Annotated in this window: 52 protein-coding genes and 3 tRNA genes (1 of these 55 cut by a window edge); 36 read left to right on the top strand and 19 right to left on the bottom strand. The window is 68.7% G+C overall.

The window, feature by feature from the left end; all coding sequences use genetic code 11:
- Positions 1-753: 753 nt before the first annotated feature.
- On the top strand, positions 754-2,304 hold the full coding sequence (locus DDF62_RS13065; RefSeq protein WP_116489661.1) for an alpha-N-arabinofuranosidase: 1,551 nt from the start codon (positions 754-756) through the stop codon (positions 2,302-2,304).
- Between the two features lie 223 nt (positions 2,305-2,527).
- Here DDF62_RS13065 and DDF62_RS13070 read toward each other — a convergent pair whose 3' ends face one another.
- The 3 genes from DDF62_RS13070 to modA all read right to left on the bottom strand — a co-directional run bounded on the left by DDF62_RS13070 (position 2,528) and on the right by modA (position 6,114).
- Complete coding sequence (locus DDF62_RS13070; protein WP_116489515.1) at positions 2,528-4,585, bottom strand: transglycosylase domain-containing protein; 2,058 nt, start codon at positions 4,583-4,585, stop codon at positions 2,528-2,530.
- Between the two features lie 102 nt (positions 4,586-4,687).
- Entirely contained in the window at positions 4,688-5,350 is a 663-nt protein-coding gene (gene modB, locus DDF62_RS13075) for a molybdate ABC transporter permease subunit (RefSeq protein ID WP_116489516.1), read from the bottom strand.
- A 5-nt stretch (positions 5,351-5,355) separates the two neighbouring features.
- Positions 5,356-6,114 (bottom strand): molybdate ABC transporter substrate-binding protein, encoded by a 759-nt coding sequence (gene modA, locus DDF62_RS13080; protein WP_116489517.1) that lies wholly within the window; start codon positions 6,112-6,114, stop codon positions 5,356-5,358.
- Between the two features lie 121 nt (positions 6,115-6,235).
- Between modA and DDF62_RS13085 the strand changes: the two genes are divergently transcribed.
- The 8 genes from DDF62_RS13085 (at position 6,236) to cobA (ending at position 16,727) form a co-directional block, all read left to right on the top strand.
- A complete protein-coding gene (locus DDF62_RS13085; RefSeq protein WP_116489518.1) occupies positions 6,236-7,021 on the top strand; it encodes a TOBE domain-containing protein in 786 nt (261 codons plus the stop codon).
- A gap of 150 nt (positions 7,022-7,171) precedes the next feature.
- Positions 7,172-7,750 carry an ANTAR domain-containing response regulator gene (locus DDF62_RS13090; RefSeq protein ID WP_116489519.1) on the top strand — a complete coding sequence of 193 codons (579 nt, stop codon included), beginning with the start codon at positions 7,172-7,174 and terminating at the stop codon, positions 7,748-7,750.
- Entirely contained in the window at positions 7,747-8,913 is a 1,167-nt protein-coding gene (locus tag DDF62_RS13095; protein WP_116489520.1) for a CmpA/NrtA family ABC transporter substrate-binding protein, read from the top strand. Before DDF62_RS13090 ends, DDF62_RS13095 begins: the two co-directional genes overlap by 4 nt.
- Before the next feature lie 266 nt (positions 8,914-9,179).
- The gene (locus DDF62_RS13100; RefSeq protein ID WP_116489521.1) at positions 9,180-10,400 is read left to right on the top strand and encodes a nitrate/nitrite transporter; all 1,221 of its coding nucleotides are present in this window, start codon (positions 9,180-9,182) and stop codon (positions 10,398-10,400) included.
- A gap of 29 nt (positions 10,401-10,429) precedes the next feature.
- Positions 10,430-12,895 carry a nitrite reductase large subunit NirB gene (gene nirB, locus DDF62_RS13105; RefSeq protein WP_116489522.1) on the top strand — a complete coding sequence of 822 codons (2,466 nt, stop codon included), beginning with the start codon at positions 10,430-10,432 and terminating at the stop codon, positions 12,893-12,895.
- Positions 12,892-13,245: a nitrite reductase small subunit NirD gene (nirD, locus tag DDF62_RS13110; RefSeq protein ID WP_116489523.1), complete on the top strand. Its 354-nt coding sequence runs from the start codon at positions 12,892-12,894 to the stop codon at positions 13,243-13,245. The genes nirB and nirD overlap by 4 nt, the downstream gene beginning before the upstream one ends.
- 4 nt (positions 13,246-13,249) lie before the next feature.
- Positions 13,250-15,949: a nitrate reductase gene (locus DDF62_RS13115; RefSeq protein ID WP_116489524.1), complete on the top strand. Its 2,700-nt coding sequence runs from the start codon at positions 13,250-13,252 to the stop codon at positions 15,947-15,949.
- Entirely contained in the window at positions 15,942-16,727 is a 786-nt protein-coding gene (gene cobA / locus DDF62_RS13120; protein ID WP_116489525.1) for a uroporphyrinogen-III C-methyltransferase, read from the top strand. Before DDF62_RS13115 ends, cobA begins: the two co-directional genes overlap by 8 nt.
- Before the next feature lie 3 nt (positions 16,728-16,730).
- On the opposite strand, the gene mdoH is transcribed toward cobA, so the two are convergent.
- Together mdoH and metC are read right to left on the bottom strand one after the other, a co-directional pair.
- Positions 16,731-18,641: a glucans biosynthesis glucosyltransferase MdoH gene (mdoH, locus tag DDF62_RS13125; RefSeq protein ID WP_116489526.1), complete on the bottom strand. Its 1,911-nt coding sequence runs from the start codon at positions 18,639-18,641 to the stop codon at positions 16,731-16,733.
- A gap of 227 nt (positions 18,642-18,868) precedes the next feature.
- Positions 18,869-20,023: a cystathionine beta-lyase gene (gene metC, locus DDF62_RS13130; RefSeq protein ID WP_116489527.1), complete on the bottom strand. Its 1,155-nt coding sequence runs from the start codon at positions 20,021-20,023 to the stop codon at positions 18,869-18,871.
- Positions 20,024-20,179: 156 nt separating this feature from the next.
- On the opposite strand from metC, the gene DDF62_RS13135 reads away from it, so the two are divergent.
- Complete coding sequence (locus DDF62_RS13135) at positions 20,180-20,707, top strand: hypothetical protein (protein ID WP_116489528.1); 528 nt, start codon at positions 20,180-20,182, stop codon at positions 20,705-20,707.
- A gap of 1,109 nt (positions 20,708-21,816) precedes the next feature.
- On the opposite strand, the gene DDF62_RS13145 is transcribed toward DDF62_RS13135, so the two are convergent.
- The 8 genes from DDF62_RS13145 to DDF62_RS13180 form a co-directional block, all read right to left on the bottom strand.
- A complete protein-coding gene (locus DDF62_RS13145) occupies positions 21,817-23,310 on the bottom strand; it encodes a GDL motif peptide-associated radical SAM/SPASM maturase (protein ID WP_116489530.1) in 1,494 nt (497 codons plus the stop codon).
- A gap of 110 nt (positions 23,311-23,420) precedes the next feature.
- Positions 23,421-23,597, bottom strand: coding sequence for a DUF1843 domain-containing protein (locus DDF62_RS13150; RefSeq protein WP_116489531.1), 177 nt, complete (start codon positions 23,595-23,597; stop codon positions 23,421-23,423).
- 5 nt (positions 23,598-23,602) lie between these two features.
- Positions 23,603-23,776, bottom strand: a complete 174-nt coding sequence (locus tag DDF62_RS13155; protein WP_116489532.1) for a DUF1843 domain-containing protein — start codon at positions 23,774-23,776, stop codon at positions 23,603-23,605.
- Between the two features lie 233 nt (positions 23,777-24,009).
- Positions 24,010-24,864: a 3-mercaptopyruvate sulfurtransferase gene (gene sseA, locus DDF62_RS13160; RefSeq protein WP_116489533.1), complete on the bottom strand. Its 855-nt coding sequence runs from the start codon at positions 24,862-24,864 to the stop codon at positions 24,010-24,012.
- Positions 24,865-24,933: 69 nt separating this feature from the next.
- Positions 24,934-25,932, bottom strand: a complete 999-nt coding sequence (locus tag DDF62_RS13165) for a cysteine synthase A (RefSeq protein WP_116489534.1) — start codon at positions 25,930-25,932, stop codon at positions 24,934-24,936.
- A gap of 114 nt (positions 25,933-26,046) precedes the next feature.
- Positions 26,047-26,331, bottom strand: a complete 285-nt coding sequence (locus DDF62_RS13170) for a hypothetical protein (protein ID WP_116489535.1) — start codon at positions 26,329-26,331, stop codon at positions 26,047-26,049.
- A gap of 13 nt (positions 26,332-26,344) precedes the next feature.
- Positions 26,345-27,571, bottom strand: a complete 1,227-nt coding sequence (locus tag DDF62_RS13175) for an SAM-dependent methyltransferase (RefSeq protein ID WP_116489536.1) — start codon at positions 27,569-27,571, stop codon at positions 26,345-26,347.
- Between the two features lie 87 nt (positions 27,572-27,658).
- Positions 27,659-29,119 carry a cryptochrome/photolyase family protein gene (locus DDF62_RS13180; protein ID WP_425267048.1) on the bottom strand — a complete coding sequence of 487 codons (1,461 nt, stop codon included), beginning with the start codon at positions 29,117-29,119 and terminating at the stop codon, positions 27,659-27,661.
- 79 nt (positions 29,120-29,198) lie between these two features.
- Here DDF62_RS13180 and kdsA point away from each other — a divergent pair, with 79 nt between their 5' ends.
- The 4 genes from kdsA (at position 29,199) to DDF62_RS13200 (ending at position 34,071) form a co-directional block, all read left to right on the top strand.
- Positions 29,199-30,065 (top strand): 3-deoxy-8-phosphooctulonate synthase, encoded by an 867-nt coding sequence (kdsA, locus tag DDF62_RS13185; RefSeq protein ID WP_116489538.1) that lies wholly within the window; start codon positions 29,199-29,201, stop codon positions 30,063-30,065.
- 186 nt (positions 30,066-30,251) lie between these two features.
- Positions 30,252-31,253: an ADP-glyceromanno-heptose 6-epimerase gene (gene rfaD, locus DDF62_RS13190; RefSeq protein WP_116489539.1), complete on the top strand. Its 1,002-nt coding sequence runs from the start codon at positions 30,252-30,254 to the stop codon at positions 31,251-31,253.
- A 13-nt stretch (positions 31,254-31,266) separates the two neighbouring features.
- The gene (locus DDF62_RS13195; protein WP_116489540.1) at positions 31,267-32,505 is read left to right on the top strand and encodes an FAD-dependent oxidoreductase; all 1,239 of its coding nucleotides are present in this window, start codon (positions 31,267-31,269) and stop codon (positions 32,503-32,505) included.
- An 87-nt stretch (positions 32,506-32,592) separates the two neighbouring features.
- Positions 32,593-34,071 carry a hydroxymethylglutaryl-CoA synthase family protein gene (locus DDF62_RS13200; RefSeq protein WP_116489541.1) on the top strand — a complete coding sequence of 493 codons (1,479 nt, stop codon included), beginning with the start codon at positions 32,593-32,595 and terminating at the stop codon, positions 34,069-34,071.
- Between the two features lie 7 nt (positions 34,072-34,078).
- Here DDF62_RS13200 and DDF62_RS13205 read toward each other — a convergent pair whose 3' ends face one another.
- Together DDF62_RS13205 and DDF62_RS13210 are read right to left on the bottom strand one after the other, a co-directional pair.
- On the bottom strand, positions 34,079-34,465 hold the full coding sequence (locus DDF62_RS13205; RefSeq protein ID WP_208866862.1) for a type II toxin-antitoxin system VapC family toxin: 387 nt from the start codon (positions 34,463-34,465) through the stop codon (positions 34,079-34,081).
- Entirely contained in the window at positions 34,462-34,719 is a 258-nt protein-coding gene (locus DDF62_RS13210) for a type II toxin-antitoxin system VapB family antitoxin (RefSeq protein WP_116489542.1), read from the bottom strand. Before DDF62_RS13210 ends, DDF62_RS13205 begins: the two co-directional genes overlap by 4 nt.
- 57 nt (positions 34,720-34,776) lie before the next feature.
- Here DDF62_RS13210 and DDF62_RS13215 point away from each other — a divergent pair, with 57 nt between their 5' ends.
- From DDF62_RS13215 to DDF62_RS13240, 6 genes are all read left to right on the top strand, one after another.
- Positions 34,777-35,979: an acetyl-CoA acetyltransferase gene (locus tag DDF62_RS13215; protein WP_116489543.1), complete on the top strand. Its 1,203-nt coding sequence runs from the start codon at positions 34,777-34,779 to the stop codon at positions 35,977-35,979.
- Positions 35,980-36,011: 32 nt separating this feature from the next.
- Positions 36,012-37,151 (top strand): DUF3089 domain-containing protein, encoded by a 1,140-nt coding sequence (locus tag DDF62_RS13220; RefSeq protein ID WP_116489544.1) that lies wholly within the window; start codon positions 36,012-36,014, stop codon positions 37,149-37,151.
- 325 nt (positions 37,152-37,476) lie between these two features.
- Positions 37,477-39,876 (top strand): endopeptidase La, encoded by a 2,400-nt coding sequence (lon, locus tag DDF62_RS13225; protein WP_116489545.1) that lies wholly within the window; start codon positions 37,477-37,479, stop codon positions 39,874-39,876.
- 146 nt (positions 39,877-40,022) lie between these two features.
- The gene (locus DDF62_RS13230; RefSeq protein WP_058346343.1) at positions 40,023-40,301 is read left to right on the top strand and encodes an HU family DNA-binding protein; all 279 of its coding nucleotides are present in this window, start codon (positions 40,023-40,025) and stop codon (positions 40,299-40,301) included.
- 106 nt (positions 40,302-40,407) lie between these two features.
- A tRNA-Val gene (locus DDF62_RS13235) sits at positions 40,408-40,482 on the top strand.
- Between the two features lie 88 nt (positions 40,483-40,570).
- A complete protein-coding gene (locus DDF62_RS13240; protein ID WP_116489546.1) occupies positions 40,571-40,939 on the top strand; it encodes a GFA family protein in 369 nt (122 codons plus the stop codon).
- Positions 40,940-41,087: 148 nt separating this feature from the next.
- Here DDF62_RS13240 and DDF62_RS13245 read toward each other — a convergent pair whose 3' ends face one another.
- Positions 41,088-42,338 (bottom strand): glycosyltransferase, encoded by a 1,251-nt coding sequence (locus tag DDF62_RS13245; RefSeq protein WP_116489547.1) that lies wholly within the window; start codon positions 42,336-42,338, stop codon positions 41,088-41,090.
- Positions 42,339-42,564: 226 nt separating this feature from the next.
- Between DDF62_RS13245 and DDF62_RS13250 the strand changes: the two genes are divergently transcribed.
- Positions 42,565-43,773, top strand: a complete 1,209-nt coding sequence (locus tag DDF62_RS13250; RefSeq protein WP_425267050.1) for a glycosyltransferase family 4 protein — start codon at positions 42,565-42,567, stop codon at positions 43,771-43,773.
- Between the two features lie 17 nt (positions 43,774-43,790).
- On the opposite strand, the gene DDF62_RS13255 is transcribed toward DDF62_RS13250, so the two are convergent.
- From DDF62_RS13255 to DDF62_RS13265, 3 genes are all read right to left on the bottom strand, one after another.
- Entirely contained in the window at positions 43,791-44,804 is a 1,014-nt protein-coding gene (locus DDF62_RS13255; protein ID WP_116489549.1) for an LLM class flavin-dependent oxidoreductase, read from the bottom strand.
- Positions 44,805-44,942: 138 nt separating this feature from the next.
- A tRNA-Asp gene (locus DDF62_RS13260) sits at positions 44,943-45,019 on the bottom strand.
- A gap of 69 nt (positions 45,020-45,088) precedes the next feature.
- Positions 45,089-45,165 (bottom strand) — tRNA-Asp (locus DDF62_RS13265).
- A 200-nt stretch (positions 45,166-45,365) separates the two neighbouring features.
- Here DDF62_RS13265 and DDF62_RS13270 point away from each other — a divergent pair.
- The 15 genes from DDF62_RS13270 to nuoK form a co-directional block, all read left to right on the top strand.
- Positions 45,366-45,743, top strand: coding sequence for an NADH-quinone oxidoreductase subunit A (locus DDF62_RS13270; protein ID WP_116489550.1), 378 nt, complete (start codon positions 45,366-45,368; stop codon positions 45,741-45,743).
- Entirely contained in the window at positions 45,713-46,318 is a 606-nt protein-coding gene (locus DDF62_RS13275; RefSeq protein ID WP_101712996.1) for a NuoB/complex I 20 kDa subunit family protein, read from the top strand. The genes DDF62_RS13270 and DDF62_RS13275 overlap by 31 nt, the downstream gene beginning before the upstream one ends.
- Positions 46,315-46,917, top strand: a complete 603-nt coding sequence (locus DDF62_RS13280; RefSeq protein ID WP_116489551.1) for an NADH-quinone oxidoreductase subunit C — start codon at positions 46,315-46,317, stop codon at positions 46,915-46,917. The genes DDF62_RS13275 and DDF62_RS13280 overlap by 4 nt, the downstream gene beginning before the upstream one ends.
- Positions 46,918-46,920: 3 nt before the next feature.
- Positions 46,921-48,171 (top strand): NADH-quinone oxidoreductase subunit D, encoded by a 1,251-nt coding sequence (locus tag DDF62_RS13285; RefSeq protein ID WP_116489552.1) that lies wholly within the window; start codon positions 46,921-46,923, stop codon positions 48,169-48,171.
- On the top strand, positions 48,168-48,515 hold the full coding sequence (locus tag DDF62_RS13290) for a nuclear transport factor 2 family protein (RefSeq protein ID WP_425267049.1): 348 nt from the start codon (positions 48,168-48,170) through the stop codon (positions 48,513-48,515). Before DDF62_RS13285 ends, DDF62_RS13290 begins: the two co-directional genes overlap by 4 nt.
- Entirely contained in the window at positions 48,512-49,195 is a 684-nt protein-coding gene (gene nuoE / locus DDF62_RS13295) for an NADH-quinone oxidoreductase subunit NuoE (RefSeq protein ID WP_109455027.1), read from the top strand. The genes DDF62_RS13290 and nuoE overlap by 4 nt, the downstream gene beginning before the upstream one ends.
- Positions 49,195-49,431 carry a hypothetical protein gene (locus DDF62_RS13300; RefSeq protein WP_116489553.1) on the top strand — a complete coding sequence of 79 codons (237 nt, stop codon included), beginning with the start codon at positions 49,195-49,197 and terminating at the stop codon, positions 49,429-49,431. The genes nuoE and DDF62_RS13300 overlap by 1 nt, the downstream gene beginning before the upstream one ends.
- Positions 49,428-49,688, top strand: a complete 261-nt coding sequence (locus tag DDF62_RS13305) for a hypothetical protein (RefSeq protein ID WP_101712990.1) — start codon at positions 49,428-49,430, stop codon at positions 49,686-49,688. The genes DDF62_RS13300 and DDF62_RS13305 overlap by 4 nt, the downstream gene beginning before the upstream one ends.
- Before the next feature lie 4 nt (positions 49,689-49,692).
- Complete coding sequence (gene nuoF / locus DDF62_RS13310; RefSeq protein ID WP_116489554.1) at positions 49,693-51,012, top strand: NADH-quinone oxidoreductase subunit NuoF; 1,320 nt, start codon at positions 49,693-49,695, stop codon at positions 51,010-51,012.
- 5 nt (positions 51,013-51,017) lie between these two features.
- A complete protein-coding gene (gene nuoG, locus DDF62_RS13315) occupies positions 51,018-53,078 on the top strand; it encodes an NADH-quinone oxidoreductase subunit NuoG (RefSeq protein WP_116489555.1) in 2,061 nt (686 codons plus the stop codon).
- 3 nt (positions 53,079-53,081) lie between these two features.
- On the top strand, positions 53,082-54,146 hold the full coding sequence (gene nuoH / locus DDF62_RS13320; protein WP_116489556.1) for an NADH-quinone oxidoreductase subunit NuoH: 1,065 nt from the start codon (positions 53,082-53,084) through the stop codon (positions 54,144-54,146).
- Positions 54,143-54,385, top strand: coding sequence for a hypothetical protein (locus tag DDF62_RS13325; protein WP_116489557.1), 243 nt, complete (start codon positions 54,143-54,145; stop codon positions 54,383-54,385). The genes nuoH and DDF62_RS13325 overlap by 4 nt, the downstream gene beginning before the upstream one ends.
- Positions 54,382-54,873, top strand: coding sequence for an NADH-quinone oxidoreductase subunit NuoI (gene nuoI, locus DDF62_RS13330; RefSeq protein ID WP_058346359.1), 492 nt, complete (start codon positions 54,382-54,384; stop codon positions 54,871-54,873). Before DDF62_RS13325 ends, nuoI begins: the two co-directional genes overlap by 4 nt.
- An 81-nt stretch (positions 54,874-54,954) precedes the next feature.
- Positions 54,955-55,572 (top strand): NADH-quinone oxidoreductase subunit J, encoded by a 618-nt coding sequence (locus DDF62_RS13335; RefSeq protein WP_116489558.1) that lies wholly within the window; start codon positions 54,955-54,957, stop codon positions 55,570-55,572.
- Positions 55,569-55,828: the 5' portion of an NADH-quinone oxidoreductase subunit NuoK gene (nuoK, locus tag DDF62_RS13340; protein WP_101719841.1), read on the top strand. The gene runs 46 nt beyond the window's last position; the window shows 260 of its 306 coding nt (coding positions 1-260); it begins with the start codon at positions 55,569-55,571; its stop codon lies off the right edge, out of view. Before DDF62_RS13335 ends, nuoK begins: the two co-directional genes overlap by 4 nt.

Genomic DNA, 55,828 nt, shown 5'->3' on the forward strand with positions numbered 1-55,828 from the left:
TGGTCCTGCCCGTCCGTGGGACAGCCGGGTCCAGGGTTGAAACAGCACCCGCGCCTCCGGCCCTTCGGAATAACGACGCGGCGGAGCGGTCGACGAAGCCGAAACGCTAAAACACATCACGGTCCCCGGGCTCCGCCCGGCCGCTCCGCGCCTCCCCGACCTAACGCGTGCAAACGCGGGAGACCGCGAAGCCGCGCCTCAAGGAACCTCCCCCAGAGGGGGAGGCGATCGCGCAGCGATCGGTGGGGGGAGAAACTGCGAAACCGGCCACCCCACCGAAAGCTGAAACCGCCCCCCCCCACCGGCCTTCGGCCGCCTCCCCCAGAGGGGGAGGTTCGCCGACCAAGATCCTCCCCCTGAAGGGGGAGGTGGCCCGAAGGGCCGGAGGGGGAAGTATCTGATGAGGTCGGTGAGACCCAAACGACTACAGAACCTTCCCCCTCAGTCGGCGGAGTTTATCCTCGGGCCGGCCTTTGGCCGGACCCGGGGGCGACAGCTCCCCCTTCAGGGGGAGCATCCGGAAGGATCGCTCCGGGGGCAATCATCCGACAAACCCGCCCCGCCAAACCTGCGCCACACCGTTGTATTGCTGGCGTCGGCCGAAGCTCCGCCTCGATTGACGCTCCTCTCACGCGAGTATACTCAGACAAATAACAAGGGGCCTCCGTCGCGTCGTTTGCGCCGGAATGCGCGCCTGTCCGAGCCGGCGTCGCGCGCACGGCGAGCCAAGGGAGAAACGACGTGAATTCCAAGATGCTGAAGCACGCCCTGACGGGCGGCGTCGCCGCGGCCCTGCTGATGGCCGGCGGCGCGGTCGCCCAGACCAAGGTCAGCGGGACCCTGCGCGCCGACCAACCCGGCGCCGTCATTCAGCCGGAAGTCTACGGCCAGTTCGCCGAGCACCTGGGCCGGGGCATCTACGAAGGCGTCTGGGTCGGCGAGGACAGCAAGATCCCCAACATCAAGGGCTATCGCAAGGACGTGGTCGACGCCCTGAAGGCCCTGAAGGTGCCGGTCGTGCGCTGGCCGGGCGGCTGCTTCGCCGACGACTATCACTGGCGCGAGGGGATCGGCCCGCGCGACAAGCGCCCCGTCAAGGTCAACGTCATGTGGGGCGGCGTCGAGGAGCCCAACACCTTCGGCACCCACGAGTTCATGGACTTCGCCGAGCTGATCGGCACCAAGACCTATGTCGCCGGCAATGTCGGCACCGGCACGCCGCAGGAGATGTCGGAGTGGGTCGAGTACCTGACCTCGCCGACCAACTCGTCGATCGCCAACATGCGCCGCGCCAACGGCCGCGATAAGCCCTGGAAGGTCGACTATTTCGGCGTCGGCAACGAAAACTGGGGCTGCGGCGGCCAGATGACGGCCGAGCACTACACCAACCTCTATCGCAACTTCGCCGAGTTCGTTCGCGCCCCGCGCGGCAATCGCCCCGTGAAGGTCGCCGCCGGTCCCAACGCCGAGGACTACAACTGGACCGAGGTCCTGATGAAGGGCGCGGCCAAGAACATGAACGCGCTCAGCCTGCACTACTACGTCATCCCGACCGGCAACTGGACCAAGAAGGGCTCGGCCACCGTGTTCGACGAGCAGGGCTGGGGCGACACCATGGTCCAGGCCCTGAGGATGGAAGAGCTGGTCACCAAGCACAGCGCGGTGATGGACAAGTACGACCCCGAGAAGAAGGTCGGCCTCTATGTCGACGAATGGGGCGTCTGGTACGACGTCGAGCCGGGCACCGAGCCGGGCTTCCTCTACCAGCAGAACACCATGCGCGACGCCGTGGTGGCCGCCGCGACCCTGAACATCTTCCACAAGCACGCCGACCGGGTGCGCCTGGCCGCCATCGCCCAGATGGTCAACGTGCTGCAGGCGATGATCCTGACCGACAAGGACAAGATGGTCCTGACGCCCACCTACTGGGTGTTCGACCTCTATAAGCCCTTCCAGGGCGCGACCCTGCTGCCGGTCGAGATCGACACCCCGCAGTACGTGGTCGGCAAGTCGTCGGTCCCGGCCGTGACCGCCTCGGCGGGCAAGGGGACGGACGGCGCCGTGCACGTGGCGCTCGTGAACCTCGACCCCAACAAGTCGGCGACGGTCACCGTCAAGCTTTCGGGCTCGACCGCCAAGACCGCCAAGGGCCGGGTGCTGACGGGTCCTGAAATGGCCTCGCGCAACACGTTCGAAAAGCCCGACGCGGTCAAGCCGGCCGAGTTCAAGGGCGCGACCATCAAGGGCGACACCCTGACGGCCACCCTGCCGGCCAAGTCGGTGGTGGTGCTGGACCTGAACTGAGCCTTCAGGCCCTGAAATGACAAAGGGCGCCGGCTTCCGCCGGCGCCCTTTCTTGTTTTCTAGCTACAAATGCCGTCATCCCGGCCGAAGCGCGCAGCGCGTGGAGCCGGGACCCAGGGGCCGCCGCAATGCGGTGGCTAACGCCGGGGCGGCGGATCATGCCGCTGAGTCCGGTCCCCTGGGTCCCGGATCGGCCTGCGGCCGTCCGGGATGACGATCGGATTTACGGAAGGTTCGTCGGACCGCGCGGCTCGGCCGGCTGGACCGTAGGCGCGGGGACAGCCGGAGCCGGAACCACCGGGGCTGGGGCCGTCGGATCGGCCGGCGCCTCGCCCTCGACCGGCGGTGCTTCCGGCGGCAGCGGCAGGCCGTCCGGTCCCAGGATCGGTTCGGCCAGGCTGGCGTCCTCGGCGGCGCTGAGCGCGTCGTCCTCGGGCGGCTTGGGCGCGCCGCCGGTGGCCGACAAGGCGAAGGCCTTCCAGATCTTGGCCGGAAGGCCGCCGCCGACCACGCCGTTCATGGCGCTGTTGTCGTCGTTGCCGACCCAGACGCCGATGACGAGGTCGCCGACATAGCCGACGAAGATCGCGTCGCGATAACCCTGCGTCGTGCCGGTCTTGCCGAAGGCGCCGGGAATGGCGGCCTCGACCCCGGTGCCGCGGTGCACGGCCGACCGCAGCAGGTCGCGCATGCCGGCTAGCTCGCTTTTCGACAGGGCGCGGGCCTTCTTCGGGGCCTTCCAGTCGGCTAGGCCGTGCGGCGTCACCGGGGTCTCGCCGGCGGCGATGGCGGCGTATGCGCCGGTCAGCTGCACCAGGCTCATCGGTCCGGTGCCCAAGGCCAGGGTCAGGTCGTCGGGGATCGGCTCGGTGACGCCGAGGTCCCGGGCGGTGTCGACGATCGCCTTGCGGCCGACCTGCTGGGCCAGGCGCACGGCCGCCACGTTGGACGAGCCGGCGAAGGCGGTGATCAGCGGCACTTCGCGGCCGGCGTACTTGCCCTCGTGGTTCTTCGGGCTCCAGCCGCGCACGTCGACCGGCGCGTCGAGGATCGGCGAGGTCGGGGTCATGCCCTGGCGGATGGCGGCCAGATAGACGAACAGCTTGAAGGCGCTGCCCGGCTGGCGGCCGGCGTCGGCGCGGTTGAACTGGCTCGTCTTGTAGTCGCGGCCGCCGACCATGGCCACGACGCTGCCGTCGGTGCGCATGGCCACCAGCGCGCCCTGCGTCACGTTCAGCACCTTGCCGTCGCGGGCGATGGCGTCGTTGAGGATCTTCTCGGCCTTGGCCTGCAACTTGGCGTCCAGCGTCGTCTTGACGATGGTCTCGCCGTAGCGGGCGTCATAGGCGGCGCGGGCCTGGGGGAACACCCAGTCGGCGAAGTAGGAGCCGGTCGGCAGCTTTTCGCGTTCGGGGATCGGATGCATGTCGCGCTTGGCCCGGTCGGCCTGGGCTTGCGTGATCACTTCGGTCTCGACCATGGCGCCCAGCACCACGTCCATGCGCTCGCGGGCGCCTTCGAAGTTCTCGGTGGGGGCCAGGCGCGAGGGGGCCTTGACCATGCCGGCCAGCATGGCGGCCTGGCCGATGCTGAGCTTCTCGGGCGTGGTGTCGAAATAATGCCGGGCGGCGGCGCGCAGGCCAAAGGCGCCTTCGCCGAAATAGACCGCCGACAGATAGCGCGACAGGATCTCCTCCTTGGAGAGCCGCGCTTCCAGCCACAGGGCGATCAGGGCTTCCTGGGCCTTGCGGCGAAGATTGCGGTCGCTGCTCAGGAAGGCGTTCTTGGCCAGTTGCTGGGTGATGGTCGAGCCGCCCTCGGAGACGCCGCCGGCCTTGGCGTTCGCGCCCAGGGCCCGGGCGATGGCCTTCGGGTCGATGCCCATGTGCGAATAGAAGCGGCGGTCCTCGATGGCGATGAAGGCGCCCGGCACATAGGCCGGCAGCTTGGCGGCCTCGATCGGGGCCTCCTTGTAGGAGCCGCGGCGGGCGATCGGCGTGCCGTCCGAGGCCAGCAGCACCATGGTCGGATTATTGGCCGGCTCCAGCGCCCGGCCCAGCGGCAGCGACCACAGGAGCCAGGTGACGACCGCCACGATGGCCAGCACCACGACGCCGGCGCCGATCTGCCAGGGGCGCTGCTTCCAGATCGGAACCCGCCTGGGCTTTACCGGCTCGTCGGCCGTGCTCGCCGGCGTCTCGGGCGCGGCCTCGACCACGGCGTCCGGGGCCTTGTCTTCGGCGTCGTCGGGACCGGTTTGCGGAGCGGCGGGATCGGACATGCGCGATGGGACTCGAAAAGGACGCCGAGGGAGACGAGGCGCGTCAATACCACAGGCGAAGCGACCGCCCAGCCCACAAGCTCTATTTGGGGAAACGCCGGTTCAGGCCGGAGCGCTCCGCCGCTTTTCGAGCAGCAGCAGCGTCAGGGCGGCCAGGAAGCCGAACGCCAGAAGCAGCGCAGACAACTGGTGGGCCTTGTCCCATTCCAGGCTCTCGACCAGGCGATAGATCTCGATCGACAGCACCTGGGTCTCGCCGGGAATGCCGCCGCCCAGCATCATCACCACCCCGAACTCGCCGATGGTGTGGGCGAAGGCCAGGAGGGCGGCCACCGCGTAGCCGGGCAGGGCCAGCGGCAGGGCCACGCGGGCGAAGATGTCGGCCTTGCCCGCGCCGAGGGTCGCGGCGACCTCCAGCGGCTCGTCGCCGATGGCCAGGAAGGCGTTGCGCAGCGGCTGCACGGCGAAGGGCAGGGAATAGACCAGCGAGCCGATCACCAGGCCCTCGAAGGTGAAGGCCAGGGTGCGGATGCCTAGCGGCTTCAGCGCCGCCATCAGCGGACTTTCGGGACCGAGCGCGATCAGCAGGTAGAAGCCCAGCACCGTCGGCGGCAGCACGATCGGCAGGGCGACCAGCGCGCCGACGACCGGCTTGATGGGCGAGCGCCCCCGCGCCAGCCACCAGGCCAGCGGCGTGGCCAGCAGCAGCAGCAGGACGGTGGTCACCGTCGCCAGCTTCAGGGTCAGCCAGACGGCCTCGACCATGGCGGTCAGCGCACCTCGTAGCCGTAGCGGCGGATGATCGCCTTGGCCTCGCGGCCCTTCAGGAAGACCAGGAAGGCCTTGGCCGCGTCGCTGTTCGCACCGGTCTTCAGCAGCACGGCCTGCTGGTCGATAGGCGTGTGATAGGTCTTGGGCACGACCCAGCGCGAACCGCCCTTGTCGTCGACGACCTGCGACAGGGCCACGAAGCCCAGCTCGGCGGCGCCGGTCTGGACGTACTGGTAGGCCTGGGTGATCGACGAGCCGGTGACGATCCTGGGCTTGAGGCTGTCATGGAGCTTCAGCCTGGTCAGGGTCTCGACCGCCGCCAGGCCATAGGGCGCGGCCTTGGGATCGGCGATCGACAGCTTCTCGAACCTGCCTTTGGCCAGCACCCCGCCTTGGCCGTCGACCAGGCCCGGCGTCTTGCTCCAGAGGACGAGCCGCCCGGTGGCGTAGGTAAAGCGCGAGCCGAGCACGGCCAGGCCGTCGGCCTCGGCCTTCTGCGGTCGCTCGACGTCGGCCGACAGGAACACCTCGTAAGGCGCGCCATTGGCGATCTGGGCGTAGAACTGGCCCGACGAGCCGAAGCTCAAGGTCGCCTTGTGTCCCGTGGCTTTCTCGAACTGGGCGGCGATGGCCTTGGCCGGCTCGGTGAAATTGGCGGCCACGGCGACCTTGGTCTCGCCCGCGAAGGCGGCGCCGGCGACCATCGACAGCGCCGTGGCGAGGGCGGCGGCGATCAGGGGGCGGCGGGCGAAGGACATCGGCGGCTCGTATCAGACGGATATGTATGGCGAGTACATAACGAGCTTTGGGGTGCTGTCAGGCTGTTTTTTCGGCGCTGGTCGGGCGACAAGCGGTCGAACGGAGTCGGAAGGAACAGCGATGAGCGGAGCGGGCGATCTCAGCGCGAGCCTGATCCTGCGGCGCGGGGCCCTGGCGCGTGTCGGCCTCGAACGCGTCGCCCTTGTCGAAGCCGTGGCCGAGCTCGGCTCGATCAGCGCCGCCGCCAAGCGGCTGGACCTGTCCTACAAGGGCGCCTGGGACGCTGTGCAGGCGCTCAACAACCTGTTCGACGCGCCGTTGATCGCCGCCGGCGCAGGCGGTCGTTCGGGCGGCGGCGCGCAGGTCACGTCGCGCGGTCATGCCGTCGTGCGCGCCTTCCGCGACATGGAGCGCGAGGTCGGGGCGGCGCTGGCGCGGCTGGAGGCGGGTCTGGCGTCCGAGGTCGGCGAGGACCTGTTCTGGAGCCTTGGTCTGCGCACCAGCGCCCGCAACGCCCTGCGCGGCACGGTGGCGGTCCTCAGCCCGTCTGGCGTGACGGTCGAGGTGCGACTGGCGCTCGGCGACGGGCTCTCGATTGTATCGGTGATCACCCGCCGCAGCGCCGAAGAACTTGGCCTGGCCGTCGGCCGTCCAGCGGTGGCCCTGATCAAGTCGAGCTTCGTACGCCTGGCGGCCGACGCGCCGGCCGGCGCCGCCGACAATGTCCTGGCCGGGGAGGTGCTCGACCGCGAGGATGGCGAGGCCGCCAGCGAGGTGGTGGTCGCCCTGGCCGAGGGCAAGACCCTGGTCGCCACGGTCCCCAGTACGCTGGCCGCGGGCTTGGCCCCGGGCGTGGCCATCCACGCCATGATCGCCCCCTCCGACGTCATCCTGGCTGTCGATTAGCGGGGCGCCACGCTAGGTCGCAGGGCCGAAGGCGTCCACGTGCTCTAGCAATATGCAGCGGCGCCCGCGGATTGAGCGGAACCGTGTTCGAGCGTGACCATGGCCGCAAAACGCTCCCCCGGGGCGTCCATGGTCCTTAGGGCGTTGGGCATGCGCGTTCTCGTCATTGATCCGGATCCGGCCCGGGCCGCCCTGGTGGCGGAAGGGCTCGAGGGCGTGCATCCGCTGGAGGTCCGCCGCTCGGCCCGTTTCGACGAGCGCGAGGCTGTCGAGTTCGCGCCCGACGTCGTCGTCATCGCCGCCGAAAGCCCCGATCGCGACACCCTGGAAAGCCTGCGCGAGGCCAGCCAGTCCAATCCGCGCCCTGTCGTGATGTTCGTCGACCGCTCCGAGCCGGGCCTGGCCGAGCAGGCCGTGCGCGCCGGCGTCGCCGCCTACGTGGTCGACGGTCTGGCGCCGGCCCGCGTCCGTCCGATTCTCGACGTGGCCATGAGCCGCTTCGCCCTGACCCAGCAGTTGCGGGGCGACCTGGCCAAGGTGAAGGCCGACCTGGAGGCTCGCAAGACGGTCGAGCGCGCCAAGGGTCTCCTGATGAAGGAGCGCGGCCTCGACGAGGACGGCGCCTATCGTCTGCTGCGCAAGCTGGCAATGGACCGGGGCAAGCCGATCGGGGCGGTGGCCGCCGACCTGCTGGCCTTTGCGGGGGTGCTGAAGGGAGACGCCTCGTGAGCGGCCTGGCCGACCTGAAGCTGGGCTTCATCCCGCTGACCGATTGCGCGCCGCTGGTCGTCGCCAAGTCCATGGGCTTCTTCGCCGAAGAGGGTCTCGACGTGTCGCTGAGCCGCGAGGCCTCGTGGGCGACGATCCGCGACAAGGTCGCCGTCGGGGCGCTCGATGGCGCACACATGCTGGCGCCCATGGCCCTGGCGGCCGCGGCCGGGGCCTCGGGCGGCCTGACGCTGGACGTCGGCCCGTCGCTGATCGCGCCCATGGCCCTGAACCGCAACGGCAGCGCGATCACGGTTTCGAAAGCGCTGGCCGAAGCGATGCGCGCCGCCGATCCGCAGGCCATGGCCGAGCAGCCGGTCTCGGCGCGGGCCCTCGCCAGGATCATCGCCGAGCGGACGGGGCAGGGCGCCGCGCCGCTGACCTTCGCCGTCGTCTTCCCATACTCGATGCACAATTACGAACTGCGCTACTGGCTGGCGCAGGCCGGGATCGACCCCGACCGCGACGTGCGCCTCGTGGTCACGCCGCCGCCGCGCATGGTCGAACAGATGCGGGCCGGCGAGATCGACGGCTTCTGCGTCGGCGCGCCCTGGAACGCCGTGGCCGAGCGCGAGGGGCTGGGCGAGATCGTCATCGCCGCCTCGACCTTCTGGCCGGGCGGTCCCGACAAGGTGTTCGGCGTCACCGAAGCCTGGGCCCATCACTATCCCGACGAACTGCGGGCCGCCTTGCGGGCCCTGATCCGCGCCTCGGCCTGGGCCGACGATGCGGGCAACCGCGACGACCTGATCGCCCTGCTGGCGCGGCCAGAGCACGTGGGTGTCGCGCCCGAGGCCCTGGCCCGCGCCCTGACCGACGAGATCGTCTTCCATCGCGACGGCGCCGGCGTGCCGCGGCGCGAGCACGCCCTGTGGTTCCTGTCGCAGATGGTGCGCTGGGGGCAGGTTTCGGCCGGGGCGGATCTCGAGGCCGCCGCCGATGCGGTCTATCGCCCGGACATGTTCCGCACCGCCGCGCTGTCGGCAGGGCCGATGCTCGATCCCGCCCAGGTCTTCGCCGACGCGCCGGGAGATCTTGCGCCGCTGTTCGCCGGTCCTGACTTTGATTCCGAGCGGGCCGGGCCTTATGCCGCTGCGTTCTCGATCGGCCGCGCGCGGGCCTGACCGGTCTTCAGGCCGCACTGCGACTTCGCATCTGCACAATTGAAGGGCGCCGCTGGCGCCTTTTTGCTGAGCATTCGTACTGTGCAAGCGTTGTGCGGGGGCGTGCTCCATACAGTCCGTGACATCCGTCCCCGGACCGATGTTCAGTGACGTCAAGCCTTCGGACAACGGCGTCCGTGGCTGCCAGAGACGACCGCTCGGATGCGGTCACCCGACGAGGCGACGACGCCTCGCTCTCGCAGACACGCAACACTCCGAGGCGCATCATGATTTCTCGTGACTTCCTCAAGGCCGGCCATACGCCGACCCTGTTCGCCGCGTTCCTCTATTTCGACCTGTCGTTCATGGTCTGGGTGATCCTGGGCCCGCTGGGCGTGGCCATCGCCAAGGACTTCGGCCTCGACCCCGCCCAGAAGGGCCTGATGGTCGCCATCCCCGTCCTCGCCGGCGCCCTGCTGCGGTTGGTCAACGGCATTCTGGTCGACCGCATCGGCCCCAAGAAGACCGGCATGATCGGCCAACTGATCGTGCTGGCGGGCCTGGCCGTGGCCTGGGCCCTCGGGGTTCACAACTACCACCAGATCCTGGCGCTGGGCGTCGTGCTCGGCGTGGCCGGCGCCTCGTTCGCCGTCGCCCTGCCGCTGGCCTCGCGCTGGTATCCGCAGGAGCACCAGGGGCTGGCTCTGGGCATCGCCGGCGCCGGCAATTCGGGCACCGCCCTGGCCGCCCTGTTCGCGCCGATGCTGGCCAAGACCTTCGGCTGGCAGAACGTCATCGGCCTGGCCGCCATCCCTCTCGCAGTGGCGTTCGTCGTCTACATGCTGCTGGCCAAGGACGCCCCCGAGCAGCCCGCGCCCAAGAAGCTGGCCGAGTATCTCGACGTGCTGAAGGTTCCGGACGCCTGGTGGCTGATGCTGCTGTACGGCGTGACCTTCGGCGGCTTCGTGGGCCTGGCTTCGTCGCTGACCATCTATTTCAACGCCGAATACGGCCTGGATCCGGTGATCGCCGGCTTCTTCACCGCCGCCTGCGTCTTCGCCGGCTCGTTCATCCGTCCGGTCGGCGGCGCCCTGGCCGACCGTCACGGCGGCGTGCGCACCCTCAGCATCGTCTACGCCCTGGCGGCGCTGGGCCTGGGTGTCGCCAGCTTCAAGCTGCCCTCGCACTGGATCGCCCTGGCGGTGCTGATGTTCTCGATGCTGGCCCTGGGCGCGGGCAATGGCGCGGTGTTCCAGCTGGCCCCGCAGCGCTTCCGCAAGGAGATCGGCGTCATGACCGGCCTGATCGGCATGACCGGCGGCATCGGCGGATTCTACCTGGCCTCGACCCTCGGCCTCGCCAAGAAACTGACCGGCGACTACCAGATCGGCTTCCTCGGCTTCGCGGCCCTGGCGCTGTTCGCGCTGCTGGCCTTGCACGGCCTGAAGGCCCGCTGGCGCGCCGTCTGGCCGACCCTGCACGGCGACGCCGCACCGGTCCGCGTCTGATTTCCCTCTCTCCGCAACGAGCTAGAACCATGACCAAGGAAAAGCTGGTCGTCATCGGCAACGGCATGGCCGGTTGCCGGGCGGTCGAGGAGATCCTCAAGCGCGATCCCGAGCGCTACGAGATCGCCATCTTCGGCGCCGAGCCGCGCGTCAACTACAACCGCATCATGCTCTCGCCGGTGCTGGCGGGCGAAAAGACCTTCGATGACATCGTCATCAACGACGAGGCCTGGTACCGCGACAACGGCATCACGCTGCACGCCGGCCGCTGGGTCACGGGTGTCGACCTGGAGGCCCGCAAGGTGATCGCCGAGGGCGGTCTGGAGGTCGCCTACGACAAGCTGATCCTGGCCACTGGCTCGGATCCGTTCCGTCTGCCGCTGCCGGGCGCGGATCTGTCGGGCGTGGTCACCTTCCGCGACCTCGACGACGTCGACGCCATGATCGCGGCCTCGGGCAAGCCGGGCGCCCGCGCCGTGGTCATCGGCGGCGGCCTGCTGGGTCTGGAAGCCGCCTACGGCCTGGCCCGTCGCGGCATGGGCGCCACCGTCGTCCACCTGATGGACGTGCTGATGGAGCGCCAGCTCGACGAAAGCGCCGGCTATCTGTTGCGCGAGGCCCTGCTTGAGCGCGGCGTCGAGACCGTGCTCGGCGCGCACTCCGAAGCCATCGTCGGCGAGGACGGGAAGGTCACGGGTCTGAAGCTGAAGGACGGCCGGACCCTGCCTTGCGACATCCTGGTCATGGCTGTCGGCATCCGCCCGAACGCTACCCTGGCCAAGGCCAGCGGCCTGCAGGTCAATCGCGGCATCATCGTCGACGACGCCATGCGGACTTCCGATCCCGCGGTGTTCTCGGTCGGCGAGTGCGTCGAGCACCGCGGCAACTGCTACGGCCTGGTGGCTCCCATCTGGGACATGTGCCGGGCTCTTGCCGAGGAACTGACCGACGGCGAAGGCGCCTATCAGGGCTCGGTCCTGTCGACCCGCCTGAAGGTCTCGGGCGTTGACGTGTTCTCGGCCGGCAAGTTCGCCGGCGGCGAGGGCTGCGAGGACATCGTGTTCCGCGACGCGGCCCGCGGCGTCTACAAGCGCGTGGTCATCGAGGACGGCCGGGTCGCCGGCGCGGTGCTGTTCGGCGATGCGGCCGATGGCGGCTGGTACTTCGACCTGATGAAGGCCGGGACCGACGTCGCCGAGATCCGCGACACCATCATCTTCGGCCAGGCGATCACGGAGGGGCTGTCCGGCCTGGACCCTAGCGCGGCCGTTGCGGCCATGCCCGACACGCAGGAAATCTGCGGCTGCAACGGCGTCTGCAAGGGTGCGATCACGTCCGCGATCACCGCCCAGGGCCTGACCACCCTGGACGACGTGCGCGCCGTCACCAAGGCTTCGGCCTCGTGCGGCTCGTGCACGCCGCTGGTCGAGCAGGTGATCCGGGCCACGCTCGGCGACGGCTTCAAGGCCCAGACAGGCCCCAAGCCGATGTGCAAGTGCACCTCGCACCCGCACGGCGCGGTGCGCGAGGCGATCCTGGCCCAGGACCTGAAGTCCATGCCGGCGGTCATGCAGGCCATGGAATGGACCACGCCCGACGGCTGCGCCTCGTGCCGTCCGGCGCTCAACTACTACCTGCTGTGCGCCTGGCCCGGCGAGTATGTCGACGACAGCCAGTCGCGCTTCATCAACGAACGCGTCCACGCCAACATCCAGAAGGACGGCACCTACAGCGTCGTTCCGCGGATGTGGGGCGGCATGACCACGCCCGACGAGCTGCGCGCCATCGCCGACGTCGCCGACAAGTACGCCATCCCGGCGGTGAAGGTGACCGGCGGCCAGCGCATCGACCTGCTGGGCGTCCAGAAGGACGACCTGCCTGCAGTGTGGGCCGACCTCAACGCCGCGGGCATGGTCAGTGGCCACGCCTACGCCAAGGGCCTGCGCACGGTGAAGACCTGCGTCGGCTCGGAATGGTGCCGGTTCGGCACCCAGGACTCCACGGGCCTGGGCATCAAGCTCGAGAAGTTCATGTGGGGCTCGTGGGCGCCGGCCAAGGTCAAGCTGGCCGTCTCGGGTTGCCCCCGCAACTGCGCGGAATCGACCTGCAAGGACATCGGCGTGATCTGTGTTGACAGCGGCTACGAGATCCATGTCGGCGGCGCCGCCGGCCTGCACATCCAGGGCACGCAGCTGCTGACCAAGGTCGCCACCGAAGAGGAGGCGATCCAGCTGATCTCGGCGGTCATGCAGATGTACCGCGAGGGCGGCTGGTACCTGGAGCGGATCTACAAGTGGATGGCCCGCATCGGCCTGGAGACGATCCACGCGGCCACCGTCGAGGACCTGGACAACCGCGCGGCGCTCTTCGCCCGCTTCGTGAAGTCGCAGGAGACCGCCCAGGTCGATCCGTGGGCCGAGCGCGCCAGCAAGGGCGTCGAGGCCGGTGAATTTGCGCCGATGGCGACGCTTCCGATGGGGATGGCTGCGGAATGACGATCCAGACTTTCGACATCGATCCCGCCTGGCATGACGTCGGCGCCGTCACCGACATCCCCGAGCGCGGTGCGCGTCGGGTGGCGACGGCGCAGGGCGACGTGGCGGTGTTCCGCACGAGCGACGGCCAGGTCTTCGCTCTGGTCGACCGCTGCCCGCACAAGCACGGCCCGCTGAGCCAGGGCATCGTCCACGGCCACGGCGTGACCTGCCCGCTGCACAGTTGGGTCATCGACCTGAAGACCGGCCACCCCACCGGCGCCGACGCCGGCAAGGGCTGCACGCCGGTGGTGCCGGTGAGGGTGCAGGACGGCCGCGTCCTGCTGGCCCAGCCGGTGATGGCGGGCTGACGTCATGGCCGACGGCTCCGGCGTCATCGCGACGGTCAGGACCACCTGCCCCTATTGCGGCGTCGGTTGCGGCGTCGCGGGCGCGGCGGGCGGGGCCCAACTAGGCGGGGAAAGGGCGCTGGCGGTGTCCGGCGATCCCGCCCACCCGGCCAACAAGGGCCGACTGTGCTCCAAGGGCTCGGCCCTCGGCGCCACGGTCGGCCTGCAAGGGCGCCTGCTTGAGCCGTCGATCAATGGCCGCACGGTCAGCTGGGGCGAAGCCACCGCGCTGGTGGCCAAGCGCTTTCGCGACACCATCGCCCGCCATGGCCGAGACAGCGTCGCCTTCTACGTCTCGGGCCAGCTGCTGACCGAGGACTACTACGTCGCCAACAAGCTGATGAAGGGGTTCATCGGCTCGGGCAACATCGACACCAACAGCCGTCTCTGCATGGCCTCGGCCGTCGCCGCGCACAAGCAGGCCTTCGGCGCGGACCTGGTGCCGGGCTGCTACGAGGACCTCGACGAGGCCGACCTGGTGGTCTTCGCCGGCCACAACGCCGCCTGGACCCACCCGATCCTGTTCCGTCGCCTGGAGGCCGCCAAGGCCCGCGGCCAGAAGCACGTGGTCATCGACCCGCGCCGCACCGACACGGCCGAGGGCGCCGACCTGCACCTGGCCATCGCCCCGCAGAGCGACGTGCGGCTGTGGAATGGCCTGCTGGCCGAACTCGACCGTCGCGGGCTGCTGGATCTCACCTATGTCGCCGAGCACGTGAACGGGATCAACGCCGTTCGCCAAGCCCTGGCCCAGGACGACCAGTCGGCCGCCGCCGTGGCCGCTGACTGCGGTATTACGGTCGAAGACCTTCTGGCCTTCTACGACCTGTTCGCGGCTCATCCCAAGACCGTCAGCCTGTTCTCGATGGGCTCCAACCAGTCGGCGCAGGGCGTGGCCAAGGGGCTGGCGATCCTCAACGTCCACCTCGCCACGGGCCGGATCGGCAAGCCGGGAAGCTGCCCGTTCTCGATCACCGGCCAGCCCAACGCCATGGGCGGCCGCGAGACCGGCGGCATGGCCAACACCCTGGCCGGGCACATGGACTTCGCGCCGGAAGACCGTGACCGCGTCGCCCGCTTCTGGGGCGCGCCACACACCGCCCGCGCGCCAGGTCTCAAGGCCGTCGAGATGTTCGAGGCCGTGCGGTCGGGCAAGATCAAGGCGATCTGGGTGATGGCCACCAACCCGGCCGTCAGCCTGCCTGACGCCGGCGCGGTGCGCGAGGCGCTGGAGGCCTGTCCCTTCGTCGTCGTCTCCGACTGCGTCGAGACCGACACCACGGCCTACGCCCATGTGAAGCTTCCCGCGCTGGCCTGGGCCGAGAAGGACGGCACGGTCACCAATTCGGAGCGCCGCATCTCGCGCCAGCGAGCGCTGTTCCCGGCGCCCGGCCAGGCCCGCGCTGACTGGCGGATCATGGCCGACGTCGCCCAAGGCATGGGCTTCGACGGTTTCGGCTGGCCCTCCCAGGCCTCGATCTTCCGCGAATGGGCGCGCCTGACGGCCTACGAGAACCGGGGCTCGCGTCTGCTCGATCTGACGGGTCTGTCGGCCATGGCTCCCGACGATTACGCGGCCATGACCCCGATCCAGTGGCCGGTCCGCGCTGACGGCAAGGGCACGCCGCGCCTGTTCGTCGACGGTCGTTTCCAAACGCCCGATGGCCGCGCCCGCATGGTCCCTGTGCGTCCCAAGGGACCTGCCGACGCCGTCAGCGACGCGTTCCCGATGTCGCTGAACACCGGCCGCATCCGCGACCAGTGGCACACCATGACCCGCACGGGCCTGGCCCCCGACCTGTGCCGCCATGCGCCCGAGCCCTTCGTCGAGATCCACCCCCGCGACGCCGAAGCGGCCGGCATCAAGGACGGCGCGCTCACCCGCGTCTCCACGGCGCGCGGCGAGGCCGTCGCCCTGGCCAAGGTCACCGACCGCCAGCGGCTCGGCGGCCTGTTCATGCCGATGCACTGGACCGACGCCTTCGCGCCGTCGGGCAAGTCCAATCACCTGATCGCGCCCAATCTCGACCCGACCTCCGGCCAGCCGGAGTTCAAGCACACCCCGGCCCGCGCCCGGCCCTATCGCGAGACCTGGAAGGGTTTCTTCCTGACCCGCGAGACCATCGCCGCGCCGGCCAATCTCGACCTCGTCTGGCGGCGCATCCCGCAGGACGCCGCGCAGCTGCACGAGTTCGCCGGCCGAGGAGACGCCTCGGAGCGCGACGCCCTGCGCAAGCGCCTGACCAAGGGCCTGACCGGCGAGACCACGGTGTTCGAGGACGCCGGCGCCGGCTCGCGCCGCGAGGCCTGGATCGAGAACGGCCGGCTGGTCGCCGTGCTGTTCCAGACCGCCGCCGGCCGCCTGCCGCCGCGCGACTGGCTGGCCGACCTGTTCGCCCTGGACCAACTGACCGCCGAGGCCCGCTCGGCCCTGCTGATCGGCCGCCCGCCCGGCGCTCCGGTCGACAAGGGCCCGATGGTCTGCGCCTGCCTGAAGGTGGGCGCCAAGGCGGTCGACGCGGCCATCGCCGCCGGGGCCGCCACCGCCGATGCGGTCGGCGCGGCCACCGGCGCCGGAACCAACTGCGGCTCGTGCCGCCCGGAGATCGCCCGGATGATCGCCGCCGCCGCTTCCCTCAAGGCCAAGGAGACCGCTGATGCCTGACGCTGCTGCTCTGGGTGACGTCCTGCTGGTCGGCGCCGGTCCTGGTCCGGTCGACCTGATGACCCTGCGCGCCGCCCGGGCGGTGGAGAGCGCGCAGGCGCTGCTCTACGACGCCCTGGTCTCGGACGAGGCGATCGCCCTGGCGCCGCCCGGTTGCGTGCGCATCCTCACCGGCAAGCGCTCGGGCCGGCCCAGCATGAAGCAGGAGGCGATCAACCGGCTGATGCTGCGCCTGGCCCGTCGCGGCCTGCGCGTCGTGCGGCTGAAGGGCGGCGATCCGTCGGTCTTCGGCCGGGTGGGCGAGGAGGCCGAGTTCCTGCGCGCCCATGGCGTGGCGGTAGAGGTCGTGCCGGGCGTCACCGCCGCCAGCGCCGCCGCCGCGCAGTTCAACTTCCCGCTCACGCATCGCGGCGAGGCCCGGCGGGTGATCTTCACCACGGCGCGGGTCGGCAGCGGCGATGTCATCGAGGACTGGGCGGCCGCCTCCGATCCCGAGGCCACGGTCGCCGTCTATATGGGCGGTGAAGCCGCCGCCGAGCTTGGTCGTCGCCTGATCGCCGCTGGCCGTGCGCCGAGCACGCCGGCCCTGGTCGTGGAGCGGGCCGGCGACCCGGCCGCGGCCCTGCGCACCGGCCGCCTCGACACGCTGCCACAGTTGCTGGCCGGCGGGACCGGCGGTCCGGTCCTGATCGTCATCGGCGCGGTGGCGCGCCGGGCCCAGGATCTGCGCTGGACGCCGGAACTGGCGCAGATCGAGGACGCCGCGCGGCGGGCGTGAGCCTCAGGCCGTCGCCATCGCCGTAGCGCCCTCGTCCTCTTCTTCCCGCAGCCGAAGCTGCGGACCAGCGGCCCGGCCGTAGGCCTCGCGCAGCAGGCGCGAGGGCGACAGCTCGCACGGCGCCAGCAGCAGGCCGCGCTTGCGAAGCGCCAGGCCCCAGCGGGCGCTGCCCGTCAGCACCGAGGCGGCCGGCGCGATCAGCAGGCCGATGGCCGCCGGCAGGATCCAGACGCCCAGGGACGGGCCCGCCAGGGCGGCGCAGGCCAGCAGCAAGAGGCCGGCGGCGATCTCGGGCGTGTGGCGCTTGAAGGCCTCGCGCCAGAGCGTGCCCTCGGCCTCGCGTCGCTGGGCGGCCCAGCCGGAGTCACGGCCGGCCAGGATGTCGACCAGGCAGCGGGCGTGACCGAACAGGATCGCCGGCGCCGTCAGGGTCGAGTGCAGCGTTTCCACCGCCACCGAGACCAGCAGCGGGCCGACCCCGCCGAAGCCGCCGGCCTTGCCCTCCTTGCAGGTCAGGATCACGGCCAGCAGCTTGGGCGCGAACAGGAAGCCCAGCGACACGGCGAAGGCCGCCGCCGCGCCCTCGACGAGGAAGAGCTCGGCCCGCGCGCCGCCCAGGACGGGGAAGGCGGCTAGCATGGCGCTGAGCACCACCAGCAGCAGCCAGGCCGGCGCCAGCGCATAGGCCAGGGCCCCGCGCAGCAGGTGCAGGCGGCTGACCGGGTGCAGGCCCTTCACGCCCAGGATGCCCAGGTGCTGAAGGTTGCCCTGGCTCCAGCGGCGGTCACGCACCAGCATGTCGGACAGGGTGGGCGGGGCCTCTTCGTGCACGTCGTCCAGCGACGGGGCCATGCGCACCGCCCAGCCGCCGCGCCGCATCAGGGCGGCCTCGACGAAATCGTGGCTGAGGATGGCGCCGCCGAACGGGGCCTTGCCGGGCAGGTGCGGCAGGCCGCAGCACTCGGCGAAGGCCTTGGTGCGGATCATGGCGTTGTGGCCGAAATAGTTGGCTTCGGCGCCGCTCCACCAGGCCAGGGCCCAGGTCGCGAGGGGACCGTAGACCCAGCTGGCGAACTGCTCGGCGCGGCCAAACAGGGTGGTGCGGCCGACGATGGTCGTGCCGGCCTGCAGGACGCCGAGCACCGGATCGGTCTCCATCGCCCCGGCCATGCGGCGCAGCGAGCGGGCGCTGATCAGGCTGTCGGCGTCGAGCACCGCCATGCACTCGTAGGCGCCGCCGAACCGCCGCACCCATTCGGCCAGGTTGCCGGTCTTGCGGTCGGTGTTCTGCTCGCGACGGCGATAGTAGAGGCGGGTGGGCGAGGGGCCCGAACGCGCGGCGATCACCGCCAGGCGCTCGGCCTCGGCGATGTCGGGATCGCGGGTGTCGCTGAGCACGAAGATGTCGAAGGTCGACGACAGCCGCTCGCGGTCGAGGTCGGCGCGCATGGCCTCGATGCGGGCGAAGACGGCGGCGACGTCTTCGTTGTAGATCGGCGCCAGCAGGGCGACCTTCTTGCGCAGGTGCGGCGGCGGATCGTCCAGCCGGCGTTCCCAGGTGTCGGGGTTCAGGGCCAGCTGGAAGCCGCCCAGGGCGGCGGCGCAGGAGAAGCCGGTCCAGGCCAGCAGCACGGCCACCAGCAGGGCGTCGATCCATTCCAGCAGGGTGACGCCGCCGGCCGTGAAGGCGTCCAGCATCGTCGTCAGGCCGAAGGCGAAGGCCAGGATCGTGAAGGCGCCCAGGCCAAGGCGCCGACGCTGCCGCGAGCGTGCCAGTCGCCGCCAGCCGACGTCGGGGTCGGACAGTTCGCGGACGGGCATGTCCATCGCGGACTCGGCGGGGAGCCAGGCGGCCGGCGGCGCCTTATCGGGAACGTTGCAAGGCGGAAGCCGGTCGGCGAGGCGTATGTCCATCAAGGGTCCTTTCGCGCGAAGAACCCTCACGGCGACAATCAGTTGCGATGCGAAGGAAATATAACCACGGTCAAGTTTCAGAGACGCGTGGTCGCGCTACGTACTGCTGAATAACTTCGCATATTTAGGCCTTTAGGCATAATCTGGCCGCGCTTGCGGCAAGGATGTGGCGCTTTGTTGCGATGCGGAAAAGATCGGCTCGAGGGCGGCAATCGGCCGCCCTTCCGTCAGGCCGCCGCCAGGGCCCTGAAGCCGCGCTCCAGGTCGGCGATCAGGTCGATCGGATCCTCCAGCCCGATATGCAGGCGCAGCAGCGGACCTTCGACGTTCACCGGCGTCGAGCGGCTCTTCAACTGCGGGTCGCAGTGGATCGCCAGGCTCTCGAAACCGCCCCAGGAGAAGCCGAGGCCAAACAGCGTCAGGGCGTCGAGGAAGGCGTGCACCGAGCGCTGGGTGGTCGGCTTCAGCACCACGCCGAACAGGCCGCAGGCGCCGGTGAAGTCGCGTTTCCAGATCGCGTGGCCGGGATCGTCGGGCAGGGCGGGGTGCAGCACGCGGGCCACCTCGGGCCGCTGCTCCAGCCAGCGAGCCACCGCCAGGCCGTTGGCCTCGTGGCGCGGCATGCGCGTGGCCAGGGTCCGCAGGCCGCGCAGCATGGTGTAGGCGTCGTCGGGCGAGACCGACCAGCCCACGTCCCACATGGCGTTGCCCAGCTCGTCGCCGATCACCGGGTCCATGGTCGTGGCGCTGCCCATGAAGCAGTCCGAGTGGCCGCCGACATATTTGGTCAGGGCCTGGACGCTGATGGTCACGCCGTGCGCCAGCGGCTTGAAGAGCAGGCCGGCCCCCCAGGTGTTGTCGATCAGGGTGAGGACGCCGCGCGCATTGGCGGCCGCGGCGATGGCCGGCACGTCCTGCATCTCGAAGGTCAGCGAGCCCGGGGCCTCCAGAAGGATCAGCCGGGTGTTGGGCTGGGCCAGGGCCATCAGGGCGTCGGCGTCGAGGGCCGGGTCGTAATAGCGGGTGGTGACGCCGAAGCGGGTGAGAAAGCGGTCGCAGAACCGGCGGGTGGGCTTGTAGGCGCTGTCGACCACCAGCACGTCGTCGCCGGCCTTCAGCACCGCCATCATCGCCCCGGTGATCGCCGCCAGGCCGGACGGATAGAGGGTCACGTCCGGCGAGCCTTCCAGCTCGGCCAGGGCCGCCTGCAGCGCGGCGGGCGAGGATAGGCCCGTGATGCCGTAGGTCAGCTGGCTGTCGTCGTACAGCGAGGCGGCGTTCGGCATCAGCACGGTCGAGCCGCGCTGGATCGGCGGATTGACGGTGCGCGCCAGCGACGGGGCCTGCAGGCCCGAGCGGATCAGGCGGGTCTTTTCGTCCATGGCGGCGGGACTCGTAAGCACGGGAAGGAACCCGTCGTTTAAGGGCGTGGGCGGCCGGGGTTCAAGCGTTCGATCAACGTCCTGGCGAGCGGCGCGGGGAATCGGCCATCTAGGAGGGGGCGTCCGGCGGGGGCCGGCGCCGTATCGGGGGATGGGATGAGAGTTCTGGTTTGGCTTCTGACGCTGTCGGCGTCGATGCTCGCCGCCGCCGCTCGGGCCGAGGACCCGCCGCCCACGCCGCCGCCGGCGCAGGTTTCGGCCCTGGCCGGCTGCTGGAAGGGCGAGGGGACGGTCATGGGCAAGCCGGTGACCATCGCCCTGTCGGCGCGGCCGATCGTGGGCGGGGCGATGATGCTGGTCGAGGCCGACAGCGTCGCCAAGGCCGATCCGGCCGACACCTATGCCGCCCACCTGCTGCTGGGCGGCCGCACGACCAAGGCCGGCGAGCCGGCCGCGATCGTCGGCCTGTGGGCCGACAGCTTCGGCGGCGACGGCGCCTCGCAGGGCGCGGGCAGGGTCGCGCCGAACGGCTTCGAGGTCAGCTATCCCTATGGCGAGGCCGCCTTCGTCAATCGCTGGGCGCGGGTTGGGGAGCATCTGAGCTGGTCCATCGTCATGCGCGGCGCGAGCGGCAAGGAGCAGGGATTCGCGAGCTATGAGCTCGTGCGGGCGGGGTGTCCGTAAGGTCCCGCGATCCTCAAGATGCTCCCCCTGAAGGGGGAGCTGCCGCGGAGCGACTGAGGGGGAAGGGACTGCTGACGCTGGGGATGTGCTGACCTCATCAGGGACTTCCCCCTCCGGCCCTCCGGGCCACCTCCCCCTTCAGGGGGAGGATCTTGGTCGGCGAACCTCCCCCTCTGGGGGAGGCGGCCGAAGGCCGGTGGGGGGGCGGTTTCAGCTTTCGGGGCGGTGGCCGGTTTCGCAGTTTCTCCCCCCACCGATCGCTGCGCGATCGCCTCCCCCATAGGGGGAGGTTCCTTGAGACACGGGTTCGCATTCTCCCGCGTTCACACGCGTTAGGTCGGGGAGGCGCGGAGCGGCCGGGCGGAGCCCGGGGACCGTGGGTTTGTTTAGCGTTTCGGCTTCGTCGACCGCTCCGCCGCGTCGTTATTCCGAAGGGCCGGAGGCGCGGGTGCTGTTTCAACCCTGGACCCGGCTGTCCCACGGACGGGCAGGACCAATAGCCCCGCGGTAATCCGGCGGCGGCCTCGGCTGATCCTGTTAGGCCGGTTTGAACGATCCCGACCCTGTCGACCCGCTCGTCGCGTCATGGACGGCTTGGCGGCCCAATTGCGCCTTGTGAGCGCTCCTGCAAACCCGCCTTTTCCACGACGCTCCGAGCGGCCCCGCTCGATGCGGTCCTCGCCACGCTTGGGCCGGTACCAAGAGCCCTCCCCATGGCGGGGACGGGTTTGATTATGCGAGCGCCCTGAGTCCCGTCGGATCAACAACGACTATTTTTGTGCAGGCTGTTGATTTCGTGTGGGTTTGCTTTGGATTTCGCGGGGATGGACTGTGCGCGAGGGAACCTCCCCCAGAGGGGGGAGGCGATCGCGCAGCGATCGGTGGGGGGTGTTGGAGGGAACCGGCCGGCGCACCGGAAGCTGAAAACTTCCCCCCACCGGCCTTCGGCCGCCTCCCCCACAGGGGGAGGTTCCTCTTGAGCGTCTCGCCACGAGGGCGAGGGAGGCGGATGTATTGGTGGGGGATGACCACAGGCGTCTCGGAAGCTGAAAACGGCCCCCCTCCGGCCCTTCGGGCCACCTCCCCCACAGGGGAGGTTCCAGTCGCCTTCAGGCCTGGCCAGGAGCGGCGCCGATCCCGCCCAGCACGCGCTGAGCCTGCTGGATCAGCGCCCGCCGGCGTTCGGCTGCCTGCGCGTGTTGGCGCTCGACCTGCGCGAGGTCGGCGGCGCAGTGGGGGCACTCGGTCTCGTGGGGCCAGACGTACTGGTCGCAGGAGCGGCAGACTTTCAGTCTGGATGGCAGGGCGCCGCCGGCTTCGGTGCGCTCGCGATGGGCCACATGCACCTTCGCCGGGTCGCGGACGGGCAGGGGAACGGTCTGGGCGCCGGGTATGGGTTCGCGCACCAGGGCGAACTCGCCGATGGCGAAGCTGGCGGCCGGAGCGTCCTTGATCTTCGTCACCCGCTCGCGCCAGCCATGGCGCGCCAGGTCGAGCACCCGGTGGTGGCAGTAGGGGTTATTGCCGCGCTTGCCCAGCAGGGACTCCGAGGTCCAGGTGCAGCCGGCGCGGCAGACATCGGCGTAGTAGCAGGTGCGGCAGTAGTCGTAGAGCTCCTCGACGTCGCGCACGCGGCCGAAGGCCATCTTCTCGCTGTGGCGCCAGATGTCGGCGATGCTCATCTCGCGCACGTTGCCGGCGGCGTACAGCGAGGTGGCGAGCGACGGGCAGCCCTTGATGGTGCCGTCGGCCTCGATGCCGATGCCGCCCTGGCCGGCGGCGCAGCCGTTCCAGTGGTCGGCCTCGTCGCCCAGGCCGCGCCACATGCGCTCATAGGGGCCGAAATAGCCGACATTGTTGCCGACGATCATCAAGAGGCCCCGCTCCAGTCCCTCGCGATAGAGCCTGGCCAGCAGGGGCATGACGTCGAGCAGCTGGTAGGGCTGGAGCAGGAGGTCGGGATTGTCGACGGCGTTGCCCATCGCCACGGTCAGCTGGATCTGCCAGTGCGTCGCGCCGGCCTCGATGATCCGTTCCATCAGCTCGGGCAGGTGGGCGGCGGTCTCGGCGCCGATCTGGGTGTTGACCGAGACGGCCAGGCCCCGGGCCTTGGCCCGCTTGAGGGCGCTGATCGCCTGGTCGTAGGAGCCGGGCACGCCGCGCACGCGGTCGTGCAGGTCGGGCAGGCCGTCGATCGACACGCCGATACCTTGCAGGCCGGCCTCGGCCGCTTCGTCCAGGCGCTTGTCGGTCAGGTTGCGGGCGCCGGTCTGGACGGCGGTGCGGATGCCGTGGGCGCGGCTCCTGCGTATCAGTTCGATCCAGTCGCGGCGCAGATAGGCCTCGCCGCCGATCAGGGTCAGCTCACGCGTGCCCAGGGCGGCCAGATGATCGAGCAGTTCCAGCGCCTCGGCGGTGTTCAGCTCGTCTGGACGCGGCCGTCCGGCGCGCGAGCCGCAGTGCTGGCACTTGAGGTTGCAGGCGAGCGTGACCTCCCAGACCACGTGGACGGGGGTGAGCTGCTCATAGTCCTCGTCCGTGCGAAAGCGGACAGACTTGCCTTCCGGCGTGGTCCGAACGGCGGGCGGCAAGGTGTCGGTCATGCGCGCTCATTCCCCGAAACGCGATAGCTTGGCCCCGAAACGCGACGGGCTGGCCCCGAAACGCGATGGGCGGGCGACGTCGCCGGCGAGGCGGCGCCGCCCGCGCCCGGTTAGCTCTTTCCGCCTTCCAGCTTGGCGATCTCGACATTGAGAAGCGCCAGCAGGGTCTTGACGTCGCCGTACTGAGCCAGGTGAGCCTCGGCGGCGGCTTCGGCTTCCTTCAGGCGCGAGAGATCGCCCGAGGCGATGGCGTCGGTCACGGCGACGCCGTAGGGCTTGATGTTCATGGCGATCAGGCCTCGGCCTTGGCGATTTCGATCTTCAGGGCGGCCAGCAGGGTGGCGACGTCGCCATACTGGTTGACGTGCTCCTCGGCCTCGGCGGCCAGCTTCTTCAGCTGATCCAGGTCGCCGGTGGCGATGGCGTCGGTGATGGTGACGGCGTAAAGCGGTCGAAACGACGACATGACGTTTTCTCCCCACGGGCGCGCCGGCGGTTGCGCCGGTCGCGCGGTTGCGTGCTCGGCGCGGTTGGCGCGCCGATGGTCGTTAAGCTGACGGGCACTTGCGGGGAGCGATGCGCGACTTGGCCGCGCTTCATGGCGGCGCGAGGCCGACCCCCAACGCATCGAGGGTCGGTCACATGAAGCGCCTTGTCAATTCAGGATTGTATTCAGAAATCGCGTAACTTTGAGTGTTTTTACACAGCCGGGCCTGTCGCGACCGGGGCGTCGTCGCGGCCGCCCCACTCGGTCCACGAGCCGTCGTAGACGGCCGCCCGAGGCTTGCCCAGGCGATGCAGGGCCAGAGACACGACCGAGGCGGTGATGCCCGAGCCGCAGGTGGTGGCGATCGGCTTTTCGATGTCGACCCCGGCGTCGGCGAAGACGGCCTTCAACTGGTCGGCGGGCAGCATCGTGGCGTCGGCGGCCAGGATGGCGGCCAGCGGGATGTTTCGCGAGCCGGGGATGTGGCCGCTGGCCAGGCCGGCGCGGGGCTCGGGAACCTCGCCGTTGAAGCGGCCAGCGGCGCGGGCGTCGATCACCTGCTCGCGACCGGTCTCCAGGTTCTTCTTAATCTGGTCGAAGGAGCGGACGAGGTCTGCCTGCAGGCGGGGCGTGAAGTGGCGTTCCTGCGGTGCGGCGGGGCCGTCCTCCAGCGGGCGGCCCTCGGCGATCCACTTGGGCAGGCCGCCGTCCAGCACCACGACGTCCTCGTGGCCCATGACGCGGAAGTTCCACCATGCCCGGGCGGCCGGCAGGATGCCGGTGCTGTCGTAGACGACGATGCGCGAGCCGTCGCCGAGGCCCAGCTTGCGCACCCGCGAGGCGAACTTGACGCCGCTGGCCAGCATGTGGGGCAAGGGCGAGGTCTCGTCGGAGATCTCGTCGATGTCGAAGAACACCGCGCCGGGGATGTGGCCGGCCTCGAACTCGGCCTTCGGGTCGCGCGGCGTGCCGGGCATGAACCACGAGGCGTCGACGATGCGCACGTCCGGCGCGTCGAGGTGGTCGGCCAGCCAGGCGGTCGAGACGAGGGGATCGGCGTGGGTCATGGCTGGCCTTTCGGACTGGCGAACAGGGGCGGCAACTTCACGTGCGCCGCCGCCCCGCGCAAGCGCGCCTTACAGCCAGGGCGGCGTCGGCAGGCCCTTCTCGGCCAGGAAGGCGGGGTTGAAGAGCTTGCTCTGGTAGCGCGAGCCGTGGTCGCAGAGGATGGTCACGATGGTGTGGCCGGGGCCCAGGTCCCTGGCCAGGCGCACGGCGCCGGCGACGTTGATGCCCGTCGAGCCGCCCAGGCACAGGCCCTCGTGCTGCACCAGGTCGAAGATCTGCTCCATCATCTCCTCGTCGGAGACGCGGTAGGGATGGTCGATGGCCAGGCCTTCGAGATTGGCGGTGATCCGGCCCTGGCCGATGCCCTCGCTGATCGAATTGCCCTCGGCCTTCAGCTCGCCGGCGGCGTACCAGTTGTAGAGCGAGGCGCCGCCCGGGTCGGCCAGGCCGATCTTCACGTCCGGCTTGCGCTCGCGCAGGGCCTGGGCCACGCCCGCCAGGGTGCCGCCCGAGCCGACCGCGCAGATGAAGCCGTCGACCTTGCCGCCGGTCTGTTCCCAGATCTCCGGGCCGGTCGTGTCGTAGTGGGCCTGGCGGTTGGCGACGTTGTCGAACTGGTTGGCCCAGATCGCGCCGTTGGGCTCGGTCCTGGCCAGCTCCTCGGCCAGGCGGCCGGAGTAGCGGACGTAGTTGTCGGGGTTGGAGTAGGGGACGGCGTCGACTTCCACGAGCTCGGCGCCGAGCAGGCGGATGGCGTCCTTCTTCTCCTGGCTCTGGGTGCGCGGGATGACGATGGTGGTCTTGTAGCCGAGCGCGGAGGCGACCATGGCCAGGCCGATGCCGGTGTTGCCGGCCGTGCCCTCGACGACCCGGCCGCCCGGGCGCAGCAGGCCTTTGGCCTCGGCGTCGCGGATGATGCTGAGCGCGGCGCGGTCCTTGACCGACTGGCCGGGGTTCATGAACTCGGCCTTGCCCAGGATCTCGCAGCCGGTGGCCTCGCTGGCGCGGTTGAGGCGGATCAGCGGGGTGTTGCCGATGGCGTCGAGAACGTTGGCGGTGACGGGCATGGTCGAAAATCTGCGGCTTCGCGCGAAGAGGCGCCGTTGGAGGCAACGGTAGATCGCGATGCGGCCGCCCGGATCAATCCAGTTTTCCTGAAAGCGGCGGTCGGCGGGGCAGGTTCAGTGTGCGGTCGGCTCGGTCTGGATGACGTTCAGCAAGGCCAGGCCGCCTGCGGCCGCCGTCGCCGCGCACCAGGCCCCGCACAGGCCGTCGATGCCCACCAGGCTGTTCTCGACCGCGTCGGCCATGATACCTTCGGCGACCAGGGACGACGGCTCGCCCAGCAGCTGGTTGTCGTGCAGCTCGCGGCACCAGGCGCCGACCGCCTCGACGGGCGTCGCCGCGTCGAACTGCGAGAGGTAGGTGCCGCCGTGGTAGTCGAGGACCAGGGTGAAGAGCGACACGCTTGATGCTCCTCTAGCTGCGCGCCAGGCCAAGCTGGACGACGTTGGTGCGTTCGGTGCGGAAGCCGGCCTCGCAGTAGCTCAGATAGAAGTGCCACAGCCGGCGGAAGCGCTCGTCGAAGCCCAGCGGGCGGATCTGGTCCCAGGCCGCCTCGAACCGCCTGGCCCATTCGGCCAGGGTGTCGGCGTAATCCTGGCCAAAGCGCCGCACGCCGTCCCACGAGAGGCCGGCCTTGTCGGTCTCCTGGCGCAGCCGCGTCTCGCTGGGCAGCATGCCGCCGGGGAAGATGTAGCGCTGGATGAAGTCGGTGTGGCGGCGATAGCGGTCGAACAGGTCGTCCTTGATGGTGATGATCTGCAGGCCGGCGCGGCCGCCGGGGGTGAGCACGTCGTGGATCTTGCCGAAATAGGTCGGCCAGTACTCCTCGCCGACGGCCTCGAACATCTCGATCGAGGCGACGCCGTCGAACTGGCCCTGCACGTCGCGATAATCGATCAGCCGGATGTCGGCCTTCTCGGCCAGGCCCTGGTCGAACAGCCGCTTTCTCGCGAAGTCGTGCTGGGCCTGCGAGATGGTGATGCCGGTGACCTTGGCGCCGACCTCCTTGGCTGCGTACTCGGCGAAGCCGCCCCAGCCGCAGCCGATCTCCAGCACGTGCTTGCCGGGCGCCAGGCCGATGGACTGGGCCAGGGCCTCGTACTTGCGGGTCTGGGCCGCGTCGAGCGAGGCGGCGGCGTCCTTGTCGTAGAGGGCCGACGAATAGGTCATCGTCCGGTCCAGCCACTGGGAATAGAAGGCGTTGCCCAGGTCGTAGTGGGCGTGGATGTTGCGCTTGGAACCGCTGCGGTCGTTGCGGTTCATCCAGTGGAAGATGACGTTGATCAGGTGCATGACGGGATTGCCCCGCACCAGGGCCGCCAGCTTGTCGAAGTTCAGCGCGAAGGCGGTCAGCACCGCCGACAGGTCGGGCGTGTCCCACTCGCCGGCCATATAGCCCTCGGCGAAGCCGATGTCGCCCGAGGCGAAGGCCCGGCGGATGAAGCGGTAGTCGCGGACGCGGACCACGGCGTCGGGGCCGGGGGTCTTGCCGTCGATGCGCAGTGGCTTGCCCGAGGGCAGGACGAAGGTCAGGGATCCGATCGCCCAGTTCTCGACGGCGATGCGCAGCGCCGTGCGGAAGGCCGGCGGCGCGGCCCTAAGATCTTCGTCTCGCCAGGAGGCGGGCAAGGTGTCGGTCATCAGCGCTCCCAATCCCTTGAATGGGACAAGTAAGACCCCCGAAAGCCGAACTGTAAATGGGTCTGGCGGCCGACGTTCACCAGGGGATCATTCGTCGCCGGCGTCTCCGCGCAGTTGGCGATAGGCCTCCAGCGCCGCGGCCCGGGCGCGGGGATGGTCGACGATCGGCTTGCCGTAGACGGCCCTGGCGCCGGCGCTCAGCCGTTCAGGCGCGGTCCACGGCTGGTGGATCACGTCGGCCGGCAGGTTGGCCAGCTCCGGGATCCAGCGTTTGACGTAAGTCCCCTTGGGGTCGAACTTTTCGCCCTGGCCGATCGGGTTGAAGATCCGGAAGTAGGGCGAGGCGTCGGCGCCGCTGCCGGCCACCCACTGCCAGTTGCCGACATTGTTGGCGAGGTCGGCGTCGACCAGGGTGTCCCAGAACCAGGCCTCGCCCTCGCGCCAGTCGACCAGCAGGTGCTTGATCAGGAACGAGGCGGTGATCATCCGCACCCGGTTGTGCATGAAGCCCGTGGCCCACAGCTCGCGCATGCCGGCGTCGACCAGCGGATAGCCGGTGCGCCCTTCGGTCCAGGCCTCGAAGCCGCGCGGGTTCTTCGACCATGGGAAGGCGTCGAACTCGGGCCGGAAGTTCTTCTTCGGCAGCTCCGGCCAGTTGAACAGGATCGCGTGGTTGAACTCTCGCCAGCCCACCTCGGAGAGAAACTTCTCGATCTCGCCATGCGGGGCGTCGCCGGCCTCGGCGGCGTGGCGGGCGGCGTTCCAGACCTGGCGCGGGCCGATCTCGCCGAAATGCAGGTGGGGCGAGAGGCGCGAGGTGGCCTCCAGCCCCGGAACGTCGCGGCCTTCGCCGTAGCCGTCGACGGGCCCCGACAGGAAGTCGTCCAGCCGCGCCAGCGCGCCGGCCTCGCCGGGTGTCCAGATGGAGAAGCCGCTGGACCAGTCGGGCTTTTTGGGATGCAGGCCCCAGCCATCCAGCGCGTCGCTGTGGGGCCAGTGCTCGGGCTCTTCCAGTCGCTTGGGCGCGGCCTCGACCTCGACATGGGTGAGGTGCGCGCGGGCGGCCCGCCAGTAGGGGGTGAAGACCTTGTAGGGCTGCTTGGAGCCGTTCGCGACCGTCCAGGGCTCGTTCAGCAGGCCGGCGACGCAGCTTTCGACTACGACGCCGTCGGCCTTCAGCGCGGTTTTGATCTCGGCGTCGCGGGTGATCGCGGCTGGTTCATAGAGGCGGTTCCAGACGACGCCGGCGGCTCCGGCGTGGGCGATTACGTCCTTCAGCACCTCCTGGGCCGGGCCGCGCCTCAGGATCAGCTTCGAGCCGATCGCCTTGAAGCTTTCGGAGAGCGCCCGCAGCGACTTGTCGAGCCACCATAGCGAGGCTCCGCCCATCGGCCGCACACCCGGGGTCTCGTCGAGGATATAGAGGGGGATCACCGGCCGCCCCGTTTCGGCGGCGGCGTTCAGGGCCGGATTGTCGGCCAGGCGCAGGTCGTTGCGCAGCCACACGATGACGGGTCCGGGGACGCCTGGATCGATCCGCACTTGCACCTTTCCGCCGTTGGGGCCACCTGTGGGCCAAAATCGGCGCCTAAGCCTGTCGGTCCCACCTTTATTCGGAAGTCCCGCCTTGAGTCAGCCCGTCGCCCCCAACGCCGTCGTCGAAGTGAAGACCGAGACCGGCAAGGCCGTCCGCATAGGCAACGCCGAGCGCCTGACCCTCATCGCCGGTCCGTGCCAGATGGAAAGCCGCCAGCACGCTCTGGAAACGGCGCATGCGCTGAAGGAGATCGGCGAGCGCTTGGGCGTCGGCCTGATCTACAAGACCAGCTACGACAAGGCCAACCGCACCTCGGCGACCGCCGCGCGCGGCATCGGTCTCTATGACAGCCTGCCGATCTTCCAGGAGATCCGCGAGGTCACTGGCCTGCCGACCCTGACCGACGTGCACGAGATCAGCCACTGCGATCCGGTCGCCGAGGCCGTCGACGTGATCCAGATCCCGGCCTTCCTGTGCCGCCAGACCGACCTGCTGCTGGCCGCCGCCAAGACCGGTCGTGCGATCAACATCAAGAAGGGCCAGTTCCTGGCGCCCTGGGACATGAAGAACGTCATCGCCAAGGTGACTGGCGCTGGCAATCCCAACGTCATGGCCTGCGAGCGCGGCGCCTCGTTCGGCTACAACGCCCTGGTCTCCGACATGCGGTCTCTGCCGATCATGAAGGAGATCGGCTGCCCGGTGGTGTTCGACGCCACCCACAGCGTGCAGCAGCCGGGCGGGCAGGGCACGTCCTCGGGCGGCCAGCGCGAGTTCGTGCCGGTTCTGGCCCGCGCCGCCGTCTCGATCGGCGTGGCCATGGTGTTCATGGAAACCCACCCCGACCCCGACCACGCCCCGTCGGACGGCCCCAACATGGTGCCGCTGAGCCAGTTCGAAGGCCTGGTGGCCGAGCTGCTCGAGTTCGACGCCCTGGCCAAGCGCAAGCTGGCGGCTTGATTTAAGCCCCTCTCCCCGGCGATAGCCTGGGAGGGTAAGGGGTGACGTCGTCGGCCGTCGTGCCGGCACGCCGTCTTCGGTCCCTAACCCCTCATCCTCCCACGCCTGCGGCGCGGGCCCCTCCTTCTCCCTCTGGGAGAAGGGTGGTGGGGTTGCCCCGCCATTCCCCTGTGCCATAACCCGCCCATGTCCAGACGCATCGTTCTCGTCACCGGCGGCGCCGGGTTCATCGGCTCCAACATCGTGGCCCGGCTCTGCGAGGATCCGGCGCTCGATGTCGTGGTCTGCGACTGGCTGGGCCAGGCCGCCGAGGGCAAGTGGCGCAACATCGCCAAGCACCCGATCGCCGACTTCGTCGCGCCCGAGCAGCTGTTCGACTGGCTGGCCGTGCGTGGCGACGAGGTCGAGCTGGTGATCCACATGGGCGCCATCTCGTCGACGACCGAGCCCGACGCCGACCTGATCGTGCAGTCCAATTTCGTGCTTTCGCGCGACCTCTGGCGCTGGTGCGCAAAGAACAACACCCGCCTGATCTACGCCTCGTCGGCCGCCACCTACGGCGACGGCGCTCAGGGCTTCGACGGCAAGGACGACATCGACACCCTGATGGGCCTGCGCCCGCTGAACGCCTATGGCTGGTCCAAGGCGTTGTTCGACGTCTTCGCCGTGCGCGAGGCCGCCCGCGGCCACGCCCCGCCCCAATGGGTGGGGCTGAAGTTCTTCAACGTCTACGGCCCCAACGAAGACCACAAGGGCGGCATGAAGTCGGTGGTCTGCCAGATCTGGCCGAAGATCCAGGCGGGCGAGGGCGTGCGGCTGTTCAAGTCGCACCACCCCGACTACGAGGACGGCGGCCAGCTGCGCGACTTTGTCTATGTGCGCGACGTGGCCGACGTGATCGCCTGGCTGGCCAAGAGCCCGCACGTCAACGGCGTCTACAACCTGGGCTCGGGCAAGGCCCGCTCGTTCAAGGACCTGGCCGAGGCGACGTTCAGCGCCATCGCTCGCGAGCCGGAGATCACCTATTTCGACATGCCCGAAGTGCTGCGGGGCAAGTACCAGTATTTCACGCAGGCCGACATGAGCCGCCTGCGGGCGGCCGGCTACAACGCCCCGATGACCTCGCTGGAGGATGGCGTGGCCGACTATGTGGCCGGGTTCCTGAACACGGACGATCCCTACCGCTGACGAGAGGTCCGCCATGTCCGCCGATCCCGCCTTGCTCGAAGTCGATTGCTGCGTGGTCGGGGGCGGTCCGGCGGGGATGATGGCCGGCGTGCTGCTGGCCCGCGCCGGGATCAAAGTCGCCGTGCTGGAAAAGCACGGTGATTTCCTGCGCGATTTCCGGGGCGACACCGTCCACCCCTCGACCCTGCAGGCCATGGCCGACCTGGGCTGGCTGGAGGATTTCCTCGCGCTGCCCCACACCGAGGTGAGCACGCTCTCGGCGGAGATCGGCGGGGAGACGGTTCATCTGGCCGACTTCCATGGCCTGAAGACCGCCGCGCCGTTCGTCGCCCTGATGCCGCAGTGGGACTTTCTCGACTTCCTGGCCGGGCAGGGGCGGCGCTACCCGACCTTCGACCTGCGGATGAACGCCGAAGCGCTTGGAGCGATCGAGCTCGGCGGCCGCATCGTCGGCGTGCAGGCCCGCGCGCCCGACGGCCCGCTGGAGGTTCGCGCTCGCCTGGTGATCGCCGCTGACGGGCGCCGGTCGCTGCTGCGTGACGCGGCCGCCCTGCCGGTCGAGGACCTGGGGGCGCCGATGGACGTGCTGTGGATGCGGCTGTCGCGCAAGCCGACCGACGATCCCGAGGCGCCGCTGGGCCGGGCCAGCGCCGGACGGCTGTTCGTCACCATCCCGCGCGAAGGCTACTATCAGTGCGGCTATGTCGCCGCGAAGGGCGGGTTCGACGCCCTCCAGGCCGCGGGGATAGAGGCCTTCCGCCGCCAGGTGGCGCAGGCCGCGCCGGCCCTGGCCGACCGCGTGGACGAGCTGGCCAGTTTCGACGACGTGCACCTGCTGACCGTGACCGTCGATCGTCTGACGCGGTGGAGCAAGCCCGGCCTGCTGTGCATCGGCGACGCCGCCCACGCCATGTCGCCGGTGGGCGGGGTGGGCATCAACCTGGCGGTCCAGGACGCCATCGCCGCCGCCAACCTTCTGCACGACGCCTTCGGCCTGGACGAGGCGGCGCTGGATGGCCGGGCGCAGGCCGTCCAGCGCCGTCGGCTGCCGCCCACGCGGGCCATGCAGTCACTGCAGCTGCTGATCCAGAACCGAGTGATCAGCGCCGCGCTCAGCGGGCGGCCGATGAGGCCGCCGGCGGTGATGAAGCTGTTCGAGCGCTTTCCGCGCCTGCGCCGCATCCCGGCCCGGGTGCTCGGCCTCGGCTTTCGCCTGGAGAGGGTGAGGTCGCCGAACGCCTTTTCCGGTTGACCAAGGGGCACGCTTGCGGACCCCTGCCGCGCGCGTAACCTGAACCCTGATAAGTCGCCGGAACGGGCGTCGGTCAGGGAGTGGAACATGGTCGGCATCGCCGCCTGGGGCGCCTATGCGCCGCGTCTTCGCCTCAGCCGCAAGGCCGTCGTCGCCGCCAACGCCTGGGTCGCGCCCGGCCTGGCGGGCAAGGCCAGGGGCGAACGCTCGATGGCCAACTGGGACGAGGACGCCCTGACCATGGCCGTCGAGGCCGCTCGCGACGCCCTCGGCGTGGAAGACGAGGACCGGGCGGTGGTCGAGACGGCGATCTTCGCCTCGACGACCGCGCCGTTCGTCGATCGCCAGAACGCCGGGATCCTGGCCGCCGCCCTGACGCTGCCGCCGTCGATCGCCTCGGCCGACGTCACCGGCTCGCAGCGCTGCGGCCTCACGGCCCTCGGGCAGGCGCTCGATGCGGCCGCTTCCGGCAAGCGCGTCCTTGTGGCCGCCGGCGAGCATCGCCGGGCTCGCGCGGCCTCGCCGCAGGAGCTCGACTTCGGCGACGCGGCGGCGGCTTTCGTCGTCTCGCCCGACGGCGGCGCGGCGACGTTCCTGGGCCGAGGCACGGTCACCGACGACTTCGTCGACCACTTCCGTGGGGCGGACGCGCAGTTCGACTATGCCTGGGAGGAGCGCTGGATCCGCGACGAGGGGATCGTCAAGCTGGTTCCGCCAGCCGTTCGCGACGCCCTGGAGGCGGCGGGCGTCACGGCCGCCGAGGTCGATCACTTCTGCTTCCCGTCGGTGTTCCCCGGCATGGGCGCGACCCTGGCCAAGGCGCTGGGCATTCGTCCCGAGGCCGTCCGCGACACCCTGGCCGCCCAGCTCGGCGAGGCCGGCTGCGCCCACGGGCCGCTGCTGCTGGCCCACGCCCTGGAGGAGGCGCTGCCTGGCCAGATCGTGCTGGTCGCCCAGTTCGGCCAGGGCGCCGAAGCCCTGGTGTTCCGCGTCGGCGAGGCCGCTGTGCGTCCCGCGCGCGGCGTGACCGGCGCGCTCGCCGATCGCCAGGAAGAGACCAACTACCTGAAGTTCCTGGTCTTCAACGACCTTGTCGAATGGGACAGGGGCATGCGGGCCGAGAAGGACAACAAGACGGCCCTGACCACCCTCTATCGCAACCGCGACCAGATCCTGGGGCTGGTCGGCGGCCGCTGCCGCGAGACCGGCGTCGTGCAGTTCCCGCGCACGCGCATTTCCGTGGCCCCCAACAACCCGGCCGTCGACACCCAGGAGCCCTACCGCTTCGCCGAGCGCGCGGCCCAGGTGCTGACCTATTCGGCCGACTACCTGACCTTCTCGATGAGCCCGCCCAACCACTACGGCATGATCGTCTTCGAGGGCGGCGGGCGGATCATGCTCGACATCACCGACGTCGCGCCCGGCGAGGTCGAGACCGGCCTGCCGGTGAAGATGGTCTTCCGGATCAAGGACCGCGACGAGAAGCGCGGTTTCGTGCGCTACTTCTGGAAGGCCGCGCCGGACCGCTCGGCGCTGGCGGCGACCTCGGCCCAGGCGGCGGAGTAGGGCGGTGTCAGAGCGCGCGCTTGACGTCGGTGGCGGCGAAGTCCTCGCCCTTGAACAGCAGGGGCAGGTCGCGCGCCTTGGCCAGGGCGTAGCTGAAGCAGTCGCCGAAGTTCAGGCCGTGGCGGCCGGCGCCGTATTCGGCGAAGGCCTGCTGCGCGAGTGTCAGTTGCGGCTCGTCGAACGGCTCCAGGCTGACCTCGAATTCGTCGACAAAGCGCCTGATGTTCTCGACCTCGGCTTCGCCCTTGCGCCGCAGGCACACGACCTGAAGTTCGAGGCGTGTTGCGGCCGACATCAGAAGAGCCTCCGCGTCGGCGACGGCCTTCATGAACGCACCGGCCTCGGGCTCGTCCCAGAGGATGGCCAGAACCGCGGAAGTATCGAGGACGATCACTTCGGAAGGCCGTCTTCGTACAGCATCTCTTCAGGCGTTCGGGGGTCGAGGATGGGAAGCGCGGCTGAGCGCTTCTGCAGCTCTGCCATGAAGGCCAGCTTCTCCTCGCGTGTCTTGGGGGGCGGCCGGGGCGGCATGCGATCGCGTTCGGCCCGTACGGCGTGGGCGAACACGTCGCTCAGGCTCACGCCCTTACGGTCCGCCAGCTCCTGCGCCATGCGCAGTGTTTCCTCGTCGTGGATCACCATGCCCATGGCCGCGACGTTACACCCGATCAATACGCCCGAGAAGGCGAGCTGAGGGAGACCACGATGGCCAGCGGCATCCGCGACAAGGTCGCCATTCTCGGCATGGGCTGCAGCAAGTTCGGCGAGCGCTGGGACGCCGGACCCGACGACCTGATGGTCGAGGCCTATGTGGAGGCCATGACCGATGCGGGGATAGAGGCCAGCCAGCTCGACGCGGCGTGGTTCTCGACCCACATCGACGAGATCGGCACGGGCAAGGGCGGCACGCCGCTGTCGATCGCCCTGCGCCTGCCCAACATCGCCGTCACCCGGGTGGAGAACTTCTGCGCCTCGGGCTCGGAAGCGTTCCGGGGCGCGGTCTACGCCGTCGCGGCCGGCGCGGCCGACATCGCGCTGGCCGTCGGCGTCGAGAAGCTGAAGGACACCGGCTATGGCGGCCTGCCGTTCGGCGCGCCGGGCACGCTGACGCCGCAGGTCATGCCCAACGGCTCGGCGCCCGGCAACTTCGCGCAACTGGCCAGCGCGTATCGCGCCAAGCACGGGGTCTCCAAGGAGGACCTCAAGCGGGCCATCGCCCATGTCTCGGTCAAGAGCCACGCCAACGGCGCCAAGAACCCCAAGGCCCACCTGCGCAAAGCCATCACCGAGGAACAGGCGCTGAAGGCGCCGATCATCGCCGAGCCGCTGGGTCTGTTCGACTGCTGCGGCGTCTCGGACGGCGCGGCCGCGGCCATCGTCACCACGCCCGAGATCGCCCGGGCGCTGGGCAAGCATGACCTTGTCACGGTGAAGGCCCTGCAACTGTCGGTCTCCAACGGCTACGAGAGCCAATACAATGGTTGGGACGGCAGCCACTTCCACACCGCTCGCATCGCCGCCGGCAAGGCCTACAAGGAGGCCGGCATCGAACGCCCGCGCGAGCAGATCTCGATGATGGAGGTGCACGACTGCTTCTCGGTGACCGAGTTGGTCACCATGGAGGACCTGTTCATCTCGGCCGAGGGACGCGGCTGGCGCGACGTGCTCGACGGCTTCTACGACGCCGACGGCCCGGTGCCGTGCCAGATCGACGGCGGCCTCAAGTGCTTCGGCCATCCGATCGGCGCCTCGGGCCTGCGGATGCTCTACGAGATGTACCTGCAGCTGCAGGGCAGGGCGGGCGAGCGGCAGCTGCGCGACCCGGTCCTGGGCATGACCCACAATCTCGGCGGCGCGCCGGCCAGCAATGTCTGCTCGGTGGCCATCATCGGGCGGGAAGGGGCGTAGTGCGACGCGGCGACCTGGTGTAGTCGAGAGGCATGTCGGGACGCTTCAAGGGCTTCAAGCGCTGGATCTTCGCGGGATGCGTCCTCGTGCTGGGGATCGTCCTGACGGCGGCGTTCTACTGGCGCTACGACATCCTGCGCACGACGCTGGACCCGAAGGTGCCGTTCCAGACCTACGACCCGCCGCCGGCGCCCAACTACGCCGATCCAGCGGCCTGGGCGCTGCTGCCCAGGGGCGCGACCGGCATGGACCGCGCCGCCGACGTGTTCTTCGTCCATCCCACCACCTTCGACGGCGGGCGGGACTGGAACGCGCCCTATGACCAGCCCAAGGCCGATCGCTATCTCAATCGCGTGGTGCTGCCCAACTACGCCGCGCCGTTCTCGCGGGTGGGGCGGATCTTCGCCCCCCACTATCGCCAGGCCAGCCTCTACACCTTCCTGACCCTGCGCGACGACGCCCGCGAGGCTCGACGCTTCGCCTATGGCGATGTGCGGGACGCCTTCCGGGCCTGGCGCGACCGCTATGACAAAGGGCGGCCGCTGGTGCTGGTCGGGGTGGAGCAGGGCGGAAGCCTGCTGGCGCGCCTGGCGGCCGAGGAGATCGCGCCCGATCCCGCGCTCAAGGCCCGCTTGGCCGGCGTCTACCTGATCGAGACCGCCGTGCCGGCCGACGAGTACGGTCCGGTCGCGGCCGTCCCCGCCTGCGCGCGCCGCGACCAGGCCGGCTGCGTCGTGGCCTGGGCCTCGCTGACCGACGGCGACTTCCAGAAGGCCCAGGAGTGGCTGGGCCGCTCGCTGACCTGGAGGGGCGGAGACCAGCTGGAGAACCTCAACGGCCGCAAGCCGCTGTGCGTCAATCCGCTGCTCGGCGCCCAGACCGACGAACGGGCCCCGGCCCGGCTCAATCTCGGTTCGGTCAACGCCACGGGCCTGGAGTGGGGCGCCCGGCCGGCCTTCCTCAAGCGCCAGGTCTGGGCCCAGTGCGAGAACGGCCTGCTGCACACGGGCCGTCCCAAGTCGGCCTCGCTGCGCGACACCGGCTCGTGGACCGACCGCCGCAAGGTCGACGGCTTCAATCTGTTCTGGGCCGATATCGAGGCCGACGCCGCCGCGCGGGTGGCGGCGCTGGGCAAGCGCGAGCCTCCGGTGATCAGGGCGCCGGCGCCTTAGCCCTTTGGCGTCGCGGATCGGGGCCGCCGGAGGTCGTACCGCGCTGCAACAGCGCATGATTTTGCCGCGAGGCCCGCGGCCAAGCCGCCGATCTTGCCTTCAGCACGCGTCGCCCAGCTTGTTTTCCTGCAGCTTTGCCACCACGGCGCGACTTGTCGCCGCTGGAAGGCGAGCGCGCTTGAACCGCGTCGCAAAAGGTCCACATAAATAACGACCATCCGTCCAGTCCCGGGCGGACGGACTGTACGACTCAGGCGCATCGTCTGAAGTGACGGCAGTCCGCATGGCGAGGCGCGAGGTTCACGCGCCGGCCGGGAGTGAAAATATGTCTGAGATCCGTACGCTTCCTGTGTTGCCCCTGCGGGATATCGTTGTGTTCCCGCACATGGTGGTTCCGCTGTTCGTGGGCCGCGACAAGTCCGTGCGCGCCCTCGAGGAAGTGATGCGCGGGGACAAGCAGATCCTGCTCGTCACCCAAAAGAACAGCGCGGACGACGATCCGGCGCCGGCCGACATCTATGATGTCGGCGTGCTGGCCACCGTGCTTCAGCTGCTGAAACTGCCCGACGGCACCGTCAAGGTGCTGGTCGAAGGCAAGGGCCGCGCCGCGGTCGTGCGCTTCACCGACCAGGAAGCCTATTACGAGGCCCAGGTCGGCGAGGTCAGCGAGGACCAGGGCGCCGGCCCCGAGGCCGAGGCGCTGTCGCGCGCGGTCGTCGAGCAGTTCGAGAACTACGTCAAACTCAACAAGAAGGTGCCGCCCGAGGCCCTGGCCGCGATCCCGCAGATCGCCGAGCCGGGCAAGCTGGCCGACAGCATCGCCGCCCACCTGTCGGTGAAGATCGGCGACAAGCAGCACCTGCTGGAAATCTTCGACGTCACCAAGCGCCTGGAGAAGGTCTTCGCCCTGATGGAAGGCGAGATCTCGGTGCTGCAGGTCGAGAAGAAGATCCGCTCGCGCGTGAAGCGCCAGATGGAGAAGACCCAGCGCGAATACTATCTGAACGAGCAGATGAAGGCGATCCAGCGCGAGCTGGGCGACCCCGACGACTCGCGCGACGAGCTGATCGAGCTCGAGAAGCGCATCAAGAAGACCAAGCTTTCGAAGGAAGCCCGGGCCAAGGCCGAGGGCGAGCTGAAGAAGCTGCGCAACATGAGCCCGATGTCGGCCGAGAGCACGGTGGTCCGCAACTATCTGGACTGGCTGCTGTCGATCCCGTGGGGCAAGGCCAAGGGCAAGAAGATCGATCTCGCCGAGAGCGAGGACATCCTCGACGCCGACCACTACGGCCTGGACAAGGTCAAGGAGCGGATCCTGGAATACCTGGCCGTTCAGGCCCGGACCAATTCGCTGAAGGGCCCGATCCTCTGCCTCGTGGGCCCTCCGGGCGTCGGCAAGACCTCGCTGGGCAAGTCGATCGCCAAGGCGACCGGCCGCGAGTTCGTGCGCATGAGCCTAGGCGGCGTGCGTGACGAGGCCGAAATTCGCGGTCACCGCCGCACCTACATCGGCTCGATGCCCGGCAAGGTCATCCAGTCGATGAAGAAGGCCAAGACCACCAACGCCTTCGTCCTGCTGGACGAGATCGACAAGATGGGCAGCGACTACCGCGGCGATCCCGCCTCGGCCCTGCTCGAAGTGCTTGATCCGTCGCAGAACTCGACCTTCGGCGACCACTACCTGGAGGTCGACTACGACCTGTCCCAGGTGATGTTCGTCACCACGGCCAACAGCCTGAACATGCCCCAGCCGCTGCTGGACCGCATGGAGATCATCCGCATCCCCGGCTACACCGAGGACGAGAAGCTGGAGATCGCCAAGCGCCACGTCCTGCCGAAGCTGGCCAAGGATCACGGCCTGAAGGACAGCGAGTTCATCGTTCCGGACGCGGCCATCCGCGACCTGATCCGCTACTACACCCGCGAAGCCGGCGTGCGGTCGCTGGAGCGGGAACTGGGCAACCTGGCCCGCAAGACGGTGCGTGACCTGGCTCGCGAGAAGCTGACCAGCATCACCATCGACGACGCGCGCCTGGCCAAGTACGCCGGCGTCAAGAAGTACCGCTATGGCGAGACCGACGAGGTCGACCAGGTCGGCATCGTCACCGGTCTGGCCTGGACGGAGTTCGGCGGCGACATCCTGACCATCGAAGCCGTGAAGATGCCGGGCAAGGGCCGCATGACGGTCACCGGCAACCTCAAGGAAGTGATGAAGGAGTCGATCTCGGCGGCCAACAGCTACGTCCGTTCGCGGGCGACCTCGTTCGGCATCAAGCCGCCGATCTTCGAGAAGACCGACGTCCACGTGCACGTGCCGGACGGCGCCACGCCCAAGGACGGTCCGTCGGCCGGTATCGCCATGGCCCTGGCCATGGTGTCGGTGCTCACGGGGATCCCGATCCGCAAGGACATCGCCATGACCGGCGAGATCACCCTGCGCGGCCGGGTCACCGCCATCGGCGGCCTGAAGGAAAAGCTGCTGGCGGCCCTGCGTTCGGGCGTGAAGACCGTGCTGATCCCGCAGGAAAACGAGAAGGATCTCGTCGACGTGCCGGAAAGCGTGAAGTCGGGTCTCGAGATCATTCCGGTCTCGACGGTCGACGAAGTGCTCAAGCACGCCCTGGTCGGACCGCTGACTCCGGTCGAGTGGAGCGAATCGGAAGAGCCCCTTTCGAGCCCCGCCAAGGCCGACGACGCCGGGGACGACGCAGTTCTTACGCACTGACAGTAACTTATTGTTGATAAGTAGGGCGGCGCGGGACCTTTCCGCGCCGCCTTCGTTTGACGGGGCTTGCGAAGCCCGCATACTTCCACGCGAGCGAAGCGGCGTAAGCTGTTGCAGCGCCGCCGCTTATTGGCTGGGAGACAAAAATGACCACGAAAGCCGAACTCGTCACGGCGATCGCCGAAAAGGCGGGCATCAACAAGAACCAGGCGAAGGACGCTCTGGAAGCTTTCATCGACACCGTCACCACTTCGCTGAAGTCGGGCTCGGACGTGCGTCTGGTGGGCTTCGGCACCTTCAAGGCCGTGACCCGCGCCGCCGGCACCGCGCGCAACCCGCGCACCGGTGAGACCGTCGAGCGTCCGGCCTCGAAGACCGCCCGCTTCCAGGTCGGCGAAGGCCTGAAGACGACCCTGAACGGCTGATCCCGTTTCGGATTCTAAGGGGCGGGGCGTTGGATGACGGCCCGCCCTTTTCTATGCGCGCTTCCCATGCCGCCCGACTGCGGCTAGAAGGCGCGACCCTGCGAAGGGGCGGTTAGCTCAGCGGTAGAGCGTCTCGTTTACACCGAGAGGGTCGGGGGTTCGATCCCCTCACCGCCCACCAGGGACCCCAAGGTTGGGGTTGCTGACACCATGCTGTCAGCGGACCTTCGGCAGTCTCCCCGGCGTTGGACGCCAAAAGGGAGATCGTCATGTCCGTCAAGGGAAGCTGCCACTGCGGCGCCATCCAGTTCGAGGTCGAGACCGCGCCGACCGAACTGACCGACTGCAACTGCTCGTTCTGTTCCAAGCGCGGCAATCTCGTCGCCTACTACCAGCCGTCCAGCTTCAAGCTGCTGACCGCGCGCGACCGGGTGTCGACCTACCAGTGGGGCGACTACATGGGCACGCACCATCATTGTTCGATCTGCGGATGCGGCGCCTTCAGCCAGTTCCCGGATTTCAGCAGCGGCGAGGCCGACTACGACCATCCGCGCGTCAGCATCAACGTGCGGCTGCTGGAGAACTTCGACCTGGCCCCGCTGCCTGTGGTGCATCTCAACGGGCGGGATGATTGGTGAGGGGGGAGCGGTAAAACCTCTTGCCGTCATCCCGGCCGAAGGTGCGCGTAGCGAACCGTAGAGCCGGGACCCAGGGGCAGCTGCAATGCGTTGGCCCCTGGGTCCCGGATAAGCCCTACGGGCTTTCCGGGATGACGACCGAAGAGGTCTAAAGCAGCGCCTCCAGCGCCTGGGCCGCGTTGCGACCCGCGACGTCGCTGGCGATCTTCGCGCCCAGCGCCCTGGCCGCCTCGGCATAGGCCGGATCGTCCAGAAGCCGCGTCAGCGCCTCGCCGATCTTCTCGGGCGGGGCGTCCGGCGATACGGTGATCGCCGCGCCGCGGTGGGCGGCGCGCGTGGCGTTGTCGTTCTGGTCGCGGCCCATGGGCAGGCACAGCAGCGGGACCCCGGCCATCAAAGGGCGCAGGGTCGAGCCGTGGCCGGCGTGGGTGACGAAGGCGGCGGCCTGGTCCAGCACCGCGCCGTGCGGCGCGCTGCGGACGATCCTGACGTGGGGAGGCGCTTCGAACTCCGCCGGGTCCAGCGTCGGCCCGGTCGTCACCAAGGCGCGGACGGGCAGGGCCGAGAGGGCGGCGATCACGTTGCGCAGCGTCTTTTCCTGCGCCTGGTAGAGGCTGGAGAACGACACCACGACCAGCGGCGCGTCGCCTTCGGGCGGCGGGGCGGGCTCCACCCAGGCCGGATCGGCGAGATAGGGGCCGACATGGGCGAACGGGGCGGGCAGGGGATCGGGCGCGAAGTCGAAGGCCGGGCTGGTGGCCAGCAGGATCGCGTCCGCCGCATCGAACTGGGTGAAGAGATCGTCCAGGGGGGCGAGATCGTACTCGGCGCGGGCGGCGTTCAGCGCCGGCAGGCCCGACTGGAAGAGGCCGCGCGCCATCTGGGCGACCATGGCGTGCATGGCCCGCTCCTGGTCGTCGGCCGCTGGAGCCATGCCGGCCCCGAACGGCGGCGCGCCGGGCAGGTTGGGCAGCGACCAGATGTTGGCCGACAGCAGGGCTAGCTTCGTCCCGCGCGCCTGGGCCGCGACCATCACGCCCAGCAGCAGTTCCTGGGTGACGATGACGTCGGCGGGAAAGGCGTCCAGGGCTTCGAGCACGTCGTGGGCGTAGGCGCTGGCCGGGCCGGCCATGACCCGCTCGAGCAGGCGCTCGATCACGGCCATCGGATTGTCGGCCTCGAAGTCGCGCAGGCGGTCGTCCTCGCGGGTCTTGCCGGTCTGGAACGGCGCGGTCGTCCATGGCCGGAAGGGAACGCCCAGGGCCTGGGCGTCGGCGGCGTTGGCCGGATCGCTGATCGCCAGCACCTGGTGGCCGCGCGCGATCATGTCGGCGGCGACCATCAGCAGCGGCTGCACGTGGCCGCCGCCTTCCCAGGTGGTGAACAGAAAACGCGCCATGTCGATACCCCCGTTTGGCTCCTCCTACGACGCGGGAGCCGTTCAATCCAGGCGAACCGAAATATGGTTTTTGCGCCGATGCGCGACGCGACGTAGGGTGGCGTTGCGTGGCTGGACAACGGTCCAGCTTCGGAGGAACCTCCCGGCGCTCGAGCACCTTATCGCTTGGCGGCCGCGCAAGACGGCTCCCTCTGCAGTAGCGAGGTACGGCGTGATCGATCTTCTGCTGACTCCCCCGCCGAGCCCCGAGGCCGGCGCGCCGCAGGACCAGATTCGATCAAGCCCGGGGCGGCCCGCCCGTCTCATCGATACGACGATGCTCTATGCCCCGCGCAGCGGCGGCGTGCGCCGCTATCTCAACGCCAAACGCGCCTGGCTGGCGGAGAATCGGCCCGGCGTGCGCCACACCCTGGTGGTGCCGGGGCCGCGCGACGCCCATGACGGCCATGGCCGGGTGTCGATCTACGCCGCGCCGCTGCCGTTCGGTGACGGCTATCGCTGGCCGATCGGCAAGACCAGCTGGATGGAGCGGCTGATCCGCCAGCGTCCCGACATCATCGAGGCGGGCGATCCCTATACGCCGGGCCTGGCCGCGCTGAAGGCGGGCGACGCCCTGGGCGTGCCGGTCGTCGGCTTCTGCCACACCGATCTTGGCGCCCTGGCGGCGCTGCATATCGGCGAATGGGCCGAAAAGCCGGTCCAGAAGCGTTGGGCGGCGATCTATCGCCAGTTCGACCAGGCCGTGGCGCCGAGCCACTTCATCGCCGGACGGCTGATCGAGGCGGGGGTTCGAGACGCCATCGGCCTGCCGCTGGGCGTCGACGTCGACACCTTTCATCCCGCGCGCGGCGATCGCGCGGCGCTGCGGCGGCGACTGGGCCTGACCGATCGTCACCGAATCCTCGTCTTCGCTGGCCGTCCGGCGCGGGAAAAGAAGCTCGACGTGCTGGTCGACGCCGTCGAGCGGCTGGGCGAGCCCTATGTGCTGCTGCTGATCGGGGCCGGGGCGGGCGCGCGGGCCAGCGATCGGGTGATCTCGATGGATTATCAGCGTGACCCGGAGGCTCTGGCCGCGATCCTGGCCGGCTGCGACGCCTTCGTTCACGCCAACGACAACGAACCGTTCGGCCTGATCGTGCTGGAGGCCATGGCCTGCGGCCTGCCGGTGGTGGGCGTGGCGGCCGGGGGCGTCGCCGAAAGCGTCGACGAGCAGGTCGGCGTGCTGGCCCAGGCGTCGGAAGGCGGGGTGTTCGCCGAGGCGGTCGAGGCGCTGTTCGCCCGCGACATGGTCGCCCTCGGGCATGCCGCGCGCCTGCGGGCCGAGACCCGGCATGGCTGGACGCCGGTGTTCGAGCGCCTGACCGAGATCTACGGCCGCCTAAGCGGCTCGCGGGCCTTTCTTGGCGAAGCGGCCGCGGCGGCCGCCTCGCACTAGATAGTAAAGAGAGCGCCTCAGGCGGCCTGGCGCAGATCGTCGCGCAGGCTCGCCAGGATCTCGTAGCTGCGCAGCCGCGCGGCGTGGTCGTGAATCTGCGAGGCGGCCATCACCTCGTCGGCGCCGGTGGCCTCGATCACCGCCCGCAGCTTGGCCGCCACGGTCGTGGGCGAGCCGATCGCCGAATAGCGGAAGGTGTTGTTCACGCCGGCCAGTTCGGCGGGCGAAGCGATGGCGGTGATGTCGTCGACCGGAGGCGGCAGCAGGCCGGGGTTGCCGCGACGCAGGGCCAGGAATTGCTGCTGGGTCGAGGTGTGCAGGCGCTGGGCCTCCTCGTCGGTGTCGGCCGCGCAGACCCCGATGCAGATCATGAAGTAGGGCTTGTCGAGCTGGGCCGAGGGGCGGAAGCCGCGGCGATAGACCTCGACAGCCTGCATCAGCTGTTCCGGCGCGAAGTGGGCGGCGAAGGCGTAGGGCAGGCCAAGCGCCGCCGCCAGCTGTGCGCCATAGGTGCTGGAACCAAGCAGCCACAGCGGCACGTCCTGGCCTTCGCCGGGAATCGCGCGGACGGCCTGGTCTTCCGTGGCCGGCTTGAACCAGTGCTGCAGCTCGACGACATCCTCGGCGAAGCGGTCGACCGAGCCCGCATAACGGCGCAAAGCGCGGATCGTGGCCTGGTCGGTGCCCGGCGCGCGGCCCAGGCCCAGGTCGATTCTGCCAGGATGCAGCGCCGCGAGCGTGCCGAAAGCCTCGGCGATCATCAGCGGCGCGTGGTTGGGAAGCATGATGCCGCCCGATCCGACTCGAATTTTCTGGGTTCCGGCGGCGACGTGACCAATGACCACGGTTGTGGCGGCGCTGGCGATACCGGGCATGTTGTGGTGCTCGGCCAGCCAATATCTGTGGAAACCTAGCGACTCGGCATGTCGCGCGAGGTCCAAAGTATTGGCGAGCGCTTTACTGACCGTTGTTCCTTGAGGAACCGGCGACAGATCGAGGACGGAAAAAGGGATATCGGCGGACTGGGTCATGTCCGCTACATGGGATGCGACCGGTCGGTAACAACCGTCCGGCGACACAATTTGTCGCAGTCGTTCCAGCGGACGCGCGCGCAAGCGGCAGCGCCAGGCGCTTAAACGAGCAACTTGAAAAAGTGGGGAAGGGGAAAGTGGCGCGAATGACGGGGCTCGAACCCGCGACCTCCGGCGTGACAGGCCGGCGCTCTAACCAACTGAGCTACATCCGCGTCGCGTAAAGGCCTAAACCCTTACGAAGCGCTCGCTTTTACCTCGGATCGCTACCTTCGAGAAGAAGGTGGCGCGAATGACGGGGCTCGAACCCGCGACCTCCGGCGTGACAGGCCGGCGCTCTAACCAACTGAGCTACATCCGCATTTGCTGTCCGCCGAGGCGGAAGTGCGACCCGCCGTGCGGCGAGGGGCGTCTGATATGTCGGGCCGAGACTCGTGTCAACGGCCATGTCGCAGAACCTGTGGATGCCTTGTAGTTGCGATCGTTTCTCAATGTGCCCCGGGCGTTTGAAGCGTGGGAAATGCTGGGCTACAACGCGGCCGATTCAAGCCAAGGGCTGTCATGACCGCCTTCCTTCTCCAGTACCTGCCGATCGTGATCTTCATCGGGATCGCGGCCGTTATCGGCATCGTCTTCATGTTGGCCGCCGCCGTGCTCGCGCCCAAGGCGCCGGACCCGGAAAAGCTGTCCGCGTACGAATGCGGCTTCAACGCCTTCGACGATGCGCGCATGAAGTTCGACGTCCGGTTCTACCTGGTGTCGATCCTCTTCATCATCTTCGACCTCGAAGTGGCGTTCCTGTTCCCGTGGGCCGTCACCCTGCTGAAGCTGCCGCCTGACGTGGCTCAATACGCCTTCTGGTCCATGCTGGCCTTCCTGGGCGTTCTTACCGTCGGCTTTATCTACGAATGGAAGAAGGGCGCCCTCGAATGGGAGTGATCGTTCCCGCCAACAGCTCGCCCGTCGTTCCGGCCGGCGCCGCTGGCCGCTCGACCGTGCAGGGCTATGACCCCAAGCTGCACGACGCCTTCTTTGACGGCGTCTCCCAGCAACTGGCCGACAAGGGCTTCATCACGGCCGCCGCCGACGACCTCATCACCTGGGCCCGCACGGGCTCGCTGATGTGGATGACGTTCGGCCTGGCGTGCTGCGCCGTCGAGATGATGCACTCGGCCATGCCGCGCTACGACCTGGAGCGCTACGGCTTCGCCCCCCGCGCCAGCCCGCGTCAGTCGGACGTGATGATCGTGGCCGGCACGCTGACCAACAAGATGGCCCCGGCTCTGCGCAAGGTCTACGACCAGATGCCCGAGCCCCGCTACGTCATCTCGATGGGCAGCTGCGCCAACGGCGGCGGCTACTACTATTACAGCTACAGCGTCGTGCGCGGCTGCGACCGCGTCGTGCCGATCGACATCTACGTGCCGGGCTGCCCGCCCACGGCCGAAGCGCTAGTCTACGGCGTGCTGCAGCTCCAGAAGAAGATCCGTCGCACGGGGACCATCGAGCGATGAGCCAAGACCTCGAAGCCCTCGGCCAGGCGATCGTCGCCAATTCGGCCGGCGCGATCGCCTCGTACAACGTGGCGTTCGGCGAGCTGAACCTGCTGGGTTCGGCCAACCGCGCGGTCGAGCTGCTGACCTACCTGCGCGACCACCCCGACTATCGGTTCCATCAGCTGGTGGACCTGACGGCGGTCGACTACCCCGAGCGCGCCGCGCGCTTCGACGTGGTCTACCACCTGCTGTCGATGGTGAAGAACGTCCGCGTCCGCGTGAAGGTGCAGACCGACGAAGACACCCCGGTGCCGAGCGCCACGCCCGTGTTCCCGGTCGCCGACTGGTTCGAGCGCGAAGTGTTCGACATGTACGGCGTGTTCTTCGAAGGCCACCCGGACCTGCGCCGGATCCTGACGGACTATGGTTTCCACGGCCACCCGCTGCGGAAAGACTTCCCGATGACCGGCTATGTCGAGGTCCGCTACGACGACGAACTCAAGCGCGTCGTCTACGAACCCGTGAAGATCACCGAGTACCGCGCATTCGACTTCCTCTCTCCGTGGGAGGGCGCCAAGTACGCCCTGCCGGGCGACGAGAAGGCGGAGAAGGCTTAAGTCATGACTGGCACGAACGCTCCCGCCGCGGCGACCGACTTCTTCCGCGACGAACCGACCGTTCCGGCGATCCCGGAAACCCCGGTCCGCAAGTTCAACATCAACTTCGGCCCCCAGCACCCGGCCGCGCACGGCGTGCTGCGTCTGGTGCTGGAGCTCGACGGTGAAATCGTCGAACGCGTCGATCCGCACATCGGCCTGCTGCACCGCGGCACCGAGAAGCTGATGGAAGCGCGCACCTATCTGCAGAACATCCCGTACTTCGACCGCCTCGACTACGTGGCGCCGATGAACCAGGAACACGCGTTCTGCATGGCGATCGAGAAGCTGCTGGGCGTGGAAGTGCCCAAGCGCGGCCAGATCGTCCGCGTGCTGTTCTGCGAGATCGGCCGCATCCTGAACCACCTGCTGAACGTGACGACCCAGGCCATGGACGTCGGCGCCCTGACGCCGCCGCTCTGGGGCTTCGAGGAGCGCGAAAAGCTGATGGTGTTCTACGAGCGCGCCTGCGGCGCTCGCCTGCACGCCAACTATTTCCGTCCGGGCGGCGTCCACCAGGACCTGACCCCGAGCCTGATCGACGACATCGAGACCTGGGCGAAGGCTTTCCCCAAGATCTGCGACGACATCGAGGGCCTGATCACCGACAACCGCATCTTCAAGCAGCGTAACGTCGATATCGGCGTCGTGAGCAAGGAAGACGCATGGGCCTGGGGCTTCTCGGGCGTGATGGTGCGCGGTTCGGGCATCGCCTGGGACCTGCGCCGCAACCAGCCGTACGAGAACTACAACGAGTTCGAGTTCGACATCCCGCTGGGCAAGAACGGCGACTGCTACGATCGCTATCTCTGCCGCATGCAGGAAATGCGCGAGAGCACCAAGATCATCCTGCAGGCCGTGGCCATGCTGCGCGCCACGCCGGGTCCGGTGCTGAGCGAGGACAACAAGGTGGCTCCGCCCCGTCGCGCCGAGATGAAGCGCTCGATGGAAGCCCTGATCCACCACTTCAAGCTCTACACCGAGGGCTTCAAGACGCCGGAAGGCGAGGTCTACGCGGCCGTCGAAGCCCCCAAGGGCGAGTTCGGCGTCTACGTCGTCAGCAACGGCACCAACAAGCCGTACCGCTGCAAGATCAAGGCTCCGGGCTTCTCGCACCTGGCGGCCATGGACTGGATGAACCGCGGCCACCAGCTGGCCGACGTTTCGGCCATCCTGGGCTCGCTCGACATCGTGTTCGGCGAGGTCGACCGATGAGCCTCGAGACCATCGCCCTCGAAACCGTCGCTCAGGCCCAGCTCGACGCCTACAACGCCCAGGACCTGGACGCCCACTGCGCCCACTTCTCGGACGACGTGGTCGTGGCCGGCCTGAACGGCGAGGTGGCGCGCACGGGCATCGAGGCCTACCGCGCCTTCTACGCCAAGACCTTCGCCGAGTTCCCCAAGAACCACGCGAAGCTGCTGAACCGCATCGTGGTCGGCTCGAACGTGATCGATCACGAGCATGTCGACCGCGGCAACGGCGACGAACCCTTCCAGGTCGCCGCCATCTACACCTTCAAGGGCGACAAGATCGTCCGCGTGGATTTCGCACGATGAGCGTCCGTCGTCTCGCCAAGGAACAGCCCGCCAGCTTCGCCTTCTCGGCCGAAAGCCAGGCCAAGGCCGACTGGTGGAAAGCCAAGTACCCCGCCGCCCGCAAGCAGTCGGCGGTGATCCCGATGCTGTGGCTGGCCCAGAAGCAAGAGGGCTGGGTGCAGGAGCCCGCGATCCAGGAGATCGCCCGCCAGCTCGAGATGCCGGTCATCCGCGTTCTGGAAGTGGCCACCTTCTACGTGATGTTCCAGCTGGCCCCGGTCGGCAAGACCGCCTTCGTCCAGCTGTGCGGCACCACGCCGTGCCAGCTGCGCGGCGCGCTCGACCTGCGCTCGGTGCTGGAGAAGAAGATCGGTCCGGCCCACTCGGTGTCGGCTGACGGCAAGTTCAGCTGGGAAGAGGTCGAGTGCCTCGGCGCCTGCTGCAACGCCCCGATGGCCGCCATCAACGACTACTACTACGAAGACCTGACGCCGGAGAGCCTGGCCCAGATCCTCGACGACTTCGCCGCGGGCAAGGCCCCGCAGCCGGGCAGCTATGAGGGCCGCAAGTCCTCGGAGCCGAAGGACAAGATCCAGACCCTGACCGACCCGAAGCTGTACGACGGCTCGGCGGCCAAGAAGATCAAGATCCCGAACCTGCCCGAGAAGCCGAAGAAGACCAAGGCGGAGCCCGCCGCCTGATGACCGACGTGGCCGTCCAACAGAAGAAGCGCTTCACGACGATGATCGCCATCGACGTCGTGTGCTTCCTGCTGGCCGGCGCGGCGATCGTCGGCCACGTGGCCTTCGGCGTGGGCTGGCTGCTGCCGGTCTTCGTCCTGGCCATCGTGGCGGGCTTAAGCGCCCAGATCTGGTTCGTGGTCGGGTGGCTGAAGGCCACCAGGCCGCAGGACCCGCAAGCGGGGAGGGCGCCATGAGCGACGACCTCGCCGACAAGCGGCGGGCCTACGTGGCCACGATCCGAGGGCTCTACCGCAAGGAAAGAGCCGTGGGCTTCGTGGCCTGCCTGGCCGGGGTGCTGCTGCTGATCTGGGGCCGGGAGGTCCCCGGCGCGCCAGCCTGGGCTACGCCCACAGGTCTTTTGGTGATCGGCGCCGGTTGGCTGCTTTTCGCCTATGTCATCGTCCGGCGGACGCGCTATGTCCGCACCCATCCATTCGATCCGCAAAGCTAGAGTCATGGTCGGTATCCTCGAAGACAAGGATCGCATCTTCACCAACCTTTACGGGCTCCAGGACTGGGGTCTGGAAGGTGCGAAGGCGCGCGGTTGCTGGAACGGCACCAAGGATATTCTGGACGCCGGGCGCGACTGGATCATCGAGAACATGAAGAACTCGGGTCTGCGAGGCCGCGGGGGCGCTGGTTTCTCGACCGGTCTGAAGTGGTCCTTCATGCCCAAGGAAGTGAAGGAAGGCCGTCCGCACTATCTCGTCGTCAACGCCGACGAGTCCGAGCCGGGCACCTGCAAGGACCGGGAGATCATGCGGCATGACCCGCACCTCCTGATCGAGGGCTGCCTGATCGCCTCGCGCGCCATGCTGGCCCACGCCTGCTACATCTACATCCGCGGCGAGTACGTCTTCGAGCGCGAGCGCCTGGAAGCGGCGATCAAGCAGGCCTACGAGGCCAAGCTGGTCGGCAAGAACAACGTCCACGGCTGGGACTTCGACATCTACGTCCACCACGGCGCCGGCGCCTATATCTGCGGTGAAGAGACGGCCCTGCTGGAAAGCCTGGAAGGCAAGAAGGGCCAGCCGCGCCTGAAGCCGCCGTTCCCGGCCGGCGCCGGCCTCTATGGCATGCCGACCACGGTCAACAACGTCGAGAGCATCGCCGTCGCCGGCACCATCCTGCGCCGCGGCGCCTCGTGGTTCGCCGGCTTTGGCCGCCAGAACAACGCCGGCACCAAGCTGTTCTGCGTCTCGGGCCACGTGAACCTGCCCTGCAACGTCGAAGAAGCCATGAGCATCCCCTTCCGTCAGCTGATGGAAGACCACTGCGGCGGCATTCGCGGCGGCTGGGGCAACCTCAAGGCCGTCATCCCGGGCGGTTCGTCGGTTCCGATGATCCCGGCCGAGCAGTGCGAAGACCTGCCGATGGACTTCGACGCCCTGCGTAACCTGAAGTCGGGCCTGGGCACCGCCGCCGTCATCGTCATGGACAAGTCCACCGACCTGGTCCGCGCCATCGCCCGCCTGTCGTACTTCTACAAGCACGAGAGCTGCGGCCAGTGCACGCCGTGCCGTGAAGGCACCGGCTGGATGTGGCGCGTCATGGAGCGCATGGCCACCGGCGAAGCCGATCCGAAGGAAATCGACACCCTTCTGGACGTCACGACCCAAGTCGAGGGTCACACCATCTGCGCCCTGGGCGACGCGGCCGCCTGGCCGATCCAGGGTCTGTTCCGCCACTTCCGCCACGAGGTTGAAGAGCGGATCGCTTCCTATCGTAGCGGTCGCCTGCACGTGCAGGGCGCCAAGCTGATCGCGGCGGAGTAACGAGAATGGCAATCGCCAAGGTCAACGGCGTCGAGGTCGAGTTCGAACCCGGCATGACGGTTCTGCAGGTCGCGGAACTGGCTGGGGAAGAGATCCCGCGCTTCTGCTATCACGAGCGTCTGAGCATCGCCGGCAACTGCCGCATGTGCCTGGTCGAGGTCAAACCCGGTCCGCCGAAGCCGCAGGCTTCGTGCGCCCTGCCGGCGGCCGAGGGCCAGGAGATCTTCACCAACACCCCGATGGTCAAGAAGGCCCGCGAAGGTGTGATGGAGTTCCTGCTCATCAACCACCCGCTGGACTGCCCGATCTGCGACCAGGGCGGCGAGTGCGACCTGCAGGACCAGGCCGTCGGCTACGGCCGCGACGACAGCCGCTACGACGAGAACAAGCGCGCGGTCGAAGAGAAGGCCATGGGCCCGCTCATCAAGACCGTGATGACGCGCTGCATCCAGTGCACCCGCTGCGTCCGCTTCATCACCGAAGTCGCCGGCTCGCCGGAAATCGGCCTGATCTCGCGCGGCGAAGACGTTGAAATCACGACCTACCTGGGCGCCGCGGTGACCTCGGAGCTGTCGGCCAACGTCATCGACCTGTGCCCGGTCGGCGCCCTGACCTCCAAGCCGTACGCCTTCGAAGCCCGTCCGTGGGAACTGAAGAAGACCGAAAGCATCGACGTGATGGACGCGCTCGGCTCGTCGATCCGCGTCGACGGCCGCGCCAACGCCGTGCTGCGCGTGCTGCCGCGCATCAACGAGGAGGTCAACGAAGAGTGGATCTCCGACAAGACCCGCTACGCCGTCGACGGCCTGCAGCGCCAGCGCCTGGACCGTCCGTACGTCCGCGTCGACGGCAAGCTGAAGCCGGCCACCTGGGCCGAAGCCTTCGCCGCCGTATCGGCCAAGATCAAGGCGACCGCCCCTGAGCGCATCGGCGTCATCGCCGGCGACCTGCAGGACGCCGAAAGCCTGAAGGCGACCAAGGACCTCTTCACCGCCCTGGGCGTGAAGAACCTCGACGCCCGCCAGGACGGCGCCGCCCTGGGCGCGGGCCCGCGCGAGAGCTGGCTGTTCAACTCGACCATCGCCGGCATCGAAGACGCCGACGTCGTGCTGTTCGTGGGCAGCAACCCGCGCCTCGAGGCCCCGGTCCTCAACGCCCGCTTCCGCAAGCAGTGGATCGCCGGCAAGACCCGCTTCGGCGTCATCGGCGAGCAAGCCGACCTGACCTTCGACTACGACTACCTCGGCGCCGGCGCCAAGACCCTGTCGGGCCTGGCCAAGGCCAAGAACGACTTCGTCGCCGCCCTGAAGGCCGCCGAGCGCCCCGCGATCATCATCGGCCAGGGCGCCATCGCCCGCGCCGACGGCGCGGCGATCCTCAAGGCCGCCGCCGGCCTCGCCAAGACCTTCAACGTGGTCCGCGAAGGCTGGAACGGCTGGAACGTGCTGCACACCGCCGCCGCCCGCGTGGCCGGCCTCGACCTGGGCTTCGTGCCGGCCGAGGGTGGCCTGGCCGCTGGCGACATGCTGAAGCCGGGCGCGGTCGACGTGCTGTTCCTGCTGGGCGCCGACGAGTGCGAAAGCGCCGCCAGCGACGCCTTCAAGATCTATCTCGGCACCCACGGCGACGCCGGCGCCCACAAGGCCGACGTCATCCTGCCGGGCGCCGCCTACACCGAAAAGAACGGCCTGTACGTCAACACCGAGGGCCGGGTGCAGATGGGCAAGCGCGCCGTGTTCCCGAAGGGCGAGGCCAAGGAAGACTGGTCGATCCTGCGGGCGCTGTCGGAAACTCTGGGCCACAAGCTGCCGTACGACAGCCTGGACCAGCTGCGCGCCAAGCTGTTCGCCGATCACCCGACTTTCGGCCAGATCGACTTCGCTCCGGGCTCGGTTCCCACCGTGTTCGACCTCGCCGGTATCGGCGGGGAAGGGGAGGCGACCGACGCTCCGTTCGAGAGCCCGGTGAAGGCCTTCCACCTGACCAATCCCATCGCGCGCGCCAGCGTGACCATGGCCGAGTGCGCGGCCAACGTCTCGGCCGCCTCCAAGATCGCCGCGGAGTAAGCCGTGAACGAGATCAATCCGCTTCTCTGGTTCGGCCTCACGCTCGGCGGCATCCTGCTGGTCGTGATCTGGGTTCTGCTGAGCCTGGCCTTCCTGCTGCTCGCCGACCGCAAGATCTGGGCCGGCGTCCAGATGCGCAAGGGCCCGAACGTCGTCGGTCCCTTCGGCCTGCTTCAGTCGTTCGCCGACTTCGGCAAGTTCGTGCTGAAGGAAATCGTCATCCCGGCCGGCGCCGACAAGGCCATCTTCCTGCTGGCCCCGCTGATCAGCCTGATCCTGGGTTTCGTCGGCTGGGCCGTGGTGCCGTTCGCGCCGGGCTGGGTCGTCTCCAACCTGAACGTCGGCATCCTCTACCTGCTGGCGATGAGCTCGCTGGGCGTCTACGGCATCATCATGGGCGGCTGGGCTTCGAACTCGAAGTACCCGTTCCTGGGCGCGCTGCGCTCGGCGGCGCAGATGGTGTCGTACGAAGTGTCGATCGGCCTGATCATCATCACGGTGATCCTGCTGGCCGGCTCGATGAACCTGTCGACGATCGTCGAGGCCCAGTCGGGCTGGATCTGGAACTGGAACGTCTTCGGCGGCGGCCTCAAGAACATCGTCCTGCTGCCGGTCATGGTGATCGCCATGGGCATGTTCTACATCTCGGCCCTGGCCGAGACGAACCGCCCGCCGTTCGACCTGCCGGAAGCCGAATCCGAACTCGTGGCCGGTTACCAGGTCGAGTATTCCTCGACCCCGTACCTGCTGTTCATGGTCGCCGAATATTCGAACATCGTTCTGATGTGCGCCATGATCAACGTGCTGTTCTTCGGCGGCTGGAACCCCGGCTTCCCGACGGACTTCATGGCGACCTGGCCGACGTTCGCGGCCAACCTGCTGCTGGCCTTGGTGTTCTACGCCAAGATCTGCTTCTGGTTCTTCATGTTCGCCATGGCCAAGGCCATCGTGCCCCGCTACCGCTACGACCAACTGATGCGCCTGGGCTGGAAGGTCTTCCTGCCGATGTCGCTGGTGCTGGTCGTCCTGGTCGCGGCCTGGCGCGTCTTCTCGCCGGTGGCGGGATGAGGCGTCCGCTCGCCCTGGCCCTGACGGGGCTGGTCCTGATGGCTACGGGCGCCTGCGCGTCCGTCGCCGAGGACCGCTCCTATTCGCTGGGGCGAGGGATCGTGAACTACGACGAGCTGCGTCGGGCCGGCGACAAGTGCCAGGCCGAAGGCGGATCGTTGCAAGCCAAGATGGACGGGGGAGATCCCGCCCAGCTTTCGAACTACACCTGCGTCATTCCGAAGGTTAAGCGGCCATGATGAGTCGTATCACCCAAGCCGTCAAAGGCGTCGCCCTGCTGGACTTCGCGGGCGCCTTCGGCCTGGCCATGAAGTATCTGGTCGCGCCGAAGAAGACCGTGATCTATCCGAACGAGCGCGGCCCGCAGTCGCCTCGTTTCCGCGGCGAGCACGCCTTGCGTCGCTATCCCAACGGGGAAGAGCGCTGCATCGCCTGCAAGCTGTGCGAGGCCATCTGCCCGGCCCAGGCCATCACCATCGAGGCCGAACCGCGCGAGGACGGCAGCCGCCGCACGACCCGGTACGACATCGACATGGTCAAGTGCATCTACTGCGGCCTGTGCCAGGAGGCCTGCCCGGTGGACGCCATCGTCGAAGGCCCGAACATCGAGTTCGCGGTCGAGACGCGTGAAGAGCTCTACTACGACAAGGAAAAGCTGCTCGACAACGGTGACCGTTGGGAACGGCTGATCGCGAAGAATCTGGAGTTGGACGCTCCGTACCGCTAAACGGTCGGCGCGAATCCGAGTTGGCGGCGTGCGCTTCGCACGTCGCTGTTATTTGAACTTATCAGGGGAGCACCTGGGCCAATGGCCTTGCAGGCGATAGCTTTCTACTTGCTGGCGTTCGTGACCATTGCGGCGGGTCTTCTCGTCGTCTCGGCCAAGAACCCCGTGCACTCGGTGCTCTTCCTGATCACCGCCTTCTTCTCGGCCGCTGGCCTCTTCGTCCTCCTGGGCGCGGAGTTCCTCGCGATGCTGCTGATCGTCGTCTATGTGGGCGCGGTCGCGGTGCTGTTCCTCTTCGTCGTCATGATGCTCGACATCGACTTCGAAGCGCTTCGGGACGGCTTCGCCCAGTACCTGCCCATCGGCGGTCTGGTCGGCGGCGTCCTGACGATCGAGATGATCATGGTCGCCGTCAGCGTGGCCACCAACGGCGCCGCGTCCAAGAACGCGACCCCGCTGGCTTCGCCGGGCGGTGTCAGCAACACCGAGGCCATCGGCCGGGTGCTCTACACCGACTACATCTTCTTCTTCCAGGCAGCGGGCCTGGTGCTGCTGGTCGCCATGATCGGCGCCATCGTCCTGACCCTGCGTCACAAGCCGGGCGTCAAGCGCCAGGACATCGGCAAGCAGGTCGCCCGCACGCCCAAGACCGGAATGGAACTCGTGCAGATCAAGCCGGGCGAGGGGATCAGCGAATGATCGGCCTTCCGCATTACCTCATCGTCGCCGCCATCCTTCTGACGATCGGCGTCTTCGGGATCTTCGTGAACCGCAAGAACATCATCGTCATCCTGATGTCGATCGAGCTGATCCTGCTGGCGGTGAACATCAACCTGGTCGCCTTCTCGGCCTACCTGCACAACGTGGTGGGCCAGATCTTCGCGATGTTCGTGCTGACCGTGGCGGCCGCCGAGGCCGCCGTGGGCCTCGCCATCCTGGTGACCTTCTTCCGGAA

The sequence above is a fragment of the Caulobacter radicis genome, from assembly GCF_003094615.1.
GTDB lineage: Bacteria > Pseudomonadota > Alphaproteobacteria > Caulobacterales > Caulobacteraceae > Caulobacter > Caulobacter radicis.

Coding starts and splice junctions, on each gene's coding strand:
- nuoE (WP_109455027.1), top strand. CDS start 48,512: ATGAGCGTCCGTCGTCTCGCCAAGGAACAGCCCGCCAGCTTCGCCTTC.
- DDF62_RS13290 (WP_425267049.1), top strand. CDS start 48,168: ATGAGCCTCGAGACCATCGCCCTCGAAACCGTCGCTCAGGCCCAGCTC.
- DDF62_RS13210 (WP_116489542.1), bottom strand. CDS start 34,719: ATGGGCATGGTGATCCACGACGAGGAAACACTGCGCATGGCGCAGGAG.
- DDF62_RS13200 (WP_116489541.1), top strand. CDS start 32,593: ATGGTCGGCATCGCCGCCTGGGGCGCCTATGCGCCGCGTCTTCGCCTC.
- sseA (WP_116489533.1), bottom strand. CDS start 24,864: ATGACCCACGCCGATCCCCTCGTCTCGACCGCCTGGCTGGCCGACCAC.
- DDF62_RS13220 (WP_116489544.1), top strand. CDS start 36,012: ATGTCGGGACGCTTCAAGGGCTTCAAGCGCTGGATCTTCGCGGGATGC.
- rfaD (WP_116489539.1), top strand. CDS start 30,252: ATGTCCAGACGCATCGTTCTCGTCACCGGCGGCGCCGGGTTCATCGGC.
- DDF62_RS13115 (WP_116489524.1), top strand. CDS start 13,250: ATGGCCGACGGCTCCGGCGTCATCGCGACGGTCAGGACCACCTGCCCC.
- DDF62_RS13090 (WP_116489519.1), top strand. CDS start 7,172: ATGCGCGTTCTCGTCATTGATCCGGATCCGGCCCGGGCCGCCCTGGTG.
- DDF62_RS13150 (WP_116489531.1), bottom strand. CDS start 23,597: ATGAACATCAAGCCCTACGGCGTCGCCGTGACCGACGCCATCGCCTCG.
- DDF62_RS13155 (WP_116489532.1), bottom strand. CDS start 23,776: ATGTCGTCGTTTCGACCGCTTTACGCCGTCACCATCACCGACGCCATC.
- DDF62_RS13085 (WP_116489518.1), top strand. CDS start 6,236: ATGAGCGGAGCGGGCGATCTCAGCGCGAGCCTGATCCTGCGGCGCGGG.
- lon (WP_116489545.1), top strand. CDS start 37,477: ATGTCTGAGATCCGTACGCTTCCTGTGTTGCCCCTGCGGGATATCGTT.
- DDF62_RS13215 (WP_116489543.1), top strand. CDS start 34,777: ATGGCCAGCGGCATCCGCGACAAGGTCGCCATTCTCGGCATGGGCTGC.
- mdoH (WP_116489526.1), bottom strand. CDS start 18,641: ATGGACATACGCCTCGCCGACCGGCTTCCGCCTTGCAACGTTCCCGAT.
- DDF62_RS13195 (WP_116489540.1), top strand. CDS start 31,267: ATGTCCGCCGATCCCGCCTTGCTCGAAGTCGATTGCTGCGTGGTCGGG.
- nuoF (WP_116489554.1), top strand. CDS start 49,693: ATGGTCGGTATCCTCGAAGACAAGGATCGCATCTTCACCAACCTTTAC.
- DDF62_RS13245 (WP_116489547.1), bottom strand. CDS start 42,338: ATGGCGCGTTTTCTGTTCACCACCTGGGAAGGCGGCGGCCACGTGCAG.
- DDF62_RS13165 (WP_116489534.1), bottom strand. CDS start 25,932: ATGCCCGTCACCGCCAACGTTCTCGACGCCATCGGCAACACCCCGCTG.
- DDF62_RS13175 (WP_116489536.1), bottom strand. CDS start 27,571: ATGACCGACACCTTGCCCGCCTCCTGGCGAGACGAAGATCTTAGGGCC.
- DDF62_RS13255 (WP_116489549.1), bottom strand. CDS start 44,804: ATGACCCAGTCCGCCGATATCCCTTTTTCCGTCCTCGATCTGTCGCCG.
- DDF62_RS13065 (WP_116489661.1), top strand. CDS start 754: ATGCTGAAGCACGCCCTGACGGGCGGCGTCGCCGCGGCCCTGCTGATG.
- nuoG (WP_116489555.1), top strand. CDS start 51,018: ATGGCAATCGCCAAGGTCAACGGCGTCGAGGTCGAGTTCGAACCCGGC.
- metC (WP_116489527.1), bottom strand. CDS start 20,023: ATGGACGAAAAGACCCGCCTGATCCGCTCGGGCCTGCAGGCCCCGTCG.
- nirD (WP_116489523.1), top strand. CDS start 12,892: ATGACGATCCAGACTTTCGACATCGATCCCGCCTGGCATGACGTCGGC.
- DDF62_RS13240 (WP_116489546.1), top strand. CDS start 40,571: ATGTCCGTCAAGGGAAGCTGCCACTGCGGCGCCATCCAGTTCGAGGTC.
- DDF62_RS13100 (WP_116489521.1), top strand. CDS start 9,180: ATGATTTCTCGTGACTTCCTCAAGGCCGGCCATACGCCGACCCTGTTC.
- DDF62_RS13135 (WP_116489528.1), top strand. CDS start 20,180: ATGAGAGTTCTGGTTTGGCTTCTGACGCTGTCGGCGTCGATGCTCGCC.
- DDF62_RS13305 (WP_101712990.1), top strand. CDS start 49,428: ATGAGCGACGACCTCGCCGACAAGCGGCGGGCCTACGTGGCCACGATC.
- DDF62_RS13325 (WP_116489557.1), top strand. CDS start 54,143: ATGAGGCGTCCGCTCGCCCTGGCCCTGACGGGGCTGGTCCTGATGGCT.
- modA (WP_116489517.1), bottom strand. CDS start 6,114: ATGTCCTTCGCCCGCCGCCCCCTGATCGCCGCCGCCCTCGCCACGGCG.
- DDF62_RS13275 (WP_101712996.1), top strand. CDS start 45,713: ATGGAAGAAGGGCGCCCTCGAATGGGAGTGATCGTTCCCGCCAACAGC.
- DDF62_RS13300 (WP_116489553.1), top strand. CDS start 49,195: ATGACCGACGTGGCCGTCCAACAGAAGAAGCGCTTCACGACGATGATC.
- DDF62_RS13335 (WP_116489558.1), top strand. CDS start 54,955: ATGGCCTTGCAGGCGATAGCTTTCTACTTGCTGGCGTTCGTGACCATT.
- nuoI (WP_058346359.1), top strand. CDS start 54,382: ATGATGAGTCGTATCACCCAAGCCGTCAAAGGCGTCGCCCTGCTGGAC.
- DDF62_RS13145 (WP_116489530.1), bottom strand. CDS start 23,310: ATGACCGACACCTTGCCGCCCGCCGTTCGGACCACGCCGGAAGGCAAG.
- DDF62_RS13070 (WP_116489515.1), bottom strand. CDS start 4,585: ATGTCCGATCCCGCCGCTCCGCAAACCGGTCCCGACGACGCCGAAGAC.
- nirB (WP_116489522.1), top strand. CDS start 10,430: ATGACCAAGGAAAAGCTGGTCGTCATCGGCAACGGCATGGCCGGTTGC.
- DDF62_RS13280 (WP_116489551.1), top strand. CDS start 46,315: ATGAGCCAAGACCTCGAAGCCCTCGGCCAGGCGATCGTCGCCAATTCG.
- modB (WP_116489516.1), bottom strand. CDS start 5,350: ATGGTCGAGGCCGTCTGGCTGACCCTGAAGCTGGCGACGGTGACCACC.
- cobA (WP_116489525.1), top strand. CDS start 15,942: ATGCCTGACGCTGCTGCTCTGGGTGACGTCCTGCTGGTCGGCGCCGGT.
- DDF62_RS13285 (WP_116489552.1), top strand. CDS start 46,921: ATGACTGGCACGAACGCTCCCGCCGCGGCGACCGACTTCTTCCGCGAC.
- DDF62_RS13270 (WP_116489550.1), top strand. CDS start 45,366: ATGACCGCCTTCCTTCTCCAGTACCTGCCGATCGTGATCTTCATCGGG.
- DDF62_RS13230 (WP_058346343.1), top strand. CDS start 40,023: ATGACCACGAAAGCCGAACTCGTCACGGCGATCGCCGAAAAGGCGGGC.